The sequence below is a fragment of the uncultured Amnibacterium sp. genome, from assembly GCF_964245895.1.
Classification (GTDB): Bacteria; Actinomycetota; Actinomycetes; order Actinomycetales; family Microbacteriaceae; genus Amnibacterium.
Genome location: NZ_CAXTOQ010000003.1, coordinates 1 through 55,376, shown reverse-complemented (window position 1 = coordinate 55,376; position 55,376 = coordinate 1). Strand labels below are relative to the sequence as shown.

52 protein-coding genes, 1 tRNA gene and 1 other RNA gene are annotated in these 55,376 nt (G+C 73.2%); 36 read left to right on the top strand and 18 right to left on the bottom strand.

Annotated features, from left to right (window positions below; all coding sequences use genetic code 11):
* Positions 1 to 263: 263 nt before the first annotated feature.
* Positions 264 to 1,301, bottom strand: coding sequence for a LacI family DNA-binding transcriptional regulator (locus tag ACFE60_RS01205; protein ID WP_375387005.1), 1,038 nt, complete (start codon positions 1,299 to 1,301; stop codon positions 264 to 266).
* Between the two features lie 154 nt (positions 1,302 to 1,455).
* Between ACFE60_RS01205 and ACFE60_RS01200 the strand changes: the two genes are divergently transcribed.
* Positions 1,456 to 1,872 carry a hypothetical protein gene (locus ACFE60_RS01200; protein WP_375387004.1) on the top strand — a complete coding sequence of 139 codons (417 nt, stop codon included), beginning with the start codon at positions 1,456 to 1,458 and terminating at the stop codon, positions 1,870 to 1,872.
* Positions 1,873 to 1,900: 28 nt separating this feature from the next.
* Here ACFE60_RS01200 and ACFE60_RS01195 read toward each other — a convergent pair whose 3' ends face one another.
* Together ACFE60_RS01195 and ACFE60_RS01190 are read right to left on the bottom strand one after the other, a co-directional pair.
* A complete protein-coding gene (locus ACFE60_RS01195) occupies positions 1,901 to 2,299 on the bottom strand; it encodes a hypothetical protein (protein WP_375387003.1) in 399 nt (132 codons plus the stop codon).
* Positions 2,299 to 2,652, bottom strand: coding sequence for a PadR family transcriptional regulator (locus ACFE60_RS01190; RefSeq protein WP_375387002.1), 354 nt, complete (start codon positions 2,650 to 2,652; stop codon positions 2,299 to 2,301). Before ACFE60_RS01190 ends, ACFE60_RS01195 begins: the two co-directional genes overlap by 1 nt.
* A 130-nt stretch (positions 2,653 to 2,782) precedes the next feature.
* On the opposite strand from ACFE60_RS01190, the gene ACFE60_RS01185 reads away from it, so the two are divergent.
* The 6 genes from ACFE60_RS01185 (at position 2,783) to ACFE60_RS01160 (ending at position 9,709) form a co-directional block, all read left to right on the top strand.
* Complete coding sequence (locus tag ACFE60_RS01185; RefSeq protein WP_375387001.1) at positions 2,783 to 3,781, top strand: LacI family DNA-binding transcriptional regulator; 999 nt, start codon at positions 2,783 to 2,785, stop codon at positions 3,779 to 3,781.
* Positions 3,782 to 3,923: 142 nt separating this feature from the next.
* The gene (locus ACFE60_RS01180) at positions 3,924 to 5,261 is read left to right on the top strand and encodes an ABC transporter substrate-binding protein (RefSeq protein ID WP_375387000.1); all 1,338 of its coding nucleotides are present in this window, start codon (positions 3,924 to 3,926) and stop codon (positions 5,259 to 5,261) included.
* A 136-nt stretch (positions 5,262 to 5,397) separates the two neighbouring features.
* Positions 5,398 to 6,378, top strand: a complete 981-nt coding sequence (locus tag ACFE60_RS01175; RefSeq protein WP_375386999.1) for a carbohydrate ABC transporter permease — start codon at positions 5,398 to 5,400, stop codon at positions 6,376 to 6,378.
* Positions 6,375 to 7,310 (top strand): carbohydrate ABC transporter permease, encoded by a 936-nt coding sequence (locus tag ACFE60_RS01170; protein WP_375386998.1) that lies wholly within the window; start codon positions 6,375 to 6,377, stop codon positions 7,308 to 7,310. Before ACFE60_RS01175 ends, ACFE60_RS01170 begins: the two co-directional genes overlap by 4 nt.
* Positions 7,311 to 7,389: 79 nt before the next feature.
* On the top strand, positions 7,390 to 7,962 hold the full coding sequence (locus ACFE60_RS01165) for a hypothetical protein (protein ID WP_375386997.1): 573 nt from the start codon (positions 7,390 to 7,392) through the stop codon (positions 7,960 to 7,962).
* Between the two features lie 76 nt (positions 7,963 to 8,038).
* On the top strand, positions 8,039 to 9,709 hold the full coding sequence (locus ACFE60_RS01160) for a glycoside hydrolase family 13 protein (protein ID WP_375386996.1): 1,671 nt from the start codon (positions 8,039 to 8,041) through the stop codon (positions 9,707 to 9,709).
* Between the two features lie 62 nt (positions 9,710 to 9,771).
* Here ACFE60_RS01160 and ACFE60_RS01155 read toward each other — a convergent pair whose 3' ends face one another.
* Together ACFE60_RS01155 and ACFE60_RS01150 are read right to left on the bottom strand one after the other, a co-directional pair.
* Complete coding sequence (locus ACFE60_RS01155; RefSeq protein WP_375386995.1) at positions 9,772 to 10,710, bottom strand: glycosyl hydrolase family 32; 939 nt, start codon at positions 10,708 to 10,710, stop codon at positions 9,772 to 9,774.
* Positions 10,711 to 10,784: 74 nt separating this feature from the next.
* Positions 10,785 to 11,372 (bottom strand): hypothetical protein, encoded by a 588-nt coding sequence (locus tag ACFE60_RS01150; RefSeq protein ID WP_375386994.1) that lies wholly within the window; start codon positions 11,370 to 11,372, stop codon positions 10,785 to 10,787.
* A 121-nt stretch (positions 11,373 to 11,493) separates the two neighbouring features.
* Here ACFE60_RS01150 and ACFE60_RS01145 point away from each other — a divergent pair, with 121 nt between their 5' ends.
* From ACFE60_RS01145 to ACFE60_RS01130, 4 genes are all read left to right on the top strand, one after another.
* Positions 11,494 to 13,344 (top strand): ABC transporter ATP-binding protein, encoded by a 1,851-nt coding sequence (locus ACFE60_RS01145; RefSeq protein WP_375387028.1) that lies wholly within the window; start codon positions 11,494 to 11,496, stop codon positions 13,342 to 13,344.
* Positions 13,345 to 13,511: 167 nt separating this feature from the next.
* Positions 13,512 to 14,780: a glycosyltransferase gene (locus ACFE60_RS01140; RefSeq protein WP_375386993.1), complete on the top strand. Its 1,269-nt coding sequence runs from the start codon at positions 13,512 to 13,514 to the stop codon at positions 14,778 to 14,780.
* A complete protein-coding gene (locus ACFE60_RS01135) occupies positions 14,777 to 16,888 on the top strand; it encodes a glycosyltransferase family 39 protein (RefSeq protein WP_375386992.1) in 2,112 nt (703 codons plus the stop codon). Before ACFE60_RS01140 ends, ACFE60_RS01135 begins: the two co-directional genes overlap by 4 nt.
* Before the next feature lie 91 nt (positions 16,889 to 16,979).
* A complete protein-coding gene (locus tag ACFE60_RS01130; protein WP_375386991.1) occupies positions 16,980 to 18,248 on the top strand; it encodes a saccharopine dehydrogenase family protein in 1,269 nt (422 codons plus the stop codon).
* 12 nt (positions 18,249 to 18,260) lie between these two features.
* Here ACFE60_RS01130 and ACFE60_RS01125 read toward each other — a convergent pair whose 3' ends face one another.
* On the bottom strand, positions 18,261 to 18,875 hold the full coding sequence (locus ACFE60_RS01125) for a hypothetical protein (protein WP_375386990.1): 615 nt from the start codon (positions 18,873 to 18,875) through the stop codon (positions 18,261 to 18,263).
* Positions 18,876 to 18,963: 88 nt separating this feature from the next.
* An RNA gene (gene ffs, locus ACFE60_RS01120) (signal recognition particle sRNA small type) lies at positions 18,964 to 19,060 on the bottom strand.
* A gap of 76 nt (positions 19,061 to 19,136) precedes the next feature.
* Between ffs and ACFE60_RS01115 the strand changes: the two genes are divergently transcribed.
* A tRNA-Ser gene (locus ACFE60_RS01115) sits at positions 19,137 to 19,224 on the top strand.
* A 160-nt stretch (positions 19,225 to 19,384) separates the two neighbouring features.
* Here ACFE60_RS01115 and ACFE60_RS01110 read toward each other — a convergent pair.
* The gene (locus tag ACFE60_RS01110) at positions 19,385 to 19,798 is read right to left on the bottom strand and encodes a hypothetical protein (RefSeq protein ID WP_375386989.1); all 414 of its coding nucleotides are present in this window, start codon (positions 19,796 to 19,798) and stop codon (positions 19,385 to 19,387) included.
* A 10-nt stretch (positions 19,799 to 19,808) separates the two neighbouring features.
* Positions 19,809 to 20,879, bottom strand: a complete 1,071-nt coding sequence (locus ACFE60_RS01105; protein WP_375386988.1) for a DUF433 domain-containing protein — start codon at positions 20,877 to 20,879, stop codon at positions 19,809 to 19,811.
* A gap of 234 nt (positions 20,880 to 21,113) precedes the next feature.
* Here ACFE60_RS01105 and ACFE60_RS01100 point away from each other — a divergent pair, with 234 nt between their 5' ends.
* Complete coding sequence (locus ACFE60_RS01100; protein WP_375386987.1) at positions 21,114 to 23,780, top strand: AAA family ATPase; 2,667 nt, start codon at positions 21,114 to 21,116, stop codon at positions 23,778 to 23,780.
* An 88-nt stretch (positions 23,781 to 23,868) separates the two neighbouring features.
* On the opposite strand, the gene ACFE60_RS01095 is transcribed toward ACFE60_RS01100, so the two are convergent.
* A complete protein-coding gene (locus ACFE60_RS01095) occupies positions 23,869 to 24,798 on the bottom strand; it encodes a helix-turn-helix transcriptional regulator (RefSeq protein ID WP_375386986.1) in 930 nt (309 codons plus the stop codon).
* 131 nt (positions 24,799 to 24,929) lie between these two features.
* Between ACFE60_RS01095 and ACFE60_RS01090 the strand changes: the two genes are divergently transcribed.
* Positions 24,930 to 25,568 (top strand): DJ-1/PfpI family protein, encoded by a 639-nt coding sequence (locus tag ACFE60_RS01090; RefSeq protein WP_375386985.1) that lies wholly within the window; start codon positions 24,930 to 24,932, stop codon positions 25,566 to 25,568.
* A 36-nt stretch (positions 25,569 to 25,604) separates the two neighbouring features.
* On the opposite strand, the gene ACFE60_RS01085 is transcribed toward ACFE60_RS01090, so the two are convergent.
* The 3 genes from ACFE60_RS01085 to ACFE60_RS01075 form a co-directional block, all read right to left on the bottom strand.
* Positions 25,605 to 27,146 (bottom strand): glycerophosphodiester phosphodiesterase, encoded by a 1,542-nt coding sequence (locus ACFE60_RS01085; protein ID WP_375386984.1) that lies wholly within the window; start codon positions 27,144 to 27,146, stop codon positions 25,605 to 25,607.
* A 165-nt stretch (positions 27,147 to 27,311) separates the two neighbouring features.
* Complete coding sequence (locus ACFE60_RS01080; protein ID WP_375386983.1) at positions 27,312 to 27,626, bottom strand: PAAR domain-containing protein; 315 nt, start codon at positions 27,624 to 27,626, stop codon at positions 27,312 to 27,314.
* Between the two features lies 1 nt (position 27,627).
* Positions 27,628 to 28,884: a hypothetical protein gene (locus ACFE60_RS01075; RefSeq protein ID WP_375386982.1), complete on the bottom strand. Its 1,257-nt coding sequence runs from the start codon at positions 28,882 to 28,884 to the stop codon at positions 27,628 to 27,630.
* A 144-nt stretch (positions 28,885 to 29,028) separates the two neighbouring features.
* On the opposite strand from ACFE60_RS01075, the gene ACFE60_RS01070 reads away from it, so the two are divergent.
* The 6 genes from ACFE60_RS01070 (at position 29,029) to ACFE60_RS01045 (ending at position 35,346) form a co-directional block, all read left to right on the top strand.
* Positions 29,029 to 29,658 carry a response regulator transcription factor gene (locus ACFE60_RS01070; RefSeq protein WP_375386981.1) on the top strand — a complete coding sequence of 210 codons (630 nt, stop codon included), beginning with the start codon at positions 29,029 to 29,031 and terminating at the stop codon, positions 29,656 to 29,658.
* Between the two features lie 97 nt (positions 29,659 to 29,755).
* Complete coding sequence (locus ACFE60_RS01065) at positions 29,756 to 30,580, top strand: hypothetical protein (protein ID WP_375386980.1); 825 nt, start codon at positions 29,756 to 29,758, stop codon at positions 30,578 to 30,580.
* Positions 30,581 to 30,587: 7 nt separating this feature from the next.
* Positions 30,588 to 31,205 (top strand): DUF4255 domain-containing protein, encoded by a 618-nt coding sequence (locus ACFE60_RS01060; protein WP_375386979.1) that lies wholly within the window; start codon positions 30,588 to 30,590, stop codon positions 31,203 to 31,205.
* Positions 31,202 to 33,298 (top strand): ATP-binding protein, encoded by a 2,097-nt coding sequence (locus ACFE60_RS01055; protein ID WP_375386978.1) that lies wholly within the window; start codon positions 31,202 to 31,204, stop codon positions 33,296 to 33,298. The genes ACFE60_RS01060 and ACFE60_RS01055 overlap by 4 nt, the downstream gene beginning before the upstream one ends.
* A gap of 17 nt (positions 33,299 to 33,315) precedes the next feature.
* Positions 33,316 to 33,996: a DUF4157 domain-containing protein gene (locus ACFE60_RS01050; RefSeq protein WP_375386977.1), complete on the top strand. Its 681-nt coding sequence runs from the start codon at positions 33,316 to 33,318 to the stop codon at positions 33,994 to 33,996.
* A gap of 81 nt (positions 33,997 to 34,077) precedes the next feature.
* Positions 34,078 to 35,346 (top strand): hypothetical protein, encoded by a 1,269-nt coding sequence (locus tag ACFE60_RS01045; protein WP_375386976.1) that lies wholly within the window; start codon positions 34,078 to 34,080, stop codon positions 35,344 to 35,346.
* Positions 35,347 to 35,411: 65 nt separating this feature from the next.
* Here ACFE60_RS01045 and ACFE60_RS01040 read toward each other — a convergent pair whose 3' ends face one another.
* Complete coding sequence (locus ACFE60_RS01040) at positions 35,412 to 35,852, bottom strand: HNH endonuclease (RefSeq protein WP_375386975.1); 441 nt, start codon at positions 35,850 to 35,852, stop codon at positions 35,412 to 35,414.
* 50 nt (positions 35,853 to 35,902) lie between these two features.
* Positions 35,903 to 36,736: a DUF222 domain-containing protein gene (locus ACFE60_RS01035; RefSeq protein ID WP_375386974.1), complete on the bottom strand. Its 834-nt coding sequence runs from the start codon at positions 36,734 to 36,736 to the stop codon at positions 35,903 to 35,905.
* A 222-nt stretch (positions 36,737 to 36,958) separates the two neighbouring features.
* Here ACFE60_RS01035 and ACFE60_RS01030 point away from each other — a divergent pair, with 222 nt between their 5' ends.
* Genes ACFE60_RS01030 through ACFE60_RS00975 form a run of 12 tightly spaced genes read left to right on the top strand, consistent with a single transcriptional unit; the run spans position 36,959 to position 48,392 of the window.
* On the top strand, positions 36,959 to 38,500 hold the full coding sequence (locus ACFE60_RS01030; RefSeq protein ID WP_375386973.1) for a phage tail sheath family protein: 1,542 nt from the start codon (positions 36,959 to 36,961) through the stop codon (positions 38,498 to 38,500).
* 29 nt (positions 38,501 to 38,529) lie between these two features.
* Positions 38,530 to 38,973 carry a phage tail protein gene (locus ACFE60_RS01025; RefSeq protein WP_375386972.1) on the top strand — a complete coding sequence of 148 codons (444 nt, stop codon included), beginning with the start codon at positions 38,530 to 38,532 and terminating at the stop codon, positions 38,971 to 38,973.
* Entirely contained in the window at positions 38,973 to 39,386 is a 414-nt protein-coding gene (locus ACFE60_RS01020) for a hypothetical protein (RefSeq protein WP_375386971.1), read from the top strand. Before ACFE60_RS01025 ends, ACFE60_RS01020 begins: the two co-directional genes overlap by 1 nt.
* Positions 39,383 to 39,541 (top strand): DUF6760 family protein, encoded by a 159-nt coding sequence (locus ACFE60_RS01015; RefSeq protein ID WP_375386970.1) that lies wholly within the window; start codon positions 39,383 to 39,385, stop codon positions 39,539 to 39,541. The genes ACFE60_RS01020 and ACFE60_RS01015 overlap by 4 nt, the downstream gene beginning before the upstream one ends.
* A 48-nt stretch (positions 39,542 to 39,589) precedes the next feature.
* Positions 39,590 to 41,386: a hypothetical protein gene (locus ACFE60_RS01010; RefSeq protein WP_375386969.1), complete on the top strand. Its 1,797-nt coding sequence runs from the start codon at positions 39,590 to 39,592 to the stop codon at positions 41,384 to 41,386.
* Positions 41,387 to 41,396: 10 nt separating this feature from the next.
* Positions 41,397 to 41,831, top strand: coding sequence for a phage tail protein (locus ACFE60_RS01005; RefSeq protein ID WP_375386968.1), 435 nt, complete (start codon positions 41,397 to 41,399; stop codon positions 41,829 to 41,831).
* 4 nt (positions 41,832 to 41,835) lie between these two features.
* Complete coding sequence (locus tag ACFE60_RS01000; protein ID WP_375386967.1) at positions 41,836 to 42,579, top strand: peptidase M23; 744 nt, start codon at positions 41,836 to 41,838, stop codon at positions 42,577 to 42,579.
* A complete protein-coding gene (locus tag ACFE60_RS00995; protein WP_375386966.1) occupies positions 42,566 to 44,389 on the top strand; it encodes a VgrG-related protein in 1,824 nt (607 codons plus the stop codon). The genes ACFE60_RS01000 and ACFE60_RS00995 overlap by 14 nt, the downstream gene beginning before the upstream one ends.
* Positions 44,389 to 44,799 (top strand): GPW/gp25 family protein, encoded by a 411-nt coding sequence (locus tag ACFE60_RS00990; RefSeq protein WP_375386965.1) that lies wholly within the window; start codon positions 44,389 to 44,391, stop codon positions 44,797 to 44,799. Before ACFE60_RS00995 ends, ACFE60_RS00990 begins: the two co-directional genes overlap by 1 nt.
* Positions 44,796 to 46,733: a putative baseplate assembly protein gene (locus tag ACFE60_RS00985; RefSeq protein WP_375386964.1), complete on the top strand. Its 1,938-nt coding sequence runs from the start codon at positions 44,796 to 44,798 to the stop codon at positions 46,731 to 46,733. Before ACFE60_RS00990 ends, ACFE60_RS00985 begins: the two co-directional genes overlap by 4 nt.
* 1 nt (position 46,734) lies before the next feature.
* Positions 46,735 to 47,292: a phage tail protein gene (locus tag ACFE60_RS00980; protein ID WP_375386963.1), complete on the top strand. Its 558-nt coding sequence runs from the start codon at positions 46,735 to 46,737 to the stop codon at positions 47,290 to 47,292.
* A 20-nt stretch (positions 47,293 to 47,312) separates the two neighbouring features.
* Positions 47,313 to 48,392, top strand: a complete 1,080-nt coding sequence (locus ACFE60_RS00975) for a hypothetical protein (protein ID WP_375386962.1) — start codon at positions 47,313 to 47,315, stop codon at positions 48,390 to 48,392.
* Between the two features lie 3 nt (positions 48,393 to 48,395).
* Here the strand turns inward: ACFE60_RS00975 and ACFE60_RS00970 are convergent, their stop codons facing one another.
* Positions 48,396 to 50,867, bottom strand: a complete 2,472-nt coding sequence (locus ACFE60_RS00970) for a BTAD domain-containing putative transcriptional regulator (protein WP_375386961.1) — start codon at positions 50,865 to 50,867, stop codon at positions 48,396 to 48,398.
* A 298-nt stretch (positions 50,868 to 51,165) separates the two neighbouring features.
* On the opposite strand from ACFE60_RS00970, the gene ACFE60_RS00965 reads away from it, so the two are divergent.
* The 3 genes from ACFE60_RS00965 (at position 51,166) to ACFE60_RS00955 (ending at position 53,541) form a co-directional block, all read left to right on the top strand.
* Complete coding sequence (locus tag ACFE60_RS00965; RefSeq protein WP_375386960.1) at positions 51,166 to 51,960, top strand: AIM24 family protein; 795 nt, start codon at positions 51,166 to 51,168, stop codon at positions 51,958 to 51,960.
* A 6-nt stretch (positions 51,961 to 51,966) separates the two neighbouring features.
* The gene (locus tag ACFE60_RS00960; RefSeq protein ID WP_375386959.1) at positions 51,967 to 53,169 is read left to right on the top strand and encodes an AIM24 family protein; all 1,203 of its coding nucleotides are present in this window, start codon (positions 51,967 to 51,969) and stop codon (positions 53,167 to 53,169) included.
* A gap of 141 nt (positions 53,170 to 53,310) precedes the next feature.
* Positions 53,311 to 53,541, top strand: coding sequence for a hypothetical protein (locus ACFE60_RS00955; RefSeq protein WP_375386958.1), 231 nt, complete (start codon positions 53,311 to 53,313; stop codon positions 53,539 to 53,541).
* 72 nt (positions 53,542 to 53,613) lie between these two features.
* Here the strand turns inward: ACFE60_RS00955 and ACFE60_RS00950 are convergent, their stop codons facing one another.
* Complete coding sequence (locus ACFE60_RS00950; RefSeq protein WP_375386957.1) at positions 53,614 to 54,198, bottom strand: TetR/AcrR family transcriptional regulator; 585 nt, start codon at positions 54,196 to 54,198, stop codon at positions 53,614 to 53,616.
* Between the two features lie 40 nt (positions 54,199 to 54,238).
* Between ACFE60_RS00950 and ACFE60_RS00945 the strand changes: the two genes are divergently transcribed.
* Entirely contained in the window at positions 54,239 to 54,781 is a 543-nt protein-coding gene (locus tag ACFE60_RS00945) for a hypothetical protein (protein WP_375386956.1), read from the top strand.
* Between the two features lie 18 nt (positions 54,782 to 54,799).
* Here the strand turns inward: ACFE60_RS00945 and ACFE60_RS00940 are convergent.
* Positions 54,800 to 55,376, bottom strand: a 577-nt coding sequence (locus tag ACFE60_RS00940; RefSeq protein WP_375386955.1) for a DNA-3-methyladenine glycosylase family protein, incomplete at its 5' end; no start/stop codon positions are given.

Here is a 55,376-nt window from a genome sequence, read left to right as displayed (position 1 = left end):
CGGCTCCTCCGTCCTGATCCCGGAACGGGCGCCTGAACGAGCGACGCCGGAGGATGTCATGACCAGCCGGCGATGATCACGCCGACCGAGCGGGCGTGTTCGGCCCGATCGGGGCGTCCGCGGCCGCCCGTTCCGGGCCGCAAGCGCCCGGAGGGCGGATCGCGATCGGTCGGACTGAGCCGAAGTCGGCCGGCTCGGGCCGACCGTGCCGACGCCCACGCGGCGCTCCCCGGGCGGACCGGCCGAGACTCGCGCCCCGGCGCTCAGGCGTCCCGGTCCGCGGGGAGCCGGCGGCTCCGCGCCGCAGCCGCGGTGGTGCCGCGCACGATCAGCTCGTGCGGCGCCGCGATCGGCGCGATCGGCGGCGGTGTCCCCGCCAGCTGCGCCAGCACCATCGCCGCTGCGGCGGCGCCCTGCTCGTGGGGATCCTGGCGGACGGTCGTGAGATGGAACGCGGCGCTCCAGGAGTGGTCGTCGATGCCGACGACCGACAGGTCCTCCGGCACACGGATGCCCAGCTCGGCGGCGGCGAGCAGGACGCCGAAGGCCATCTCGTCCGACCCCGCGAACACGCCGGTCGGCCGGTCCGGCCGCTGCAGCATCGTCAGCGCGGCGGCCTTCGACTGCGGCAGCAGGAACCCGCCGGAGGCGAACCAGTGGTCGAGCAGCGGCAGGCCGCGGTCCCGCAGCTCGGCGCGCCAGGCGCGCTCGCGCAGGTCCGCCACCGAGCGGTCGAGCCCGAACCGGTCGTGCCCGCCGACGTGCGCGATGCGGTGGTGCCCGAGGTCGACGAGGTGCTGGATCGCGGACCGGCTGACGGCCGCGTCGTCGACGCCGATGCCGCGCAGTCCCGCCAGCGGAGCCCCGACGATCGCGACCGGAACCGGCAGGGACCGCAGCTCCGAGCGCTCCGCCCCGGTGAACCGGATGCCGAGCGCGATGACGGCGTCCGCGCGCTTGCGCAGCAGCGTGTGCGAGAACAGCCGCTCCCGCTCGCCCGGCCGCACCGCCAGGTCGACCAGGAACGTGTCGTACCCCTCGACGCGCAGCGCCGCGTCGACCCCCTCCACCACCTCCGTGAAGAACCAGCGGGTCAGGGAGGGGACGACCACCGCGACCGCGCCGGTCCGGCCGCTCGACAGGCCGGACGCGGAGGGGGAGGGGATGTAGCCGAGCGCGTCGGCGGCCTCCTGCACCCGCTGCCTGGTCACCGGCGACACGTTCGGCAGCCCGCGCAGCGCGCGCGACACGGTCGCGGTCGAGACACCGGACCGCTGCGCGACGTCATGGATGCTGGCCATCGATGCCTCGCTCGCGATCGTCGCGCACTGCTCGCCCGTCCGCGCCGACGGGCGGAGGTGCGCTACCGGAAGACTAGGCCGATCGCGCGGTCCGCGGCGTGGAACACCGCGATCGGGCCGCGCCCGCGCCGGGGCCCTGTGTAGGGTTCCGGCGATGGACGCCGCACCTGCCCCCGTGTCGATCCGGACGGACGGTCGACCCCGGCTCGTCGACGTGGCGACGCTGCTCGTGCTGGCCGCGGCCGCGGTCAACGTGTCCATCGGCGTGATGGTGGCGATCGCGGCTCCCGCGAGCGGCCTCCCGGTCGCGCCGGCCCTCGTCGCGGTGGTCGTCGCGCTGTCGGTGCTCTACGCCGCCGGCATCGCGGTCCTGGCGCTGCTCTTCCGCGCGGGGCGCCCCTGGGCGAGGGCCGCGTTCGTGGCGCTCGCCTCACTGAGCCTGCTCACCGTCCTCGCGCTGAACGTGTACAACGCGGTGGTGATCGTGCTGCTCATCGCGGCGTCCATCGTCCTGTACCGGCGGCCGGTGACCGCCTGGACCCGCACGCTGCAGGGCAAGCGCGCCGCTTGAGCCTCCGGCCGCGCCAACGGTGCGGCGGTCAGCTCATCCCGATCCAGCCGCGCTCAGCGATCCGCCGCTCACCATCGGCGGAGAACCGGCCGACGTTCGCGTGGAACTGCTCCGTCGCATCGACGAACCGCTCGGCGACCGCACCGTTCGCCTGGTCGAAGTGATCCATCGCGCTCAGCGGAACGGACCACCGGGTGGCCGGGAGGCGCGTGCGGGACGGCCGACGCAGCCGCATCGACAGCCCGTCGACGGCGAAGCGGAGCCGTTCGGCGAGGCTGGGCGCCGTGCGGCGCTGGGCGGCGTGCACCTCGAGCAGCGTGCTCAGCACCACCTCGCCGTCCTGCTCGCGGAAGCGGGGGGGATGGAGCAGCAGCAGCGAACGGTATGCGGCCGGGATCGTCGGTCGCCGCTCCTCGTCGGTATGCATCAGGCGCTCACCGAGGAGGAGGGCCGCTGTCCCCAGCCGTGGGACCGCAACCGCACCGTGGCCTCCCGCGCATCAGCGTCGAGCCGGGCCGCCTCCGCCGCGAGGGCAGCGGCTCCGGCATCGGTCAGCACGACGTGGCGACGGCGTCGCCCACCGACGGTCTCCTCGCCGTCGGCCGCGATGAGGCCCTCGCGCTCGAGCCTGGCGAGGGCCGCGTACAGGGTGGTGACCTTGAGCCGGACGCGCCCACCGGAGAGGGTGGCCGCCTCGGTGAGGATGGCGTAGCCGTGCAGGCGCCCACCCGTGAGCGCGGTGAGGATCCAGTAGGTGGGCTCCTGCAGACGGTGCGGCATGTCGAAGGTCTACTCCCGCGGATGGAGTATGTCCACCCCCGCGGATGGGTACCTGTGCCGAGGACGAGCCGGTCGGCCCTCGCCGGCGGCCGATTCCGCGTTACGGTGTCCGCGATCGAGGAGTCCGACGATGGGCCGGGTTGGCATCCGTGACGTGGCGCGTGCAGCGGGCGTGTCGGCGACGACCGTGTCCCACGCGTTGAGCGGCCAGGGCAAGGTCAGCGCGGAGACCCGCTCGCGGGTGGCGCGCGTCGCCCGCGATCTCGGGTACGCCCCGAACCGGGTCGCGACCGCGCTCCGCAGGCGACGGACGGACGTGCTCGGGTTCGTCTCGGACGAGATCGCCACGACCCCCTTCGCCGGCCGCATCGTGCTCGGCGCGCAGGACGCCGCGTCCGCGGCCGGCATGACGCTGATGGTCGTGAACTCGAACCGGGATCCGGGGGTCGAGGCGCAGCAGGTGGAGGTGCTGCGTGCGCAGCAGGTCGACGCGCTGCTCTACGCGACGATGTTCCACCGCAGGGTGACCGTGCCGGCCTTCAGTGGCCCCCTCGTGCTCGTGAACGCCGAGGCCGGCCCGGCGGTGAGCTCGATCGCGCCGGACGAGTACCGCCTCGGCGTCGACGCCACCCGGCTGCTGCTCGACGCGGGCCACCGGCGCGTGGTGCACCTCACCATCGACGAGCCGGGGCTGGGGGTGGAGGGCCGGGTCGCGGGCTACCGGGACACCATGCTCGGCGCAGGCCTCCCTCCGCACGTCGTCGCCGTGGGCGGTCCGGCGGACGCCCGCGCGGGGCGGGAGGCGCTCGAGCTCGCGGTCGCAGCGGACCCCGACGCGACCGCGGCGTTCGTCTTCAACGATCCGATGGCGATGGGCGCCTACCAGACCGCGGCACGACTGGGGCTGCGCATCCCGCAGGACCTGTCGGTCGTCGGCGTCGACGACCTCGAGCTGATCGCGGCGCAGCTGCTGCCCGCGCTGACGACCTTCCAGCTGCCCCACTACGAGATGGGCCGCTGGGCCGTGACGCGGGCCGTCCGTGCGCTCGACGGCCTGGACACGCAGCCCGAGGTCGTCTCGATCGTCTGCGCAGAGGTCGTGCGTGAGTCGGTCGACGTTCGGGTCTAGGCTCGCGGCGACGCCACTGCAATCGTTTGCAATCGTTACGGATTCGTGTCCTCGCCGTCGGGTTGCACACCCCCCGGACGGGGTTAGGGTCCTCGCGGTAAAACGTTTTGGCTTACCAGTTCAATGACGAAAGGTCGAAGTAATGAGGCTTCGGAAGCGTGCAGTCGTGCTGACGGCGATGGCCGTCGGTACCGCGCTCGCCCTCTCCGGCTGCTCGAGCAGCGGCGGCGGCGGCAACGGTGGCGGAGACGCCACAGGGACCGTGACCATCGCGGGCGCCTTCACGGGCGATCAGGGCACCGCGTTCCAGAACGACCTGACCGCCTGGGCGAAGAAGAACGCCAAGGGGCTCACTGTCAAGTACACCGGAAGCGACGCCTTCCAGACCTCGATCGTCGCGCAGGTCAAGGGCGGCACAGCCCCGGACATCGCGATCTTCCCGCAGCCCGGCGTGCTCAAGTCGCTGATCAGCGGCGGCATGGTCCCGCTCGACGACCTGACCGACGTCAAGGCGGCGACCGCGGACGAGGCCTCCGGCCTGCCGGACATCGCGAAGGTCAACGGGAAGACGTACGGCCTGCCCTACAACATCAACGTCAAGTCCCTCGTCTGGTACAACCCGGCGGCCTTCAAGAAGGCCGGCCTCACCGTGCCGACGACGGACGAGGAGATGCAGGCGCTCTCGAAGAAGATCATCGACGAGAACAAGGGCTACCCCTGGTGCGTCGGGATCGGCTCGCAGGGCTCGAACGGCTGGCCGATGACCGACTGGCTCGAGGAGTACGTGCTGCGGTACGGCGGCCTCGACCAGTACAACGACTGGATCACGCACAAGATCAAGTTCGACTCGCCGCTCGTGAAGAAGGCGGCGCAGAAGGTCGAGGACACGATCTTCCAGCCGGGCCAGGTCAACGGCGGCGGCAAGGCGATGGCGTCGACGGACTTCGGTGCGGCGGGCAACAACCTGTTCAAGACCACCGGCAAGTCCGGCGGCCAGTGCTTCATGATGCGGCAGGGCACGTTCATCACCGGGTTCTTCCCGAAGGACATCCAGGCCGAGATCGCGAAGAACGACACGACGAACATCAACGCGTTCGTGCTGCCGACCCCGTCCGACGCGGTCACCAGCGGCACCCTCGGCGGTGGTGACCTCGTCTCCGCGTTCAAGAACACAGCGGCGACCAAGAAGGTCATCAGCTACCTGGTCAGCAAGGACTTCGGCACGAACGGCTACGCGAAGGACTGGGGCTCGGCGCTGTCGGCCCACAACGACTTCGACGCGTCGCTGTACGCGACGCCGTTCCAGAAGGTCGCGCAGGACGCGGTGAAGTCGGCGAAGGTGTTCGGCTTCGACGCCTCCGACCAGATGCCGGGTGCGGTCGGCGCCGGCACGGAGTGGTCGAACCTCACCCAGTGGACCGCCGGACAGCAGTCCCTGGACGACGCCCTGAAGGCGATCGACGCCTCCTGGCCCCAGTGATCGAGTAGGAGTGGGCGGCCCGGCCGAGTCCGACCGGGCCGCCCACTCCTGCCACCAGCCGGCGTGAGCCGCCTTCCGCTACAGTCCAGTCAGCCCCCCTACAGCGTCGTCAGGTGGTGTTTCCTTGAATCAAATCGTGAGCGTGCTGGCCTCCGTCATCGGCGGACTGGTCATCTCGTACCTGATCTACCTCGGTCTCAACTTCGTCGTCGAGAAGACGAACACGAAGTGGAAGGCCCGGCTGCTGCCGTACGTCTTCCTCGGACCGGTCCTGCTGCTCCTCGCGGTCTTCATCCTGGCGCCGACGGCGCTGACCGTGTTCCAGAGCCTCATCCACTACGACTCGTTCGGACTGCAGACCTTCGGGGGCGTCACGAACTACGTGCAGCTGCTCTCGTCGGGGCCGTTCCTGCAGACGCTGCTGAACAACCTGCTGTGGATCATCTTCGTGCCGGCCCTCACGGTGATCGTCGGGCTCTTCGTCGCGACGCTCGCCGACCGGCTCGGGCCCAACCGCGAGAAGCTGTTCAAGACGCTGATCTTCATCCCGTTCGCGATCAGCGGCATCGCCGCCGGCACGATGTGGAGCTTCGTCTACTTCTACAACTCGCCCGGACAGCCGCAGATCGGTCTGCTCAACGCGATCTTCACCGGCATCTCCGGAGCGGACCCGGTGTCGTGGCTGGCGACGCCCGACTTCCGCCTGAACAGCTTCCTGATCATGGCGGTGATGATCTGGCTGAACGCGGGCTACGCCATGGTGCTGCTCTCGGCGGCGATCAAGGGCGTGCCGGAGGAGACCATCGAGGCCGCGCGCATCGACGGCGCGACCGAGCAGCAGGCGTTCTTCCGCGTGATCATGCCGCAGATCCGGGCGACGATCGTCGCGGTGTTCATCACGGTGCTGATCAGCGTGATGAAGGTCTTCGACATCGTGCTCGCCATGACGACGGGCCAGTACAACACCAACGTGCTCGGCCTCGAGTTCTACAACCAGCTGTTCAGCTTCCAGAACCAGGGCAAGGCGTCCGCGGTCGTCGTCATCCTGCTGGTCGCCGTGATCCCGGTGATCATCTATCAGATCCGCAGCTACCGTGAGCAGGAGGCGCTTCGATGACCAGCAGCACCCAGGTCACCCCGACCGTCGTGCAGACGCGGAACGCGTCCGCCGTCTCCGCGGCGACCAAGACCGCCAGGCCGAAGCGGCGCGTGCTGCTGACGGTCATCCTCGGCGTCTTCGCCGTGCTGTGGCTGCTGCCCGTGCTCGGGCTGCTGATCACGAGCCTGCGGACGACGACGGATGCCCTGTCCACCGGCTGGTGGACGGTGCTCGGCAAGTCGTTGACGTTCGAGAACTACGCGAACGCGCTGTCGGGCGCGACGAGCGGCACCGGGCAGAGCCTCGCGTCCGAGTTCTTCAACACGGTCGCGATCGTGCTGCCGGCGACGGTGCTGCCCCTGATGTTCGCGGCGTTCGCGGCATACGGGTTCACCTTCCTCGAGTTCAAGGGCAAGGAGTTCTTCTTCGCGGTCGTCGTCGGCCTGCTCGTGGTGCCGGTGCAGATCTCGCTGGTGCCGGTGCTGCAGACCTACAGCGCGATCACGAAGGCGACCGGCATCCAGATCGTGGGCACGTATCCCGCGGCCTGGATCGTCCACTCGTCCTTCGCGCTGCCGCTCTGCATCTTCATCCTGCGCAACTACATGTCGACGCTGCCGAACGCGCTGGTCGAGGCCGCCCGGGTGGACGGGGCGAGCCACTTCCAGATCTTCTGGCGGCTGATCATGCCGATGTCGATCCCGGCGCTGGCCTCGTTCGCCATCTTCCAGTTCATCTGGGTGTGGAACGACTACCTGGTGTCGTTCATCTTCGCCGGCACCACGAACCCGGTGCTCCAGGTCGGGCTGCTGGCGCTGAAGGGGCAGTACAACCAGGGCTGGAACCTCGTCGCGGCGGGTTCCTTCGTCGTGATGATCATCCCGCTCATCGTGTTCTTCTCGCTGCAGCGCTTCTTCGTCCGGGGCCTCACCGCCGGCTCGGTGAAGTAGTCCGACCATGACGGCAGAGGGGCCGGGTCCTGCGGGGCCCGGCCCTTCCGCGTCCGCCCTCGAGGCGGCCCGGCTTCGCGTGTACCGGCCGGACGCCTCCGCGGACGACCTGGCGGAGTACGAGCGGCTGGTCGGCGCCGGTCGCCTCGTCGCCCCGCCGCTCGCGGCCGAGGCGCCCGCCGCCCGGACGGCGGTGACCGACCCGGCGCCGACGAGTCGCTCGAGGCCGTCGCGAACCCAGCGCATCGCGCTCGTCCTCGGCGTCGCCGCGGTGATCGCCGGCCTGGTCGTGGCCGTGGTGCTCCAGCAGCGGGACCCGCCCTTCCCGCAGCAGCTCGACGCTCCGGCCGCGTCCGGCCGGACGCTGACGATCCTGTTCCGCGCCTCCGATCCGCGCATCGCGCCCGGGGTCGTCACGTACCAGCCGCAGGGGTACCAGGTGTTCCAGCCGACGGCGCGCACCCTGCACGTCGCGATCCGCTGCCAGGGGGCCGGTCGGGTCGTCATCGCCGTCGGCGCGGTCTTCACGTTCCGCTGCACCGAGCGGCGAGCGGTGCTGCGTCAGACCCTGGAGGCGAGCGGCCGGCCGTTCGTCGCGGTCGGGACGACGCGCGGCAACGTCGTCTGGAGCGCCCGCGTCACGACCGACTGAGCCGCGGTCGTCGCGATGCCCGCACGTCGGCAGCGGGGCCGCGGACCGGTCGACGGTCGCACCGTAGGGTTCTCGGATGCCGCCCCGGACCCGTGACCTGACCGATCCGGACTGGTGGCGCTCCGCCGTCGTGTACCAGGTGTACCCGCGCAGCTTCGCCGACGGGAACGGGGACGGCATCGGCGACCTCGCGGGGCTGATCGAGCGGGTGCCGTACCTGCGCCGGCTCGGCATCGACGCCGTCTGGCTCAGCCCGTTCTACCCCTCCGCGCTCGCGGACGGCGGCTACGACGTCGACGACCCCCGCGACGTCGATCCGCGGATCGGCACGCTCGCGCAGTTCGACGACCTGGTGGCTGCCCTGCACGCCGAGGGCATCCGCATCGTCGTCGACATCGTGCCGAACCACTCCGGCTCCGGACACGCCTGGTTCCGGGCCGCCCTGGCGGCCGCGCCCGGATCGCGCGAGCGGGCCAGGTACGTCTTCCGCGACGGCCTCGGCGCCGACGGCTCGCAGCCGCCGTCGGACTGGGTCAGCCACTTCGGCGGATCCGCGTGGACCCGGGTGCCCGACCCTTCGAGTGCCTCAGGACGGCGCGGCCAGTGGTACCTGCACCTCTTCGCGCCGGAGCAGCCGGACTTCGACTGGTCCAACCCGGAGGTACGCGAGGAGTTCCACGACATCCTCCGGTTCTGGGCGGACCGTGGGGTCGACGGCTTCCGGGTCGACGTCGCGCACGGGCTGGCCAAGGATCTCGACGAGCCGCTGCGCAGCTATCCGAGGATCAGCCGCGACGTCGTCCCGGATGACGGGTCGGATCCCCTGTTCGATCGGGACGAGGTGCACGAGATCTTCCGCGGCTGGCGTCGCGTGCTGAACGAGTACGACCCGCCGCGCGCGGCGGTGGCGGAGGCGTGGGCGCCGCCGTCCCGCCTGCCGCTGTACGCCAGGGCCGACGAGCTCGGTCAGGCGTTCGAGTTCGACCTGGTGCTCGAGCCGTGGGACGCCGAGCGGTTCCGGTCGACGATCGAGGGGGCGCTCGAGCGCGCTCGCGTCGTCGGTGCGTCGTCGACGTGGGTGCTGTCGAACCACGACCTCGTGCGGCACGCGAGCCGCTTCGGTCTGCCGCGGGGGACCGATCTGTCGGCGTGGCTGCTGCGCGACGGAGCGGAGCCGGTGGAGGACCGCGCGCTCGGGCTGGCACGCGCGACGGCGGGGACGCTGCTGCTGCTCGCCCTGCCGGGCTCCGCCTACCTGTACCAGGGGGAGGAGCTCGGGCTGCCCGAGGTCGCGGACCTGCCGATCGCCGCCCTCGCCGACCCGGTCTGGGAGCGGCACGGGCATACGGCCAAGGGCCGGGACGGGTGCCGGGTGCCGCTGCCGTGGACGACGGGCGGGCCGTCGTTCGGGTTCGGAGCCGGCGGCGCGCACCTGCCGCAGCCCTCGTGGTTCGCGGACTTCGCGGTCGAGGCGCAGGAGCGCGACCCCGGATCGACGCTCGCCTTCTACCGGGCGGCGCTCGCGACCCGGGCGGAGGTGACGATCGGCGAGGGCGTGACGTTCGGCGAGGCGACCGGGCACGTCATCGAGGTGATCCGGGAGGGCGGATGGCGGTCGATCACGACGTTCGGCTCGCCGGCGCCCCTGCCTCCCGGCGAGGTGCTGATCACCAGCGCACCGATCGCCGAGGGGATCCTCCCGGCCGACGCGACCGCCTGGATCCGCGACCCCGCTCTTGCTCGTTAAGGCCGGATTCGTCGACACGCCGCTCGCGGGCCTTCGCGCCCGGCGAGTCCGCGAATCCAGCCTTAACGAGCAAGCAGGTGGGGGCGGCCGTCCTGCAGCCCGATCGGCATCGGATCGGTGATCGTACCGACGAATCCGCCCTGCTCGTCGAAGTTGCGGAACGCGAGGAAGACGGTCGCGCCCTCCCGTGTCTCGACCACCCGCCCGACGTAGAGGTCGTGCCCGGCGAGCAGGGTCGCGTCCTTCGGGGCCCACGGACGGGGTCCGGGTCGCGTCGGGACGGTCCACACCCCTCCGGTCGTGCCGGTCGCCCGGTGCGTGTCCGACAGCTCGCCGGCGAGGCAGTTGAACACGAGGAAGGGTTCGCCGCCGATCCGGACGGTCTGGGTGACCTCCAGCTGGGTGAACCCGCTGCCCGGTTCCGTGAGCGGGGCTTCGAGGGTCCAGGACAGCAGGTCGTCGGACACGGCCGTCCCGATGATGCCGCGGTCGTCCAGCGGTCCGGTCCTTGCGCGTGCCGTGATCAGCATCCGCCAGCGCTCGCCGTCGCGGTACACCCAGGGGTCGCGGAACGCCTCGTCCGGCCACGGGCCGTCGTCGAGCGTCTCGTACCACCGCGGGTCGGCGGCCAGCACCTGCCCCCTCCGGTCCCAGCTGACCAGGTCGGCGCTCGTCGCGACGCCGATTGACTGCACGTTCCTGCCGTCGACGAGGTGCGCGCCGGTGTAGATCAGGAACCACGTGCCGTTCGGATGCCGGACCGTGCAGCCGGTCCAGATCGCGAGGTCGTCGAACGCGGGCGGGTCGCTACGGACGAGCGCGTCCTCCACCCGGTTCCAGGTCCGCAGATCCGTGGAGACGGCGTGCCCGACCGAAGCGCGATGGTGGCGCGCCTCCGGATCCCGCAGCGCCTTGGACGCGAAGAGGAAGAACAGGTGGTACCGGTCGCCGTCGTCCACGATCCAGAAGTCCCACACCCACGACTCCGGCAGCGCGAACACCCGCCAACCCTAGGCGAGGCCCCGCCGAGCACCCGCGGACGTCGGTACGCGGGCCGCGGCGGGGCGCTCGGGCGCTACGCCCCGGAGCCCCGCTCGCCCTCCCGGCCGTAGTGGTCCTCCTCGAAGGCGTCCTGCTGACCGATCGGGACGGCGCCCCTCGACCGGTCGCCCAGGCTCTCCTCGTCCCCGGACGCTTCGCCGTCGGACTCGCCCTCCAGGCCGTCGATGACGCCGTTCGTCTGGTCGAACACGTGCGCGATGGAACCGTCGTCGTCGAGCGCGGTGAGCCCGCCGCCTCCGTCGGTCGCCGCGTCGGTCGCCTCGACGGACGCGGACGTGTCGACGGTGTCGCGGCTGCCGACGGTGTCGCCGCTGCCGACGGTGTCGCGGCTGCCGACGGCGTCGCCGCTGCCGACGGTGTCGCGGCTGCCGACGGCGTCGCCGCTGCCGACCGCATGGGCTCCGCCGCCGTCGGTCGTGGGCATCGGCTCGGTGCTCGTGACGCGGGAGGCGTCGTCATCGCCGCCGAAGGCGGCGTCGTGCTGTCGTGCTCGCTCGCCGCCCACCAGGTCGGCCGCGTCCGTCGTGGAACCGGTGTCCTCGACGGTGAAGGGGGAGTCGTCGGCGTCGTCGCGCGGCGTTCCAGGATGGATGTCACTCATCCTCGGACCGTAGGAGCGTCGTCTGCGAGTGGGCCCACCTCCGGCTGACCGCTCCCCGAGAGATGCTCGCCCGGGCATGCGCAGCGCCGTCGGCGGCGGACCCTACCCTTCTGCAGTGAGCATGCGGGCGATCCGGGGGTCGCGTCAGGACGCCTCGCTCGCGCGCGCCGAGAACGCGGCTGCGCCGCGGATCCCGGACTTCGGCCGTCGGATCCGCGGGCTCTTCGAGCCCTACCGCGGTCGGCTCGCCCTGACGATCGGGCTCGTGCTGATCACCGCGGCGCTCACCGTCGTGCCGCCGCTGCTGACGCAGGAGGCGTTCGACCAGGGACTGTTCCCGGGCGGCGGCCCGAACCTGCCGCGGCTCGCGGAGATCGTCGGCGGCATGGTCGCGATCTGGGTGGTGTCGCAGCTGCTGGGCGTCTGGCAGACGTACCTGACGGCGACCATCGGCAACGGGGTGACCGCCTCCCTGCGCCAGCGGCTGTTCTCCCGGCTGCAGGAGATGGAGCTCGGCTTCTTCACCCGAACGCGGACGGGCGTCATCCAGTCCCGGCTCGCGAACGACGTGGGCGGCGTCGCGAACGTGCTGTCGAACACGGTGTCGTCCGTGGTGGGCAACACCGTCACCGTCATCGCCGCGTTCGTGGCGATGTTCCTGCTCAGCTGGCAGCTGGCGCTGATCGCGATCGTGCTGCTGCCGGTGCTGGCGGTGGTGCAGCGCAGCGTCGGCCAGCGGCGCGCCCGCATCGCGACGAAGACGCAGGAGTCCCTGTCCGAGCTGTCCGCGATCACGCAGGAGGCGCTCTCCGTCTCCGGGATCCTGCTCGCGAAGGCGTTCACGCGGCAGCGGCAGGAGACCGAGCGGTACACCGCCGAGAGCACCCGGCAGCTGCGGCTGCAGGTGCGGCAGGAGATGACCGGTCAGGGCTTCTTCGCGACGATCCAGATCTTCCTGCTCATCGTGCCGGCGCTCGTCTACCTGTGCGCCGGGCTGCTGCTGTCGAACGGCGCGGACATCACGGCCGGCACGATCGTCGCCTTCACCACCGTGCAGGCGCGCCTGACCTGGCCGCTGATGGGCCTGCTGCGCGTCGCGCTCGACCTGCAGACCTCCTCCGCGCTCTTCGCCCGGATCTTCGAGTACCTGGACCTGCGGCCGGCGATCGCGGACGCCCCCGACGCGGTGACCGCGCCGGTGAGCGGGCTCGGCAGGGTCGAGTTCGACCACGTCGGCTTCGCGTACCCGGGCGGGCCCGGCCAGGAGCCGGTCGAGATCCTCACCGACGTCAGCTTCACGGTCGAGCCCGGCGCCTCCGTCGCCCTGGTCGGCCCGTCCGGCGCCGGGAAGACGACGATCGGCTACCTCGTGCCGCGGCTGTACGACGCGACGAGCGGCGCGGTGCGCTTCGCCGGGGTCGACGTGAAGCGGCTGACCCAGGAGTCGCTGCTCGGCTCGATCGGCATCGTGAGCCAGGAGACGTACCTCTTCCACGCGACGATCCGCGACAACCTGCGCTACGCGAAGCCGGACGCGACGGAGGAGGAGGTCCGCGCGGCCGCGACCGCCGCGAACCTGCACGCGACGATCGAGCGGTTCCCCGAGGGGTACGACACGGTCGTCGGCGAGCGCGGCTACCGGCTCTCCGGCGGGGAGAAGCAGCGCATCGCGATCGCCCGGGTCCTGCTGAAGAACCCGCCGGTGGTGCTGCTCGACGAGGCGACCAGCGCGCTCGACTCGGTGTCGGAGCGCGTGGTGCAGGAGGCGCTCGACGCCGCCTCGGCCGGCCGGACGACGATCGCGATCGCCCACCGGCTGTCGACGGTCGTCGACGCGGACGAGATCCTCGTCGTGGACGCCGGACGGATCGTCGAGCGGGGCACCCACACCGAGCTGGTGCGGCTCGGCGGGCTGTACGCGCGGCTCGCGGCGGAGCAGTCCGCCGAGGCCGAGGAGGCCCTGCCCGCCTGACGCACCGGGTGCACCGCCTGCGGACGTATGCACCGGCTGCAGCGCGCGCACGTGGCCGTTGGCGGTGCACACGGGCGGGGCGTCCTCATCGGACCCTGCCAACAAGCGGTACCCGCCTCATCGCCGAGACATCGGAACGGCATAGGAACGGCATCCAGCCTCCTCCCATGCCACCTGAGCCGTCGCTCGATGTCGAGATCGTCGTCCCCGTCCATAACGAGGCGCACGTGCTGCAGGAGAGCATCTGGCGCCTGCACCGCTACCTGACCGAGCACCTGCCGGTCACCTGGCGCGTGATGATCGTCGACAACGCGAGCACCGACGGCACCGTCGACGTCGCGCGCGGCCTGGCGGAGACGCTCCCCGACGTCGCCGTGCTGCGGCTCGAGCGGAAGGGGCGGGGACTCGCGCTCCGCTCGGCGTGGAGCGCGTCCTCGGCCCGGGTGGTCGCGTACCTCGACGTGGACCTCTCCACGGACCTCGCGGGCCTGTCCCCGCTGATCGCCCCGCTGCTGTCCGGGCACTCGGACGTCGCGATCGGCACCCGGCTCAGCCGGACCAGCCGGGTCGTGCGCGGCACGAAGCGCGAGCTCATCTCCCGCTCCTACAACGGCATCGTCCGCACCGTCCTGGCCACGTCGTTCAGTGACGCGCAGTGCGGTTTCAAGGCGGTCACGAAGCAGGCGGCTGACCGGCTGCTGCCCCTGGTGCGGGACGACGCCTGGTTCTTCGACACGGAGCTGCTCGTGCTGGCGGAGCGCTCCGGGCTGCGCATCCACGAGGTGCCGGTCGACTGGCAGGACGACCCCGACAGCCGCGTCGACATCGTGCAGACCGCCAAGGACGACCTGCGCGGCATCTGGCGGCTGTTCACCGACCTCTCCCGTCACCGGCTGCCCGTCGAGGCGATCGCGGAGGAGCTCGGCCGGTCGCCGCTCGCTGCGGCGGAGCGACCGGGCTTCGGCAGCCAGGTGATCCGGTTCTGCGTCGTGGGCGGCGCCTCCACGCTCGCCTACGCGCTGCTCTACTTCGTGCTGCGGCTGCTGGTCGGCGGTCAGGCGGCGAACTTCCTCGCGCTGCTGCTGACCGCGATCGGCAACACCTGGGCCAACCGGTGGTTCACCTTCGGCGTCACCGGCCGGCTCGGCGCCGTGCGCCACCAGGCTCAGGGCCTCGTGGTGTTCGGCATCGCCTGGGCCATCACCGCGGGCTCGCTGCTCGCCCTGCACTCCGCGCGGCCCGACGCCTCCCCGCTCGCGGAGATCCTCGTGCTCACCGCCGCGAACCTGGTCGCGACCGTCGTCCGCTTCGTCCTGCTGCGCGGCTGGGTGTTCCGCACCCGCCGAATCGGCCCCGAGCGCCGGGTCGCCGGCGCGGCGCCCTCGTCCTCCTCCTCGTCCTCCGAGACCGAACCCCACCTGGAGCTCATCAAGTGACCTCGACCATCACCGACACCCCGACCCCCATCGCGGCGGGCAGCCGCCGCGGCGGTCTGGGCGCGCGCGCCCGGGCCCTGCCACGGGCGCTCTGGCGCGGTCGCGCCGCGGACGCCGCCTGGGTCCGGCCCGCCTTCCTCGGGCTGCTGCTGCTGGCGGCGGTCCTCTACATCTGGAACCTCTCCGCCAACGGCTGGGCGAACGCGTTCTACTCCGCGGCGGTGCAGGCCGGCGCGTCGAACTGGGAGGCGTTCCTCTACGGCTCGTCGGACGCGGGCAACTCGATCACGGTCGACAAGCCGCCCGCCTCCCTGTGGGTGATGGCCCTGTCGGTGCGCCTCCTCGGCCTCTCGTCGTTCAGCATCCTGCTGCCCGAGGCGATCATGGGCGTGGTCACCGTCGCGCTCGTGTACGCCCTCGTGCGGCGCCACTTCTCCCCGCAGGCGGCCCTGATCGCCGGCGCGGCCACGGCGCTCACCCCGGTCGCGGTGCTGATGTTCCGGTTCAACAACCCGGACGCGCTGCTCGTGCTGCTCGTGACCCTGGCGACGTACCTGACGCTGCGGTACGTCGAGGACGGGCGGGTGCGGTGGCTGCTCTGGGCGGGCGCGGCCGTCGGCCTCGGGTTCCTGACGAAGCAGCTGCAGGCGTTCCTGATCCTCCCGGTGCTGATCGGCGTCGTGCTGTACGCCTCCCCGCGCCGCATCGGCAGCCGCTTCCTGCACCTGCTCGCCGCGCTCGGCACCCTGATCGCGTCGGCCGGGTGGTGGGTCGCGATCGTCACGCTGGTGCCCGCGAGCATGCGGCCGTACATCGGCGGCTCGCAGAGCAACTCGTTCCTCGAGCTGACGTTCGGCTACAACGGCCTCGGCCGGTTGACCGGCGACGAGACCGGCTCCGTCACGGGCGGCGGAGGCGGCGGGAACGCCGGTGGCGGGATGTGGGGGCAGACGGGCATCACCCGACTGTTCTCCAGCGAGTTCGGCACGCAGGTCGCGTGGCTGCTGCCCGCGGCGCTGGCGCTGCTCGTCGTCGGTCTGGTGGTGCTGTGGCGGCGCCCGCGGGTCGACCCGGCCCGGGCGACGGTGGTGCTGCTCGGCGGCACGCTCGTCGTCACCGGGGTGGCCTTCAGCTTCGGCGCCGGGATCATCCACCCGTACTACGCGGTCGCGCTCGCGCCGGCGATCGGCGGTCTCGTCGGCGCCGGGGCGTGGCTGCTCTGGCAGCGGCGCGGCGCCTGGTGGGCGCGCGTGGTCGCGGCGGTCGTGCTGCTCGGTACCACGGCGTGGTCGGTGTCCCTGATGTCGCAGGCCACGGACTTCCTGCCCTGGCTGCGGGTCGTCGTGGTCATGGCCGGTGTGCTCGGCGCGGTCGCGCTGCTGCTCGCCCCGTTCGTGCGGCGGTTCGCCGTGATCGGTGCGGCCGCCGCGCTCGTCGCCGCGCTCGCCGCGCCGTTCGCGTGGTCCGTGAACACGACCGTCACCGCGCACACCGGGTCGCTGCCGACGGCGGGCCCCGCGGTCGCGGGAGCCGGCTTCGGCGGTCGCGGCGGCGGCTTCGGCGGCGCGCGGCAGGCCTTCGGCGGCCAGCAGGGCGGCGGCTTCGGCCAGCAGCAGGGCGGGTTCGGCGGCACGCAGGGCGGCTTCGGCGGCGGCCAGGGCACGACGCAGGGCGGGACCGCTGCGGGCGGCACGCGGGGCGGCTTCGGGGGCATGGGCGGCGGAGGCGGCCTGCTCGGCGGGAGCACCGCCGTGTCGTCGGCGCTCGTCACGGCGCTGCAGTCGAACGCCTCCGCCTACACCTGGGCCGCGGCCGCGGTGGGCTCGCAGAACGCGGCGTCGTACCAGCTCGCCTCGGGCGAGGCCGTGATGCCGATCGGCGGCTTCAACGGCAGCGACCCGTCCCCGACGCTCGCCGAGTTCCAGCAGTACGTCTCGAGCGGCGAGATCCACTGGTTCATCTCGAGCGGCGGGGTGGGGCGGTCGAACGGCGGCTCGGATGCGTCCTCCTCCATCGCGGCGTGGGTGGAGGCGAACTTCTCCTCGAGCACCGTCGGCGGCGTGACGGTCTACGACCTGTCGTCCGGCTCGGCGACCGCCGGCGCCTGACGACGAGTCGCGTTCTGAAGGCGATCTGGCGCGGCGCAGCCGCCCAGATCGCCTTCGAAACGCAGAGGGGAAGACCCGATACGTTCGGCGCGTGCGCATCCTCATCGTCGGAGCCGGGGGAGTCGGGGACGCGATCGCGAAGATCGCGGCCACCCGGTCGTTCTACGAGGCCGTGGTCGTCAGCGACTACGACGTCTCGAAGGCCGAGCGGACGGTGGCCTGGATCGCGGAGCGGCACGGCGCGGAGGTCGCGGCGAGGTTCGGTACGAGCCGCGTCGACGCCTCGGACCCCGACGCGGTCGCGGCGGTCGCCCGCACGAACCGTGTCACGCACGTGATGAACGCGGTCGAGCCGAAGTTCGTGCCGTCGATCTTCGCCGGAGCGCTCGCCGCCGGCGCCGACTACCTCGACATGGCGATGAGCCTGTCCGAGCCGCATCCGACGGATCCGTACACGACGGTCGGGGTGAAGCTGGGCGACGACCAGTTCGCGCAGGCGGGGGACTGGGAGGCGGCCGGCCGGCTCGCGCTCGTGGGCATGGGGGTCGAGCCGGGGCTCAGCGACGTGTTCGCCCGCTACGCCGTCGACCACCTGTTCGACACCGTCGACGAGCTGGACGTGCGCGACGGCGCGAACCTCGTCGTCCGCGACGACGACGGCAACGAGATCTTCGCGCCGTCGTTCAGCATCTGGACGACGCTCGAGGAGTGCCTGAACCCGCCGGTGATCTTCGAGCGGGAGACCGGCTGGACGACGACCGCGCCGTTCAGCGAGCCGGAGGTGTTCGAGTTCCCGGACGGGATCGGCCCGGTCGAGTGCGTCAACGTCGAGCACGAGGAGGTGCTCCTCATGCCGAAGTGGCTCGACGCGAAGCGGGTGACGTTCAAGTACGGCCTCGGCGCCGAGTTCATCGGGATCCTGCGGACGATCCGCGACCTCGGGCTCGCGTCCACCACGCCGATCCGCGTCCGCAGCGCGAGCGGCCCGGTCGAGGTCGCGCCGCGCGACGTGGTCGCCGCGGCGCTGCCGGACCCGGCCACGCTCGGTCCGCGCATGACGGGGAAGACCTGCGCGGGCACCTACGTCACCGGCACGGGCAAGGACGGGAAGCCGCGGGCCGTGTACCTGTACCACGTGTCCGACAACGAGGACACGATGCGGGACTTCGAGAGCCAGTGCGTGGTCTGGCAGACCGCGCTCAACCCGGTGATCGCGCTGGAGCTGCTCGCCGAGGGCGTCTGGGCCGGTGCCGGGGTGCTCGGGCCGGAGGCGTTCGACGCGCGGCCGTACCTCGAGCTGATGGCCAAGCCGGTCGCCGAGGGCGGCTACGGGCAGCCCTGGGGGCTGTCGGAGCGCTGACCGCGGTCCGCGTCAGATCGCGGCGGTGACGAGCCAGGCGAACGCCAGGCAGATCAGGAAGCCTCCGGCGATCGTCCCGCCGACCGCGAGCACGCGGTGCCGCTCGCTCCACCGCAGCTGGTCGGGAGCGGTGCGGCGCACCTCGGCCAGGTGGACGGGGTGCGGCTGGGAGTCCAGCGGCACCGAGAAGTGGTGCGCGACCGTCAGCAGCTGCTCGTCGGTCCACCAGCGGCTCGACATGCGGAAGATCGCGCGGTCCTCGTCGTCCAGCAGGAACAGGTGCCGGTTCGTGCTGATCCCGTCGCCGTTGTAGATCGTGCGGACGACGGCGCGGCTCACCTGGTCGCGGTCGACGTGGAGGAATCGGCGGCGCGTCCAGAACGTGGTGATGCCGTCGGCGTCGAGCCGGGTGCGGATCCGCAGCGCGGGGATCACGATGAAGGCGGTCGCCGCCAGCACCACGGCGGCGACGGCGGCGGCGGCCATCGGCCGGCCGTCGATGATCGAGAGCCCGATCGCGATCGCGCCGCCGGGCGCGAAGAGCGCGATGTTGCCGGCCGCGGTGCTGCGCCAGGGGAGGTGGCGGAGGGGGCGGAGCGTGCGCCCCGTGGCGATGGCCGTGCTCATGCCGTGGACGTTATGCGTCGACCCGAGGCCGGCGCATCCCCCAGACGGCGGGCTCCACGTGCGAGGGGCACGCGAACAGGGCGAGGAGATGAAGGACCCCCCGCGCACCCGCCAGAGCCCGGTTGCCCTTGCTGCGTCTCCGCCCTGGGGGAGTTGGCCTGGATGGCGCCACGCGGGGAGCCGAAGACGAGCGTACCGGACGGCGCACGGAGGCGTCGCGGCCGGTAGGCTGCTCCCCGGCCTCGCGGTCCGCCGCGACCAGGAGGATTCGCCTAGTGGCCTATGGCGCACGCTTGGAAAGCGTGTTGGTGTAACAGCCTCGGGGGTTCGAATCCCCCATCCTCCGCCACCCTCATACCCCCCGATCCGCGGAAGCACGCGGCCCCTCCGTCTTGCGGGACCCCGCCCCGTCTGAAGCCCTACTTCTGAGGAAGCGCCTGCTGACGCGATGGGTCCGGACCTCGTCGAGGCGGTCTCAGGAGGACCGATGACGCCGGGGCTTCGGCACGTCAGGGCGTGCGCAGGTCCAGTCGCCGCAGCCCGCTCTCGTAGATCCCAGCGACGAATGGGCCTGGCGTCTTCCTGGCCCAGCGGATGATCGTGAGCTGATGGGCTCCGACTCGCTGGATCATCTGTTCGCCCGTGATCCGTGCTGACGCGATCGCGAATACCTTCGCGCTGCTGAACCAGACGGCTTCGGCCTCGAGAGGGTTCTTCGCAATCGCCTTGTCCTTGCAGAGGATCGCTTCGCCGCGCTCGGCAGCGTCTCGTATCCAGTCCGCGTCGGCCAGCCGCTGACCTGTTGCGCTGCCGTAGCGCTCGTTCATCGTCGTCAGGCGCCAGCCGAGACCGCGCAGGAAGGCCGGCAGCTGCTGTGAACCAACACCTCGGTCGAGGAAGAAGCGCGGCTGCTCCTCCGTCACGCGGGAAGCCTCAGGCCGCTTGGAAGAGCAGCGAGCGCACCTGTTCCTCGGCCATGCCGTAGTCGTCCGCGACGCTTGCTGCCGGCTCGCCCGCGCGCATACGGCTGATGACGTCGGCGAGGGCCACCCCGTGGTCACGCACCGTAGGCCTTCCGCCGTTGACGTGCGGATCCACGCTCACCGCGGTGCGCTCGAAGCGCGGCAGATCGAGAGACGCCGCATATCCGTCATCGAACTTGATCTGGCGCAGGTACTGATCGACGACCGGGTTGAAGACGGCCTGACCGCTCCTCGCGACGATCAACCGGTCGTCCTCCGCGCCCGGCTCTGCCCGCAGCAGGACCTCGGCTCCGTCCGTGACGAGCCGGTTGCTGGCGAGCACGTACTCAAGACCGAGCTCGCGCTCGAGCGCCTCCACCGCGGGACGGATCCGTTGCATGGGGACGCCGGCTCGGCGGAACGACCACAGCACGAACGCTTGGGTCAGCCCGACGAACGGCACGGTCAGTCCCTGGCCCGGACGGGCCGTCGTGATCAGGGGCGTCGCGGCCGCTCCGCCGGTCTCGGTCCAACGGTTGATCGTCGACTGGGGTGCGCCGACGATCCGGGCGATGTCCTGCTGCGAGTAGATCGGTGACAGGTACTCGCGCGACAGCGTCGGCGCCTCATCCACCACCGCCGACGACATGTCGGGAGCGTAGCAACGGGGTCCGGCATCACCCGGCCGCCCATCCGGAGACGTCCCGAAGCGGGCTGAAGGGGAGGGCGCGCCCGAGAGTCGATCGTGGTCGAGGTCTCGACCGCGATCGGTCAGCGCGCTGTCGCCCTCGTGTGCGTGGATCGCGCCGGGTCGGCGGTCCCAGGCGCGCGCCGGCCGCAGGCTGCGCTGTGCCGTGATCGCACGCGGGCGAGCACTCGCCTGCTGTGCAGGCCGAGGCCATGCAAGAGGGGTGACCGCGGAGGTGCGCCGGTCCGGGCGCTCCTGCGCGACCGGCGAGATCGTCGGTAGGAGTACGCAAGGGTTCGCACCCGCGTCTGCGTGAAGTGCGCCCATCGGATAGCCGATGCGTTCGGCGCTCATGCGCGACCCCGAATGCTTTCGCTCCGCTGGGCGCGAGGCTAGCCTCCGTGCACACGCTGCCGTGTGCACCCTTCACCAGAAGGTCCGAGACCGCACACGGGCGCGGGAGGTGCTCATGCAGCTCGACGCGACGCGCTCGCCGCGCGGACGACGATGATCGAACCCCGCCCCGTTCGCAGGGACTTCGTTCCCGCGCAGGCATGGGCCGATGGCAGCGAGTCCGGCCGGACGTCCATGCGCGAGGCCGAATCGAACGGGCTGGTCGGGCGCGGCCTCGAGCTCGCCTCCTTGCAGCGGTTCGTCGACGGCCAGACGGAGCCCGCGCTCCTGCTCGCCGGTGCGCGGGGAAGCGGTCGCACCCGACTCCTGCAGCAGCTCCACCGCGTCCGGGCGGAGCGGACGGTCCTCGTGCGGGGCCGAGCCGCGGCTTCGAACGCGCCGTGGGCCGGCACGACCGCGGTGCTGGAGGCGGTCGGAGGCGCGGCATCCGAGGCCCTTCCGGAGGAGCACCCGGATGCCGAGGTCGGCTCGGTCGAGCGCCTTCGCCGCATCCTCACGCTCCTGGGCTCCGTGAGCCGTGCCTCCATCGAGCCGATCGTGGTGCTGGTCGATGATGCCGACCTGCAGGACGAGCAGAGCCAGGACGCCCTCGTCGTGCTCGCGAGCCGGATGAGGGGCGTGCCGGTGCGGTTCCTCGCCGGTATCGCGTGGCCACCGGTCGACGACCGCTTCGCGCGACTGCCGATGATGCGGCTCGATCCGCTCACCGACGAGGAGCTGCGGCGAATCGCCGTCGACCGGCCCGACCCTCGCTTCGATCCGACCACGGCCGATCTCGTCGCGCGGCTCTGCGGCGGCGTGCCCGGCGTGCTGGTCTCTCAGCTCGAGCGCCTCACCCCTGCGCAGCGCGCCGGTCGGGCGCCGCTGACCGTCCCGCTGCCGGCCGCGTTCCCCAGCGAGACCATGAACGCGCAGCGCCGCTTCGGGCTCGATCCGGAGGAGTGGCAGCTGCTGCAGCGCGTGGCGACCGCACCGGCCGTCTCGATGAACGCGCTGCCCGCGTTCGGCGGGGTCGCCGCCGAACGGCTCGAGTCGCTGATCGCGCGAGGGCTCCTGTCCCGTGAGAGCGGTTTCGTCTCCGTACCGCTGCCGGAGCTGCGGTCGCAGCTGTACTGGCAGACGGCTGCCTCGGTCCGGGCCTCCGCGCACGTGGAGGGAGCCGCTGCGGAGGAGGCCGGCGACCCCGATCTGCGCGACTGGCACCGCAGTCATGTCGAGCTCGACCACACCACGTCGTCCACGCTGTACGCGGCCGCCGCGTCCATGCTGCGCAAGGGGCTGACGGCCGGCGCGCTCGAGGTCGCTGAACGCGCGCTCGGGTTCGCGAGCTTCAGCACCCCGGTGCAGCAGCAGCTGGAGTTCGCGCGCGAGCTGCTGCTGCACGGCTGCGCGGATCTGACTGCCAGGCACCTCCCACCGGATCGCGCGTCGATGACACGACGCCAGCTGTTCCAGCGGACGCGTCTCGAGCTGGAGGTCCGGGCGTTCGTCGACGACGACCTCGCCATGGAACCGGTCGACGCCCTCGTCGGTCGGTTCCGGGTGGAGCTGCCCGAGGAATGCGCCGACCTGCTCTCGCTCGCCGGCCTCCTGCTGATCATGGACGGAGCCCTGCTGGAAGGCGCATGGCGGATCCACGCGGCCGGGCTGCTGTCGCCGCCGGAGCGCACCGGGCGCACCCTGCACCACTGGGCCGACCGGCTCCGCAACGCCCTCCTCGACGGCAGCAGGCAGGGGGCCGACCTGCACGACCGGGTGCCGGCCGATGCGGACGTCGAGACGCGGGTCGCCGCCGCGCTGGCCCTGATGTGGGAGGAGCGGTATCCCGCCGCACGCGAGCACCTCGCCATCGTGGCGAGCGGGTGGCGGGGTGCGCGGTCGCCCTGGGCCTCCCGGGCGGTCGTGCTCGCGGTCGAGAACGACCTGCGCGCCGGGGAGTTCGGCCATGCCGTGGAGCTGGCGCGGCAGGTCGGGCGGATGAGCGGTCCTCGAAGCTTCGGCGAGCGGGTGATGCTCGCGGGCATCGAGATGCATCAGCGACGGTTCGGCAGCGCGGAAGCCCTGATCCGCTCGTGCGAGGGCGACCTCGATCGGCAGCGCCGCCGCGGGTCCGGTCAAGGGCTGGCGCGACTGCGCGGCACCCTCGCGCTGCTGCAGGGCGACGCCTCCGCCGCAGCCGAGCGCTTCCGTGAGGCGCTCGAGTCGACCGCTGACGTCAACCCCGCGGTCCTCTGGTGCCACCCCGATCTCGCGGAGGCGCTGTGGCGCAGCGGCGATCTCGCCGCCGCCGCCGCGGTGACGAACCGGATGGCCGACGGCGTGGCGCGGTCGCCCTCCCGATGGGGTGAGCTGACGCTGCGGCGATGCCGCGCGATGCTCGCCGCCGATGTCGAGGCGGCCTTCACCGCGGCCTTCCTCGTGTTCGACGGAGCCGAGCTGCCGTTCGAGCGCGCCCGGACGCACACCGTCGCGGCGCTCGCGGCCGCGCGTGCCGGCCTGCCCGAGATGGCCCGCGAGGAGCAGCGGGCCTCGATGGAGGCCTTCCGGCGTCTCGGTGCGACCGCCTGGGTCGATCTCGTGCACCGGTCCGCCGGCGCGAGCACCGCTGAACGGTCCGTGCTGCCGATGCTGACCGACACCGAGAGCGCGGTGCTGCGGCTGGCTCGACGTGGCGCGCAGAACCGCGAGATCGCGGCCGCGCTGTTCATGTCGCTTCGGTCAGTGGAGCTGCGGCTCACGCAGATCTATCGGAAGTTCGACGCCCGCTCGAGGACGCACCTCTTCTCCCTGCTTCCCGAGGACTGGCCCGACGACCCCGACGACCGCGCGGCCGACCGCTGACCGCGGCGGGGCGGGCCGTTCGGCGGCAGGTGCCGGCGCCCGGTCCTGGCTCGGCGGGAGCGGCCGTCGACCGCTCGCTCCGTTGCTGCTACTCGCGAAGCGTGCTGCTGGGCGGCTCGCCGAACGCGATGGCGTACTCCCGCGCGAAGCGCCCGGCGTGGAGGAAGCCCCATCGTGCTGCGATCGCCGCGACGGAGGTGCGGCCCGCGTCGACGGCCATGAGGTCCCGACGCGCCTCGTCGAGTCGCGCTCGTCGCAGGTGCTGCATCGGGGTGTGTCCGAGCTCTCGCTGGAATGCGGCCTGCAGCCCGCGAGCGGACATACCGGCTGCGGATGCGAGGTCGGCCAGGGTGAGTGCGCGGCCGAGGTTGTCGTCCATGTACGCGATCGCCCGACGGATCGACGCGGGGATCCGCGTTCGATCCTCGATCACCTCGTCGAGCCCGACCGCGGCGAGGACGACCGCGACGGTGTGGTCGGTCGCTGCGCGGGCGACCAGCGGGTTGTCGACCACGGTGTCGCTCAGCAGGCCGTGGCGGAGTGCGGCGAGATGCCTCCGCAGCAGCGCCACGTGCTGCGATGACGGTACCGACGCGAACCGGGGCAGTCGGAACTCGGGTCGGCCGAGGAGGAGGCGCGCGCGTGCCTCGAACTCGGCGCGGTCGAACAGGATCGTGCCGATCTGCGCCTGCTGGACCGACGCTTCCACCGGTCCTTCGCCCGACCAGAGCAGACCACGGTCCGCCGACAGGTCTCGGTGGCCGACCCGGTAGGACGCGCTGCCCTGCTCCGACCAGCCGATCCACAGATCGTCGCCCTCGTCGGCCCGTGATTCGAGCCTGCCGGGGAGGGTCTGCCGGACCGCTCCGATGACCGAGGTGCCCATGAAGTCCTGCTGGTAGCGGAACCGGTCGTCGGTGTCGGAGAGGCGGAGGCCGCCTCCGCTGAACGCGGCGCTGAACACCTCGACCGCCTCGTCGAGGTCCGACGTGTCGATCGTCCGGTGCAGCACAGGCATCGCCGTTCCTCCTCGACTCGCGACAATAGGTGTGGAACGTCGGAATCGGCTCGGTCCGACGGTGACGGATCGACGATGGCGGCGAGCCGACGAGGGGCCCGATGCGGCTCCGCGCGGGAAAGGACCTGGGGATGACGGATCGACGAAGCGTCGCCGTGGTGCTGTTCGACGGGTTCGAGCTGCTCGACGTGTTCGGGCCGGTCGAGCTGCTCGCCGCCGCGCCCGAGCTGTTCGAGCTGCGGTTCCTCGGCCCGACGCGGGACCTGGTGCGCAGCTCGCAGGGGATCGCCGTCACCGTGACCGACGCCTACTCCGACGCGGCGCCGGCCGACATCGTGCTCGTGCCGGGCGGGATCGGCACGCGGCGACTCGCGGAGGACCCCGGCTTCCTCGACTGGCTCCGCACCTTCGGGCTGTCCGCCTCCCTGGTGACCTCGGTCTGCACCGGGTCCGGTCTGCTCGCCGCCGCCGGTCTGCTCGACGGCCGCCGGGCCACCTCCAACAAGCTGGCCTTCGACTGGTCCGCCTCGCGCAGCGACCGGGTCGACTGGCAGCGGCAGGCGCGCTGGGTCGAGGACGGCGACCGGTGGACGTCGTCCGGCGTCGCGGCGGGGATGGACATGACCGCCGCGCTCATCCGGCACCTGCACGGCGACGAGGTCGCCGACCGCATCACCACCCACGTCGAGCTCGAGGTGCAGCGCGATCCGGCGCGGGACCCGTTCGCCCTGGTCCACCGGTCGGCGACCGCGGCGCCGACCGCCGACTGAGCGCGAGACGACCGGCCTGCAGGGGTCGCGAGGGCGTCAGCCCTCGGCCGGGCTCGGGGTGGGAGTCGGAACCGGCGTGAGCACCGCGGACGGCGACGGCGATGCCGACGGCGACGCCACGGCCGGCCTGCTCGTGACCGGTCGGGGGACCACGGCGCGCGGCTTGGCGACCGCGGGAGCCGACTTGCGATCCGAGGCCTCCCAGGTCAGCCAGGCGGTGGGCTTGTCGGTGATCACCAGATCGGCGCCCGCGGTCTCGGCGCGCTGCCACTCGGCCGGGGTGTTCGGCGTCCACACGACCGCCTTCACGCCCTCACCGTGCAGCGCCGAGACGTAGTCCTTGGTGACCGCGGGGCTCTGCACGCCGACCGCCCACAACCCGTCGTTCGCCGCCTTCTGCCCGCTCATCGCCGTGTTCTGCACGAACTGCATCAGCCGGATGTCGTGCCCGCGACGCGTCGACTCGGCCCTCGCCTTCGCGATCTCGGGCGCGAAGAAGGAGGTGAGCACGGTGCGGTCGACCATCTTGTACTTCGCGAGGATGTCGAAGAGACGGGTCTCCTGCGTCGGGGTCAGGGTCGTCTTGATCTCGAGGAGCCACTGCGCGCCGGCGATGGCGGAGAGCTGGCGCGCCACGTCCTCGACCCTCGGAATCGTGTACTGCCCACCTGACGGCGATGCCGATGCGAGCGTGCGGCAGTTGGCGCTCAGCCACGTGTAGGTCTTGGTCGCGATCACCGGCCGGGAGACCCCTCCGGTGCAGGGCATGTACGCGGGGGTGGTCTGGTCGTGGACGAGCACCGGGACGCCGTCGGAGGTGAACCGCATGTCGGTCTCGACGGCGACACCGGGCCGTCTCGCCGCGTCGAGCATCGCCTCCGCGGTCTCGAGCGGGTAGAGCTCGCCGCCCCCTCGGTGGGCGGCGACGACGATCGCCGGCAGGGGAGTCGGGGTCGGGGTCGGCGTGGCCGAGCCGCCGGCCGACGGCCTGACCGGCTTCGCGACCGAGGCCGGCGCGACGGTCGGCCGCAGCACCAGCAGCCCGCCTCCCACGACGATCACGGCCAGGACGACGCCGCCCGCGATGATCAGCGGCACGAAGGAGCGCCTGCGCCGGCGTCCCGGAGGCACGGCGCCCCGGTCGTCGCGCGGCGGCGGCACCGGCGCGGTCGGCGGCGAGGGATCGCGCCGGACGGGCGCGGCCGCCTGCACCGCCGTCGTGGCCGTGGCGGTGCGAGGCGCGGCCGTCGCGAGCCCGAGCGCGACCGCCCAGACCGCGACCGCCCATCTGGCCCGTTCGGGAGCGAGCGACTCGCGCGTGGTGAGCGAGTCGGCGAGCCGCGCCAGCACGGGGTCGGCGGGCTGACCGGGCAGGTCCTCGGCCAACCGGTCCGGCACGCCGTCGCGGACCGCGGCGACGAGCACGGACACCGCGGCGAGGTCCTGCGGCAGCTGCTCCTCCAGCACGCGGCGAGCGAGCGCCGGGTCCCGGCCGATCGCGTCCCCGGCGCTCGACCTGCCCCGCTCGAGCGCGCGCAGGGCCGTGTCGGCGCGGTCCCCCGTCTCAGCGGCGGCCATCGGCCGGCCCTTCCGTACGATCGCTCACGCCGAGGAGCGGGGCGGCACCCCCGGGCGCGGATCGCGCAGCGGACACGGTCGGAACATAGCCTCCGCATCGGGGGCGCGCGACCCCGCCTGCCCCTTCGGGCAGGCGCGCCGAGCGGCGGCCCGAGCGGCCGGCGCTCATCCTCCGATGATCACGGTCGGGCACCCGGGCCCGGGCGTGATCGGGACGCCGTGCATCGACAGGTCGCCGACGCGCGCCGCGGGCATGCCGCCGATCAGCACGGTCACGCTGCCCATCGCGATCCCGTTCGGCGCGGGGGAGGCGCACACGATCCCCGCCGGGATGCCCGACACGGCGGCGGGGGTCCCGCCGATCAGGACCGTCGGCACGGTCGTCGCCGGCGTCACCGCGCCGCCGACGTGCGGTGTGACCCCGTCGACCATCGGGCACATCGCCATGTCGCCGGCGCGCAGCGCGGGGCCCGCCGGCATCTCAGCCCTGCACCGGCGCGACCGTCGTGCCGGAGAACAGCGCGCTCACGTCGCAGGAGTCGGGAGGGGGATCGAGCGCCGGCGGCTGCCCGGGTGCGCGGCAGGTCTGGTCGATCGTGAGCTTCTCGCCCGAGGCGACCTGGATCGGGGTCGAGAAGTGCAGGTCGAGATCGCGGTAGTTCTCCGTCCCGAACGTGAGCACGATCTGCTCGTTCACGCGGATGTCAAGCACGCCCGCGTCCCCCTGGCGGTTCTGCAGGATCACGTCCGTGATCGACAGCGTCGCGTCGGGTGCGACCGTGTAGGGATCGCTCGTCCTGGTCTGACCGGTCGGCACGTCGATCTGCAGGCGAAGCGAGGTCGGGGTGCTCACGGTCGGCTTGCCGGCGAGCTGGCCGGGGAGGGGGGAGGGAGTCTGCCCGACGGCCTGCAGCGCCTGGTTCGAGTTCTGCTGCGCCTGCTGCGCGGCGGTGTTGGCGGAGGCGAGCGGCTGGTCGACCGCCGCGACGGCCGCGGACTCGACCTGCGGTTTGAGCAGCGCGAACCAGAGCGCGACGAGCGCGCCGATCGCGACGATCGTCGCGACGACCGCCTTCCCGAACCACGACGGGAGCACCGGGTTCTGCCGGAAGGTCCCATCCACCGCGGCGATCTGGCCGCCGTCCGGCTCGACCGTCACCGAGAACGGGTGGATCATCGGCGCGCCGCGCCACACCCGCTTGACCGCGCGGATGTCGAGGTCGACGAACGTCATACCGCCAGGTGCCAGCTGGACCTCGGGCTGCAAGGGCGCCGCGGTGATGCCGTCCGTCTGCGGCTTTCCCGTGATCACGACCCGCTGCACAGCGTTGCCGCGGTTCTCGATGCCGAGCCGCACGTCCGGCCGCATCGTGCCGGTGGACATCCGCGGCAGGAGCTCCAGGATCGTCTCGGCGACCGGCGCGACGACCACCGCGGCCTCGGGGACGGTCGCCGACTCGGGGTGCTCGGCCGGCAGCACCCGCACGGCGAAGGGGATCCTGCCTGCCTGCGGCGCGGGCTTGCGGGGCGGCGTGATGGTGACCGTCACCGAGCCGGTCTCGCCCGGGTAGACCGAGACCGTCTGCGGCGCGAGGGTCGTCCAGGCCGCGCACTGGCCGAGCACCGTCAGCGTGTAGGCCTCGACGACGGAGCCGTCGTTCACGATCGCGATGGTCGCGACGGCGACGAGCCCGGGCGTGACGTCGATCGACGCGGGCGTGATCGTCGCGGCTGTCACGGGCCGACCGTACGGCGGGCCCCGCCTCCGGGGTCGCCTGCCCGGTCTCCCCGCGGGGCAGCCGGGTTGCCCGTTGAGCGGATGTTGATTGCACGAAGAGCACCGTGCTCCAGCCTGGGGCGACCCGCCCCGAGAGGACCGCCGATGCTGACCACCGCGTACCGCCCGAGCGTCGCCGTGCAGGCGACCGACCCGATCTCCGAAGCGGGGGTCCGATCCCAGCTGCGGCACCGCTCCGAGATCCGGCTGGACCAGGCCGACGACGCCGCGGTCGTCGTGCTGGTCGTGACCGACACCCTGGACGAGGCGACGGTGACCCGCCTCCGCTCCCTGCAGCGGACCGCGGAGAGCCGGGTCGTGCTCGTCTGCACCACCCTCCACGACGAGGACCTGATCATCGCGATCGAGTGCGGCGTCGTGGGGGTGCTGCGCCGCAGCGAGGCGAGCTCGGATCGCCTCGTCGCCTGCATCCGGGCGGCGGCCGCCGGGGAGGGGAGCCTGCCGCCCGACCTGCTGGGGCGGCTGCTCGGGCAGGTCGGTCGGCTGCAGCGCACCCTGCTCGACCCGACCGGGCTCGGCATGCGGAAGCTCGCGCCGCGCGAGATCGACGTCCTGCGCCTGGTGGCCGACGGCTACGACACGGGCGAGATCGCGGCGAAGCTCGCGTACTCCGAACGGACCGTGAAGAACGTGCTGCACGACGTGACGACGAGGCTGCAGCTGCGCAACCGGTCGCACGCCGTCGCGTTCGCGCTGCGCGAGGGCCTGATCTGACGCCATCGGGCACGGCCGCTGCCCTTCGGTCTGCCTCCGTCGGTCGTGACCGGCGGACCGGCGGCGGCCACGGTCGATCGCAGGAGGGTGGTGGCGTGTGCACATCCGGGCGGTCGCCGCGGCTGCGCTGCTGCTGGTCCCGGTGATCGCAGCCGCCCCGGCCCCACGCGCCCCCGCGGTCCCGGCTGCGGTCGGCGGGGGCACCCCCTACCGGCTCACCCTGTCGCGCGACGCGCCGACCCCGGCCGCGGGCGGCACGGTGACGGTCACCCTCACCGTCGACCGGCCGCAGGCGGACGGGACCGCGGCGGTGCCGGTCGATCCGGCCCTGCCCCTCTCGGTCGCGGAGGAGGGGGTGGGCGTCGACCTCACCGGCACCGGTGGCGCGACCGTCGTCCCGGGGGCGCTCACGGGGTGCACCGACGTGGCGGAGGGGGTGTGCCTGCTGCGCGGCGAGCCGGGCCTGGTCTCGACCGTCACCTTCTCCGTCGACGTCGCGGCCGGCTCCGCGGACGCCGAGGTCCAGGCCGCGATCACCGAGCACCGGGACGCGGACGAGGCCGAGTTCTCGCCCGCGGTCGACGTCGGGCCCACCGAGACCGCGGTGCTGTCGGTCGGCCCCGGGTTCGCCGTGACCTACTCGCCCGAGGTGGTGGCACCGGGCGGGGTCGTCCGCGTCGTGGTGAGCGGCCTGCCGACGGACGGCGACTACCGGCTGTCGTGGAGTCAGGGCGTCGCGCCCGTCGGCCCGTTCCGCGCGGTCGGCGGGGTGATCGACGCCTCCTTCCCGATCCTGCAGTTCGACCCCCTCGGGCCGAGGACGCTGCTCGTCGCGGGCGGGACCGACGGCGCGGCCGCACCGACGCCGACGACGGCGCGGGCCCCCCTGCTCGTCGTGCCGGGCTCGTCCGGGGGAGGGTGAGGCCGCGGTGATCACGGAGGTCGACGAGTCCATCAAGCAGGTGCTGGGGGCCGTCCTCGGTCACGGCGAGGTCGAGCTGGCCTTCGATGCGCCGACGACGGACTGGGCGGCGCGACGGAGCGGCCCGACCATCGACGCGTTCCTCTACGACATCCGCGAGGACGTCCGCCGGCGGGAGAACGGCGTCGTCGAGCGGCGCAGCGACGACGGCACGGTCCGCACGAGGAGCCGACCGGCCCGCTACTTCAAGCTGTCCTACCTGCTCACCGCGTGGGTGCAGCGGCCGGAGGACGAGCACCGCCTGCTCGACCGGATGCTGACCTCGTTCGACCGGCTGGACGCGCTGCCGCCCGAGACCCTGACCGGGTCGCTCGCGGACATCGCCAGCCCGGTGCCGGTGAGCATCGCGCTGCCGCCTCCCGAGGACCGCGCCTTCGCCGACGTCTGGTCGTCGCTCGGCGGCGAGCTGAAGCCGTCGCTGGACCTCGTCGTCATCGCGCCGGCGCTCGCCGACGTCGCCCTCGCGCTCGGACCGCCGGTCCTGAGCCGGCCCGTTCCCGAGATCCGGACCTTCGACGGGTCCGTCGTCGAACGACTCGAACGACCCGTACGGCGGGCGAGATGAGCGACGCGAGCACCACGCACCTCCTCGCCCGGGTCGGCGTCGTGGAGGACCGGGTGCGGCGGCTGATCGCGTCGCGTCGGGCGTCGGATCCTCAGCCGGACGACCCGTTCCGGGGCCTGTACATCACGGACGCGATGGCCGACCGGCTGCTGGCGGGCGAGCGCGGCACGAGTCCGGCCTCCGCGGTGCAGCCGATGCTGCAGGACTGCGAGCGGCGCGCGGACGAGGCGGAGGCGGCGGGGGAGCGCCTGCGGCTGCGCGATCTGACCCGGCGGTTCCACCTCGGCGCGCTGGACGTCGAGCTGCTGCTCATCGCGCTCGCGGCCGACCTCGATCCGCGCTTCGAGCCCCTGTTCGGCTACCTGAACGACGACGTCACCCGCCGGCGGCCCTCGATCGGGCTGGCGCTCGAGCTCGCCGGCGCGTCGCTCGCCTCCGCCTCCGCGCGCGGGCGCCTGCTCCACGGGCCGCTCGTGACAGGCCTGCTGCTGACCGTGGACGACGCGGATCGGCCGCTGCCGAGCCGGGCGCTGACCGTGCCGGATCGGGTGGTCGCGCACCTCCTGGGCGACAACGCCCCGGACCCGGCGGCGACGCCGGCGCTGACCGAGGAGCCGGCGATCGCCTGGGGCAGCACGACGGCGGTGGTGCGGGCGGTGCGGGCGGGCGCGCGGCTGCTCTACCTGCGCGAGTCGTCGCTCTCCTCCTCCGTCGGGCTCGCGGCCACCGCGCTGGGGCAGGCGGGCTTCGGCGCGCTCACGGTCGACCTGGCGGCGATGTCGACGGGCACCCGGGAGGAGGCCAGGCGGACCGCGCGGATCGTCGCCCGCGAGGCCCTGCTCTCCGGTCGCGGGCTCGTCGCGCATCCCGTGCCCGCTCCCGACCCGGCCGTGTTGCAGGAGCTCTGCCTGCAGGCGCTCTGCGCCGGCGACCTGCCGACCGTCTTCGTCGGGCACGGCCCGTGGGACCCGGACTGGGTCCGTGATCCGGTGCTGGTCGTCGACGGCGTCGACGCCGGCGCGGCGGACCGGACGACGCTGTGGCAGCAGGAGCTCGGCGGATCCGCCGGGGACCTGCCGGTGGGCGCCGCGACCGCCCAGTTCCGGCTCGATCCGGGCCAGATCCGGATGGCGGCGCGGTCCGCGGTGCGGCAGGCGGCCGCGTCCGAGCAGGGGGTCGTGACGGAGGCGCACCTCGCCGCCGGCGCGCGGGCGCAGAACGGCGCGGCGATGGACCGGCTCGCCCGGCGGGTCCAGCCCGCGGTCGGCTGGGACGACCTGGTGCTGCCGGCGACGGCGCTGTCCGCGCTGCACGAGCTCGAGATCCGGGCCCGGTACCGGGAACGGGTGCTCGGCGACTGGCGGATGCGGCCGGGCGGTGGGCGCGGGCACGGGGTCGTCGCCCTGTTCGCCGGCGACTCGGGCACCGGCAAGACGATGGCGGCGGAGGTGGTCGCGCGGCAGCTCGAGCTGGACCTGTACGTCATCGATCTGGCGTCGGTCGTCGACAAGTACATCGGCGAGACGGAGAAGAACCTCGACCGAATCTTCACCGCGGCGGATCGGACGAACGCGGTGCTGCTGTTCGACGAGGCGGACTCGGTGTTCGGCAAGCGCAGCGACGTGAAGGACGCCCACGACCGGTACGCGAACATCGAGAGCGCCTACCTGCTGCAGCGGATCGAGTCGTTCGACGGACTCGCGATCCTGGCGACGAACCTGCGGGCGAACATCGACGACGCGTTCCTCCGCAGACTGGACGTGCTCATCGACTTCCCGATGCCCGACGCGGCGCACCGCTCGCGCCTGTGGGACATCTCGCTCGCCCGCGGCGTGCCCCGCGGCGACGACTTGGATCTGACGTTCCTCGGCGCGTCCTTCGAGCTGTCGGGAGGGGCCATCCGCTCCGCCGCGGTCACGAGCGCGTACCTCGCAGCGGCCGGCGACGAGCCCGTCGCGATGCGGCACCTGATCGGCGGGGTGCAGCGCGAGTACCGCAAGCTCGGCCGCCTGACGCTGGAGGGCGAGTTCGGTCGATACTGGGATCTGATCGCGCCGGAGCGGCCCTCGAGCGGACTCGCGGCGCAGGGCTGAGGAGGTGGACCGGGGACATGGCGATGGAGCGGCAGCACCGCGACGAGCGGGAGTCGGCGGAGGAGCTCGGCCGGCCCTCCAGGACCGGCGCGTCCACCGCCCAGGCGGCGGAGGCGCTGCAGCTCGCGGCCGCCGGACATGTGAGCCCGCACGGTGTGCTCGCCCTGCAGCGCGCCGTCGGCAACGCGGCGACCGCCGAGGTCGTGCAGCGGGAGGAGCAGCCGGAAGAGGAGGAGGAGCTGCAGATGAGCCGCCTCCGGAGCGACAGCGGCTCGCCCGAGGCGGTGCAGCGGGAGGAGGAGTCGCCCGTCCTCAGCCTGCTGCGGAGCGGCAGCGGATCGCCGCTGCCTTCGCCGGTGCGTGGCGACATGGAGCGGCGGCTCGGTTCCGACTTCGGGGACGTGCGCGTGCACACGGGCGCGGACGCTCACGAGTCGGCGACGTCCGTCGGGGCGAGCGCCTACACGGTCGGATCCGACGTCGTCTTCCAGAACGGCCGGTACGACCCCTCCTCCGATCAGGGCCGCCACACGCTCGCGCACGAGCTGACCCACGTGGTCCAGCAGCGCTCCGGTCCCGTCGACGGGACCCCGACGGGCGACGGCGTCAGCGTCAGCGATCCGGGCGACCGGTTCGAGCGCGCCGCGGTGGCGTCGGCCGACCGCGCGATGCAGGAGGACCCGGGGGCGAAGGGGTGAGCCGCTCTGCGTTGAGGCGTGGATCGGCGGAGCGCTCTCGCATCTGTAAGCCGCTGGCGTCGAGCGGAGGGGATCACTGCCATGGCTGAACGCCTGGGTCGCGAGGAGCCGAACCACGAGCGGCAGCGGACTGCCCGGGCCGCGGCCGTCGAGTCCAGATCGTCGACGAGCGCGCCGCCGGCCTCGGAGATGCTGCGCCTGCAGAAGCAGGCCGGGAACCAGGCGACGATCGCGATGCTCGCTCGCAGCACGACAACGGCTCGCGGACCGGTCTCCGCGATCCAACGCGAGCCCCCGAAGCCGTCGCTCGACTCCAGGGTCGCTGATCTCGAGAAGGCGCGAGCCGCCGATCGGGCGAGGTCGAACGCCCTGGCCATCGACGTGAAGTGGCGAGCGAAGTTCGGGGAGCGCCGCGCGAGCTATCAGCAGGCGATCTATCGCATCACGAACGGCATCGATCAGGCGACGGCCGGATTCCAGACTGCGCAGTCCGCGCAAGCGCAGACCGACGCGATGAAGGCTCAGGTGATCGGTCTGGTGATCGCGGTCGGCACCGCCGGTGCCTTCGAGCCGCTCGCGATGGCCGGATTGGGCGCGCTCGGTAAGAAGTTCACCACGCTCGGGCTGCGGGCTCGACGGATCAAGAAGATCGTCGAGACGGCGGAGAATCCGGCTGTTGCGGCCGTTGGCGGCTACGTCACGAACATCCGGGGGAACCAGGTCGCGAACGCGAGTTCGAAGGCCGGCCAGGTGCCCGAGGCTCCCTCGAACAACGATCTCGGGGTGAAGACTCCCGGCGCCGCCGTCGATCAGACCGCGGTCGGCTTCCTCACCTCCAATCTGGAGTCGCTCGCCGGATACGAGCGGGAGGTCGAGGCGAGCTTCAGTGACCGGGCAACGAGTCTGGCGGCCATGTCGGATGACGATGTTGCGAAGTTCGACGCTGCGGGGACCGAGGCGGAGTATCAGCAGCTGTTCACGGAGATCTCCTCGATCTGCTCGGGGGCGGAGGAGCTGCTGTCCGCGGGGGAGATCGCGAAGATCTACGAGCGGTACATGTGGGCAGCGTGGATCCTGAGGGAGTCGGCGGCCGCCGCCGGAATCGCCAAGATGAGGCGCGATGTCGGCGCCGCCCAGGGTGGTAAGTCGCCGACCGCGCCCCAGGCAGCCGATGACTACAAGTACGACGTCGGCACGGACATCGAAGATCGACTGAATGCGATCGGTATCTCCGGGTTAGCCAAAGTCACCTTGACCGGGCATTGGTACTCGCCGAACTCGTCGGGCTGGCAGCAGGCCCTGCTCGGTTGGGCCAGGGGCTACCGGGAGAGCATCGCCCTCTCGAAGTAGCGACGCGGTCATCGTCTCAACGCAAGGCCCGTGCGCGCCAAGGGAGCCGATTCCCGCACCGGTCGTCAGAAGGGCGGATCGTCGGGGAGCTCGATCCCTGGTGCGCGGGGTCTCGCCGTGAAGGCGACCCTGGCGCGCCGCGTGGCGCCCCACTTCGTTCGCAGGACCGGGATGCCGTCCGAGCCCATCACGACGTCGATGAAGCCCTCGTCCTTCATCTGATGGGCCTTGCGGCACAGCGGTTGCAGGTTGTCGTGGCGGGTGCGGCCGTCGTGCTCATGGCGGACGAGGTGGTCGAGGTCGGTGCGGTGGGATGGCAGCCCGCAGTCGTCACCCACGCAGGTCGGCATCCGCAGGTGGATCAGCTTCCGCAACCCGGCCGGGATGTAGCGCTCGTGGGTGTCGATTCCGAGGACGGATTCGTCGACGGGGTCGATCAGAGCCCGGGTCCAGGTCAGCGTGTGGGCGAGGAGGTGCCGGGCGGTGTCGGCGTCGATCGCGCCCATCCCAGCGACCGTGGCCGGCTCGTCCGATGCGCCCGTGGCGGTCTGCGCCGTCATCGTGACCAGGATCGTCGCCTGGATCGTCTTCCGCTCGGATGCTCGCTCGAACCGAGTCGCTCGAGCGGGTAGGAGGGACTCTGCGCCTCGCTCGCGTCGATCGTCGGGGCGCCGAGGACGGCGTCGGCGATGCGGTCGACCTCCAACTGGCTGAGGGTGCGGCATTCGCCCTGCCGCCCGTGGGCGACGACGGCGTCGCGGCGGACCTTGTCGACCATCGCGGCGATGTCCGTCGCGGTCGACCGGATCGTCAACGTCGCCTGCCCGTCCCGATCCGCGCGGACGCGCAGATGCCGCCGTTCGGTCTCCCGACGGTGGCGCGCCGTCGCCCCGTCCGGATCGAGCCGGTCACGGATCGCGCCGAGCTCCCGCTCCAGCACGCTCGGCCGCTCCGTCTGCACGAGCTCGGCCGCCCTGGTGTCGTAGGCCGGCCGAAGCTGCGCGTCGAGGCCCTCGGCCTGCTCGGCCGCCACCGTCACCCCGCGCTCCGTCGCCCGGCCGCTCAGGAACACCGCCCAGGTGGCCGGCAGCGTCGCCTGCAGCACCCGGGCCGTCGCGATCCGCGCCTCCACGGCCTGCCGCGTGGTGCGCAGCCGGATCGACTGGTCGAGGAAGAAGGCCCGCACCGCCGGATCATCCGGCGCAGGCATGATCCCGGTCTGCTCCTCCTCGTCCAGCAGCATCGCCTCGAACCCGGCCGCCATCACCTGCAACCGCATCGCGTCCGCCGTGTTCGCGAGCCGGTCGGTGTGCTCCAGCGTGTGCAGGAAGCACGTATCACGCTCGGCCGTCGACGACGGGGCCGGCTCGGCGGCTCGCTCCTCTTCCATACGGCCATCACACCACCACCCACCGACAGACCTTCGAACGTGTGTTCTCCCCGCGCCGCGGAATGCGGACCCGAACGACCGGTTTCGTGACCGGCTGCCCCCGCGCACCGCCCGAATGGGCGATCGGCGTGCCCGCGCACGGGACCAGCGGGCACGGGTGCGGCGATCCTGCGCCGGGGAGGCTGGCCCCACCGACTCGGTGAGAACGCCCGGAGGAGCCTGATGCCCACCTATCTGTCGCCCGGCGTGTACGTGCAGGAGGTCGAGGCCGGCACGCGCCCGATCGAGGGCGTCGGCACCGCCGTCGCCGCGTTCGTCGGCGTCGCGCCGATCGGGCCCGAGAACACGCCGACGCTCGTGTCGAACTGGACGCAGTTCGTCGACACCTTCGGCGGGCTCGCCGCCGGCTCCTACCTCGGGTACGCCGTCTACGGGTACTTCAACAACGGCGGCGGCAACTGCTACATCGTCCGCATCACCGCGGCGAAGAGCCGACCGGCACGCGGAGCCAAGCCGACCGCGGCGCTCGCCGCCGCGTCGACCGGCGGCTACCTGCTGACCGCGAAGGCCGCGTCGACGAAGGGCGTGAAGGTCGCGTTCGAGCCGGCGACCGGCGACGACCCGGGCGGCGACCTCGTGAACGTCACCGTGTCGGCGGAGGGGAAGAGCAGCGAGAGCTGGGAGCGGCTGTCCGTCACGCCGACCAGCCCCGACTTCGTGGCGACCAGGGTCACGGCCGAGTCGAAGCTCGTCGCCATCGAGGTCGCGTCGCAGCCGGTGCCGGCCGCAGGCCCCCTCCAGGGCACCTACGAGCTGACCACGGCGGCCACGACCGACCTCTCCGTCCCCGGTGCCGTGGACGCGGCCAGCTACATCGGCGACGCCGCCGAGCGGACCGGGTTCGGCGGCCTCGAGGCCATCGAGGAGGTCACGATGGTGACGGTCCCGGACCTGATGGCCGCCTACGAGCAGGGCGCGATCGACCTCGAGACCGTGAAGGCCGTGCAGCTGGGGGTCATCAGCCACTGCGAGCTGATGGGCGACCGGCTGGCGATCCTGGATTCCCCGCCCGGCATGAACGCGCAGCAGGTGCGCGAGTGGCGGGTGAGCACCGCCGGCTACGACTCGAAGTTCGCCGCCCTGTACTACCCGTGGGTGAAGGTGCAGGACCCGGTGACCAGCACGATCCGGTTCGTGCCCCCCTCCGGGCACGTGGCCGGGATCTGGGCCAGGAACGACGCCGAGCGCGGCGTGCACAAGGCGCCGGCGAACGAGATCGTCCGCGGCGCCGTCGACCTGCACACCAGGATCACGCGCACGGAGCAGGAGCTGCTGAACCCGATCGGGGTCAACGTCATCCGCAGCTTCCCCGGCGGCGGCATCCGCGTCTGGGGCGCCCGCACCCTCTCGAGCGATCCCGCCTGGCGCTACGTCAACCTCCGGCGGCTGTTCAACTACCTCGAGAAGTCGATCCTCACCCAGACCCAGTTCGCGGTGTTCGAGCCGAACGACCAGGCGCTGTGGGGCCGGCTGACCCGCACGATCCGCGCCTTCCTGCTGAACGAGTGGCGCGCGGGCTCGCTGTTCGGCTCGCTCGAGCAGGAGGCGTTCTTCGTGAAGTGCGACGCGGAGACCAACCCGCCCGAGGTCATCGACGCGGGCCAGGTGATCTGCCAGATCGGCGTCGCCCCGGTGAAGCCGGCGGAGTTCGTGGTGTTCCAGCTGGCGCAGTTCTCGAGCGGCACCGGCCTGGTCGGCGAGTGACCGACCCTGATCGAGAGGAGTGACCCGACATGGCGCTGGACAAGTTCGACTCGTCGCCGGCCAACGGCTTCATCGTCAAGATCGACGGCATCGAGGTGCCGAAGGTCACCGAGGTCAGCGGGCTGAAGAGCGAGGTCGACAAGATCGAGCTGAAGCAGCAGACCTCGGACGGCAAGTACATCGTGCGGCAGCTGATCGGCCGGGTGAAGGCGGGCGAGTTCACCGTGACCCGCGGGCTCACCGAGAGCAAGACGGTCACGGACTGGCTGAAGGTCGTCATGGACGGCGACGTCGCCGGGGCGAGGAAGACCGCGTCGGTGGCGCTGCTCGACTACAAGGGCGACACCATCAAGACGTACAGCTTCACCAACTGCTGGGTGCGCAGCGTCGAGCTGAACTCGCTGAAGGCGGGTGCGGCCGAGCAGGCGACCGAGAAGTTCACGGTCTGCTACGACGAGTCGAGCGTGGGCTGATGCAGCGCACGGTGTCCGTCGCCGCGGAGGAGGAGCAGGCCGCGCTGCGGACCGAGTTCGACTTCGAGCTGCCGCGCGGCTACCTGGGCGACGACGGCGCGGTGCACCGGTCCGGCACGATGCGGCTCGCCACGGCCAGGGACGAGCTGCTGCCGCTGTTCGACGCCAAGGTCCAGGAGCACGCGGCCTGGACGACGGTGGTGCTGCTCGGCCGGGTGATCACCCGGCTCGGCTCCCTGCCGAAGGTCGACGCCGGCGTCGTCGAGCGCATGTACGCGTCCGACGTCGCTTTCCTGCAGGACTTCTACCGGCGGATCAACGCCGAGGGCCACACGCGGATCGCGATCACCTGCCCGGCGTGCGAGCACCGGTTCACGGCCGACCTGGCAGGTGGTCGCCTGGGGGAATCGTGACGTACGCGACCGACCGCATCCGCGAGGAGGTCGCGTACATCGCCTACCACTTCCACTGGCCGCTCGACGACATCCTGGACCTGGAGCACCGCGAGCGGCTGCGCTACGTCGAGGCGATCTCGGAGCTGAACCGTCGCTCCGCGGAAGGCGGCTGACGCATGCGCTGGCCGTGGCAGCGCCGGGACGCAGAGCCCCCGGCACCCGTGACCCGGCCTCCGGCGCCGGCCGGCTGGCGCTTCCTGCCGCCCCTGCAGCGGACGGTGGGCTCGATCGAGCTGGTGTCAGCACCCGCCTCCTTCCCCGGTCGCCTCGCGGCCTGGTCGGATCCGAGCCTCGTCGCGCCGTCGATCGGCTCCGGCCGGAGGCTCGACGGACCGAGCGGGGTCATCGAGCTCGACGCCCCCGAGCGGCGGGGGCCGACGGTCTCGCGAGCGCTCGCCCCGTCGACCGCGCCGATGGTCCGCGCCGCGCCTGCCCCGACCGGCGCCGCCGCGCGCGACCTCGCCGCCGAGGGCGATGAGGAGCCGGTCGTCGAGCCCCGGACGGAGCTGGACGCGGAAACGGCGGAGGCGGCCGCGCCGCCGATCGCGACCGCGATCCCGACCCGGGAGCCGGAGGGCGAGCACGTCGCCGGGCCCCCGGCGATCCCGGTCGCGTCCGCGCGCCCGGCGGCCGCATCCATGCCCGCCGCGGCATGGACGTCGGGACCGTCCGCCGGGCCCGGGCCGATCGCCGCCAAACCTGGGCGGCCGATCGCGCAACGGATCCAGCAGGCGGTGCAGCGGAGCGCGCGCGGCCGGGTTGCCGAGTCGGCTGCGGCTTCCGCGCCGACCCCGGTGCAGCGGGAGGCGGGTGCCCGGGCGGTCCGGCCGATCGACGCGCGACCTGCGAGGCAGGAGCCGTCACTCCAGCCCGCCATGTCGACGCCGGAGGCCGCACCCCCGACCCCGCCGTCCGACCCGTTCCTCGAGCCGCACCTCGAGCTGCCGTCGTCGTCACCGGAGGCGACCATCGACCGGCTGGACCCGTCCGGGCCGATGATCCAGCGGACGCGGCTCGATCCGGTCGCGCCGGTCCGGGGAGGCGGAGCGAGCCCGTCGGACGTCGTCGAGGCGACCGAGGTGGCCGCCCGGCAGTCCGCTCCTCCGACACCTGGAGGTGTCGCGCCCGGCGTGCTGCAGGGTGCGCCGGACGCGCCGCAGCCCGTCGGGCTCGGTCGGCCGGGGCCGTCCCGCGCGCACTCCGACCTCCCGGAAGCGCCGATCCGGGCCGCCCGCGTCGCGCTGCCCGAACGCGTCGAGCCGTTCGCGCCCGTCCAGCCGCTCACCTTCGAAGCGCCGGGCGTCGCCGGGAGCCCGGCGCCTGCAGCGGCGGACGAGCCAGAGACTCCGGCGTGGTCGACCCTGCCGACGTCGGCGCCCCGGGCGTCGGCCGCCGTCGTCGACCTCCAGCGACGGACGTGGGAGGTGGACGACGCGCCTCCCCTCCCGGCGCGGTGGGTCGACCGGACGCCCGTCCCGGTCGGCGCGCCCGACGCGGGGGAGCCGGGATCGGGTCGACGGCCGGCTCCGACGCTGCGGTTCGGTGAGCCGTCACGGCAGGCCGAGCCCGTCGGCGCGCTGCCGCTGCAGCGCCTCCCCGTCGCGCGCTCGTGGCCGGAGCCGGCCGGCGGTTCCGCGCCCGCGCGTCCGCTGCCGCGACCGGCCGTACGCGTCGGTTCGCCCGCGACGGCCGAGGATCCCGTCGTGCAGCGGGAGGGGCCGGACGGGGCCGGTCCGCCTCCGGTGCCGCCCGAGCCCGTGGCGATGGAGGCCCCTCCCGCCGGCGGGGCGCCCGCTGCGGGCACCGCCGGGGGACCGGCCGCCCCGCCGCAGGTGCCGACGTCCCGCGAGGACCTCGACCGCCTCGCCGCCGGCCTGATGCCGGCGCTGCTCTGGCGGATCAAGGCCGAGCTGGTCACCGAACGCGAGCGCCGCGGCGTGCGCTCCAACCGATTCTGAGGAGCGCAGCATGCTCGAGGACACCGATACCGCCGTCAGCGTGCGGTACCTCGTCAAGCTCGACGAGGCGGACCTGGGCACCTTCTCCTCCTGCGAGGGGCTGGGGATCGAGGTCGTGCTCGAGACGCGGGAGGAGGGCGGGAACAACGGCTTCGTCTGGCAGCTGCCGACCCGGCTGAAGTTCCCGAACGTCAAGCTCACGCGGCCGCTGGGTGCGGAGAGCGCCGCGGTGGTCACCTGGATGTCGAAGCTGATGTCCGGCTACCGCCGCGGCACGGGCACGATCTCCGCCATGACCGCGGCGGGCAGGACCGTCGTGGTGTGGTCGCTGGACGGGGTGGTCCCGGTCCGCTGGACCGGGCCGTCGTTGACGAACGACTCCCCGAAGGTCGTGACCGAGACCCTCGAGATCGCGCACCACGGCGTGACCGCGAGCAGGGGCTGAGCCGGTGGCCGTCGAGGGGCTCGAGAAGGCCTACCTGCGGGTCTTCGAGCCGGGGAAGGACTCGCTGGACGCGCCGGGTCCCGAGCGCAAGCAGATCACCTTCCAGTTCAACCCGAAGGAGATCACGTTCACGAAGTCCGCCCACTGGGAGCACCACAAGACGAAGCGGGCGAAGTCGAGCGGACCGCCGCAGTACACCGGACCGGAGCCCGGGAAGCTCACGCTGGAGATGTTCTTCGACACCAGCGACAAGCCGGGCTCGGCGGTGAAGGACAGCGTCGACGCGCTGTTCGAGTGCTGCGTCCCGACCAGCGACACCCGGGGGAAGGCGGCGAGCTCGGCGCCCTGGGTGATGTTCCGGTGGGGGGAGCTGACGGGCTTCCACGCGTTCGTCCGGTCCGTCTCGGCGAAGTACACCCTCTTCTCCCCGAGCGGGATGCCGCTGCGCGCGGTCTGCACGGTGAACCTCGAGGAGATCGCGGGGGAGACGGCGAAGCAGAACCCGACGTCCGGCGGGCTGCTGCCGAAGCGGGTCCACGTGTTCGACGCGGGCGACGGCCTCGCCGCGCTGGCCTGGTCGGAGTACGGCGACCCCGCGCTGTGGCGGCGGCTCGCCGAGGTGAACGGCATCGACGACCCGCAGCGCATCCCGAGCGGCACGCCGATCTTCCTCCCTGCGGCGGTCGAGCTGATCGACGGCGCCCGCCGCGCCGCGGTCGAGCGGGAGGTGCGCCGTGCCGCTCGGTGACGACACCGCGAGCGAGCTGGTGATCGAGGTCGACGGCACCCCGCTGTCCGACCGCGACGCCGCGACGGTGCTCGGCGGCGCCGTCACCTCGGGGCTCGGGCTGCCGGACGGCTTCTTCCTGCGGTTCAGCGACGCGACCGGCACGCTGCTCGCGCGGGCCGGGTTCCGGCTGGGCGCGAAGGTGCGCCTCTCGGTCACCTCGAACCGGACGCCGGCGCCGAAGCCGCTGCTCGAGGCCGAGGTGACCGCGCTCGAGCGGGAGGTCGAGGTGGGCGCGCTCTGCACGGTCGTGCGGGGACTGCACCGCGGTCACCGGCTGCAGCGCGGCGCGCGCTTCGAGGCCTACCTGGACTGCACCGTCGGCGACATCGTGCGCCGCGTCGCCGGCCGAGCGGGGGTGGACGTGGTCGTCTCGGTGGAGGGGCCGGTCGTCGAGCACCTGTCGCAGGCGGGCGTCGCGGACTGGCGGTTCCTCACCGATCTCGCCGCGATGACGGGGGCGGCGCTGTTCTGGCGCGACGGCACCCTCCACTTCGCCCGGCCCGATGCGGCGTCCTCCGCTCCGGCGGCGGGGGCGACCGCGTCGAGCGACCCGCTGGTGCTCGAGCAGGGGGTGAACGTGCTGCGGTTCCAGGCGACGGTCACCGATGCGCACCAGGTGCCCGACGTGGAGGTGCGGGGCTGGGACCCGCAGGAGGCGAGGGTCGTTGTCGGCCGGGCCTCCGCGGGCAGCGCCGCCGTCCTCGTCGACGGGATGGACCCGGCCCGCGCCGCCTCCGCGGCCGGGGCGCCGCGGCTCGTCATCGCGGCACCGGTGCGGGACCAGCCCTCCGCGGTGGACGCCGCGGCCCGCGCGTACGCCGAGCGGGTCGGCGCGGCGATCGCGGAGGTGCGGGCCGAGGTGCGGGGCAACGCCTCCCTGCGAGCGGGCTGCGCGGTCGCCGTGTCCGGGTTCGGTGCCCCCTTCGACGGCAGGCACACCGTCAGCGAGGTGGTCCACCGCTTCCTGCCCGGTCACGCGTACACGACCGAGGTGGTGGTGAGCGGGGAGGACGACCGGTCCCTGTTCGGCCTCGCCGCGCGGACCTCCGGCGGGGCGGTGCCGGGGACCCTGCGGTCCCCGGGCGAGGGCTGGGCGCCGGTCGTCGGGATCGTGAGCGACATCGACGACCCCGGGAACGCCGGACGGGTGCGGGTCGCCCTGCCCGAGTCGTCGGACGACTACGTCAGCCGGTGGTGCCCGGTCGTGCAGGCCGGTGCGGCGAGCGCTCGCGGCGCGATGGCGCTGCCCGAGGTCGGGGACCTGGTCCTCGTCGTCTTCGAGCACGGGGACATCGACCGCCCGGTGGTGCTGGGCGGCATCGTGCCGAGCGGCGATCCGCGTCCCGGGCAGCACGTCCGCGGCGGGGAGGTCGTACGGCGGTCGTTCACGTCCCGCACGGGGATGACGGTCGAGTTCGACGAGGACCAGGGCGCGGAGTGCGTCAAGGTCACGACCTCGGACGGCCAGGAGCTGCGGATCACCCAGAAGGGCGACCAGAGCATCCAGGTCACCGCCGGGGGACCGGTCCAGGTGACCGCGGGAGGCGACGCGTCGGTGACCGCGCGCGGCGCGGTCGCCCTCAAGGGGACGTCGGTGTCGATCGAGGCGACAACCGACCTCTCGGTGAAGGCCGCGTCGGTGAAGATCACGGCGACGTCGCAGCTGGAGGCGTCGGCGGCGTCGGTCAAGGTCGCGGGCACCGCCTCCGCCGAGCTCTCCGCGTCGGGGGTCACGACCGTGCGCGGCGCCACGGTGAGGATCAACTGATGGCCGCGGACTTCGTCGGCGCGGGGTGGTCGTTCCCGGTCCGGATGTCGCCGACCGGCGGGGTGCAGCTGTCGACCGGCGACCGGGAGATCATGGAGAGCATCCGCCTGATCCTCTCGACGGCGCCGGGGGAGCGGCCGATGCGGCCCGAGTTCGGCTGCGCGATCCACCGGTACGTGTTCGCCCCCGCGAACCAGGCGACGGCCGGGGACATGGCGCACGCGGTGCGGCTCGCGCTGGAGCGCTGGGAGGTGCGGATCGAGCTCGAGGACGTGCGGGTCCTCTTCGACCGCGCGGACGAGGGCGTGCTGCAGATCGAGATCGGGTACCGCCTTCGCGGCACGAACGACCCGCGCAACCTCGTGTTCCCGTTCTACGTCATCCCGCAGCACGAAGGAGGCGCCGCATGAAGGCCCCCGACCTCGACGACCGGCGGTTCCAGGACCTGGTGGACGACGCGAAGCGGCTGGTCCAGGAGCGGTCGCCCGACTGGACCGACCACAACGTGTCGGACCCGGGCGTCACCCTGATCGAGACGGTCGCGTTCATGGTGGACGAGCTGTTCTACCGGCTCAACCGTGTGCCCGACCGGCTGTACGTGACCTTCCTCGACCTGATCGGCGTGCAGCTGCATCCGCCGGCGGCCGCGGTCGCGGACCTCGTGTTCCGGCTCGCCGCGCCGCAGCAGGTGGTCGTCACGATCCCGGAGGGGACGGAGGTCGGCACGCGGCGCGTGCCGGAGGCGCCGCCGATCGTCTTCGCGACCACCGCGGACCTGGCGATGCCGCCGCGGGAGCTGGTCGCCACGGGCACCGCTCCGCCCGGGGCCGGTGCACCGGTCGTCGGCGCGGCCGGCGGTCGCTTCTCCGCGTTCTCCGAGACGCCGAAGGTCGGCGACGCGATGCTGCTCGGCCTCGACGGCGCCGCGCCGGACTGCGCCGTCCGGTTCCGGTTCGGCTGCGAGGTCCGCGGCGTCGGGGTCGACCCGCGGCAGCCGCCGATCCGGTGGGAGGGATGGACCGGTGCGACCTGGGAGGCGTGCGAGGTGGTGGAGGACGGGACCGGCGGTCTCAACCGGAACGGTGACGTCGTCCTGCTGCTGCCCGCCTCCCACGCCGTCTCGCTGGTCGCCGGCGTCCGCGCCGGATGGGTCCGCTGCCGGACCGTCGCGCCGCCCGCCGGGTACCCGTTCTACAGCGAGTCGCCGGTCATCACCGCCGTGACGGCGGCGACGGTCGGCGGCCGGGTGGCGGCGCTGCACGCGGAGCGCATCGCGGGGGAGGTCGTCGGGCTGTCGGAGGGGGTGCCGGGGCAGCGGTTCGCGCTGCAGCGCAGTCCCGTGGTCGCCGACCGGGACCCGGTCGTGGTCGAGGTCGCGGACGGCGCCGGGTGGACCGAGTGGATGGAGGTCCCCGACTTCGCGGGCGCCGGCCCGGACGACCGCGTCGTGACGCTCGACCGCGCCGAGGGCGTGGTCGTCTTCGGCCCGGCCCTCCGTCAGCAGGACGGATCGCTGCGCCGCTACGGGGCGGTGCCGCCGAAGGGGGCGCCGCTGCGCGTGCGCTCCTACCGGACCGGCGGTGGCGCGGAGGGGAACGTCGCGGCCGGCACGCTGACGGTCCTGCGCCGGACCATCCCGTTCGTCTCGGGGGCGGGGAACCGGCTCGCGGCCCACGGCGGCACCGCCGGGGAGACGGTCGACGAGGCGAAGCGGCGTGCCCCGGTCGCGCTGCGGACGCGGGATCGCGCCGTCACCGTCGAGGACTTCGAGTCGATCGCCCGCGACGCGGCCTCCGGCATCGCGCGGGTGCGCTGCGCCCCCGCCGCGAGCCCGGCCGACGCCGGCCTCGTGCGCCTGCTGGTGGTCCCCGCACCGGGCAGGGACGAGCACGGCAGGATCCCGTTCGAGTCGCTGGATCCTCCGATCGAGCTGCTGAACGCGATCGCGGAACGACTCGACCGGCGCAGGCTGGTCGGCACGCGGGTGCTGGTCGAGCCGCCGCGGTTCCAGGGCGTGACGGTCATCACGAGGATCGCGGCCCGCGGCGGCGTGGACGCGGACGACCTCGCGAACCGGGCGACCGACGCGCTGTACCGCTACCTCGACCCGGTCGACGGCGGCCCGGAGGGGCGGGGCTGGCCGTTCGGGCGGCCGCTCGTCGCCGGGGAGCTGTTCGGGGTGCTGCAGAACCTGCCGGGCGTCGAGCTGGTCGAGGAGGTCCTGCTCTTCCCGGCCGATCCCGTGACGGGCAAGCGGGGGGAGCAGACCGGCCGGATCGAGCTCGCCGCCAACGCGCTGGTGTACCCGTTCGAGCACCGGGTGCGCGTGGTGGCGGCGGTCTGACATGCGCGGGACGGTCGACGGGCTCGGGGTCGCGACACCGCTCAGCACGCGGCTGCCCGGCGTGCTGCAGGACGACGCCTTCATCGAGCTGCTGTGCGGTGCCGTCGACGAGCTGCTCGCCCCGGTGCTGCTGACGCTCGACTCGCTCGAGGCCTACGTCGACCCGGCGCTCACGCCGCAGGACTTCCTCCCCTGGCTGGGCACCTGGGTGGGGTTCGACTCCGGCGCGGGCTGGGGCGCCGATCGGACCCGTGCCCTCATCGCCCGCGCTACTGCGATGCACGCCGGACGTGGCACGATCGAGGGCGTGCGGTTCGCTGTGAGCGTCGCCGCCGGTGCCGACGCGGTCGTCGTGGTCGAGGACACCGGCGGGGTCGCCGTGTCGGCCGTGCCCGACGGCCGCCCGCCCGCCGGCGGTCCCGCTCGCGTGACGGTCACGGTCACGGGGCCGGAGACCGCGGCGCCGGAGTACCAGCAGCGGCTCCGATCCGTCGTGGCGGCGGCCGTGCCGGCGTCGGTGCCGTTCACCGTCCGCTTCCCGTCGGACGGTGCAGCGTGACCTGCCCGGAGTGCGGTGCGATGGTCACCGCGGACGTCGACTTCTGCCCGCAGTGCGACGCCTACCTCGCGTGGGACCAGCCGGGCGGCGCACGGCCGGCCGGTGCGGTGCCGCAGCGGTCGGCCCCGTCCAAGGCGGCGCCGCGGGCCGAGGATCCCCGTCCTGCTGCGGGCGCGACGAAGACGGACGCCGGACCCGAAGTGGCCCAGCAGCCCGATGCGCCGCAGCCCGCCGCCTCGCTGCCCGTCATCACGATCCCGCCGTGGCCGTTCGACGACGAGCCGGCGACCGCCTCGGCCGTGGACGGGGACCCGGTCGCGATGCTGCCGGGGAGGGCGGCACCGAAGGCGCCTCCCTCCGGCGTCTCGCCGTCGGCAGCGCGGTCGAGCGGCGGCGGCACGGGTGTCCGGTGCGCCTCCTGCGGTGCGTGGAACACGGCGGGGCGGCACTTCTGCACCTCCTGCGGTGCCGAGATCGTCGCTGCAGCGCCCCAGCCGTCGGCCGCAGCGCCCCGGCCCGCCGCCGCCACGTTCCGCCGGCGGTCCGGCGGCGGCCGCATCGTCGCGGTGGTGGTCGTCGTCGCGATCGTGCTCGCGCTGCTGGTCGGCGGCTACCTCCTGCGCGATCCGCTGGCGTCCTTCGCCGCATCGGCGGTCGATCGCGTCTTCGGGGTCGGAGCCGTCAACCCGAGCAAGGTCACCGCGTCCGGGTCGGCGAGCGGGCACCCCGCGACGGCCGCCCACGACGGGGCGTCGAACATCGCGTGGGAGGCCGCCCAGCCGGGGCCTGCGACGGGGGAGAGCCTCACCTTCTCGTTCCGCAAGCCGTTCCGGCTCGTCGTCCTCCAGGTGCTGCCGGGCGCGGCGACCGACCAGCAGACGTTCCTGAAGAACGGGCGGCCGACGGAGCTGCGGGTCACGATCGAGCGGTCGGGCGCGCCGTCGGTCGTGCGGACGATGCACCTCGACGACCAGCCCGGGCCGCAGCGGCTCGACCTCGGCGTCGACCAGGTGCAGACCGTCCGCGTGACGGTGCTGCAGTCCATGGTCCCGCCGAACGCCCGGGTCGCGATCGCCGAGGTCGAGTTCAGCGGCCGCTGAGCCTCAGACGCCGAGCGAGTGCAGGACGTCCCGGTACTCGCTGCGCGCGCGCCGGGCGGAGGACGCGTCACCCCGCCGATGGTGCGCGTCGATGAGGAGCCGCCACGACGAGTCGCGCCACGGCGCGATGTCGCAGCTGCGCGTCGCGGCGGTGACGGCCGCGTCGAGGTCTCCGGTCGCGAGCTCCAGCTCGGCGAGCGTGGACGCCGCCTCCGCAGCCCTGAGCACGTACCGGTCCCGCAGGGCGAGCACCCACTCCGCGCCGCCGTCCTCGGGGAGCAGGTCGCCCTGGTACGCGTCGAGCGCGGTGCGGAGGTGCCACTTCGCCAGCGGATGGTCCGTCGCGACGATCGCCGGTCGGGCACGGGCGACGGACGCGTCGAACTCCGCCACGTCGGACGTCGAGCGCTCGGCCGTCGCGAGCGAGTACGCGGTGCCGTGCCGGGCCAGGATCTGCGGCGTCGCGTCGCGGAACACGCTGCGGATGCTCGACAGGTGCACGTGCAGCGCGTGCAGCGACGCGGGCTCGCGGTCCTCCGCCGACAGCAGGTCGAGGAGCAGATCGCGATGGACCGGGCGCTCGGAGGAGGCCGCGAGGACCCGCAGGACGAGACGGGCCTGAGGACGCATCCTGCGCAGGTCGAGCTCGACCTCGTCGAGGGACACGGCGAAGCGGCCGAAGCAGCGGATCCGGATGCTCGGCCCCTGGCCCATACCCACCAGGGGCTGCAGAGGGGGGCGCGCCGGCCGCCACCGGTCGGGGAACGGGAGCCGCAGCATCCCCGCCTCCAGCGCGCGCTGACGTGCCCGTGCCCGGAGCCGCGGCTGATCCCCGTCGAAGACGATCGCGCGGGCCCCGAGCGCCAGCGCCAGCGGTCCCGGCGCCCTCGCGACCGCGGCGGAGCGCTCGGCCCGCTCGAGGAGGACCGGGGCATCCGCGTCGCCGATCGCGGCGAGCGCGAGCAGCGCGGCGATCCACGCCGTGGCCGTCGGGGACCCGTACGGCTCGATCCGGCCGAGCAGCGCGGTCGCCTCCCGGCGGGCCGGCGTGCCCGCGAACGACCGTCGGACGAGGTCGAAGGCCTCCAGAAGCGCGACCGCGGCGTCGTCGCCGCATCGCTCGCAGTCGTCGACGATCTCGCGGAGGAGCCGACGCTCGTGCGGTCCGGGGCCCGTCGCGGCGGCGGCACCCAGCGCGATCCGGGCGATCCGATCGAGACCACCGGCCTCCGCTCGTGCCGCCACGGCCTCGAGCCGGCGCCGATCGCCGTCCGACCCGCTCGCCGACCCGAGCGCGGCGACGAGCAGCTCGGCGACGGTCGCCGTCCGCTGGTCGGCGGCCGGTGCCCCGAGCAGTCGCAGCGCCCTGCGGACGTCACCGGACAGCAGGACCCCGATCGCGCGGAGGAGGTGGGGGGCGAGCTCGAAGCCCGCTGCCAGCGAGGCGGGAGCGGCGGGCGGCGGACCCTCCACGGCCCCGTCGTCGGCGGGCATCGACGCCGTGCGCCCCGCATCGGCGACCGCCGCTGCACGTGCGCGCCGGAACGCGCCGCTCTGCCCCGGCAGCGACAGCGCCCAGTCCCGCGGCCCCTCGAGCGCGGCGCGGAGGTCGCGCCCCAGCGCGTGCGCGACGCCGGTCCAGTCGCCGGCGAGCGCCCGCAGCGCGGCGAGCTCCGGCTCCGCAGGACCGACCCGCTGCAGCACCACGTCGAGCTCGGCCGACGACCCGGCTCCGGCGGCGTGGAGCGCGTCCCTGATCGGGCGCAGCACCGCGACCCGACGCGGCGGCCCGTGCACCACCAGCAGCCCGGCCTGCTCGAGGCGGGCGACGGCGGACGCGGAGCGGGCTCCGAGGACGGCCCGCACGCCGCCGGCCGACCACCCGGGGAGCACGGCGAGCATCCGCAGGTCCACCTCGTCCTGCTCGTCGAGCACCTCGAGCGCGGCCCGGACGAGCCGGTCGCGGGTCGGACCGAGCGCCAGCGCATCGGGGTCGGAGTCGTCGAGCGGCATCCGGCCGTCGAGCGCATCGATCGCGGCGACGACGAGGGCCGGCCAGCCCCAGGTCTCCGCACGGATCCGGGCGGCGAGGCGGTACCGGTCGTCGCGACCCGCCGAACGGAGCAGTTCGGCGATCTCGGCCGTCGTGAACGCCAGGTCCGCCGTGCCGATCACCCGGTCCGCCCGGAGTCGCGTGGAGGGGCTCGCGGGTGTCGCGAGCACCAGGCCGCCCGGGTGGCCCTCGCCCACCTGCCACGCCACCGACGCCTCGCCGGGGTCGTCGACCAGGAGCAGCCCGGCGTCGAGGTCGGGCTCCGTCGGGCGAGGGGGCTCCTGGAGTCGACCGCCCGTCCGCGCCGCGGTCTGCCGCAGCAGCGTCGTCTTGCCCCAGCCGGGCGGCGCCGTGATCACCGTGACGCCGCCGCCCACGATCAGATCGACGAGGCGCGCGCGGTCGACGTGCGGGGCGGACACGGCCGACTGCTCCCGTCTCGGGGCGTGGGACGCCCGCGTCGTCAGGTGCTGGTGCAGGTGCTGATGGTGGGCGAAGAGTACTGCGTCGGCACCGCTCGAGCATTCGAACGTGTCTGCGAACGCGCGAGCGGCTCAGAAGTCGAGCGAGTCCGCCTCCCGGGCCACCTGCACGCAACCTGACCGGATCGCAGCAGCCCTGCCCGGACCGGGACGGATCACTACCGTCGTCGATGTCGGGTCCGATGACGGCCCCGATCCCCGCAGCGATGGAGAGGTCGGTCGTGGCCGAGGAGGTTCGATGGAACTGATCGTCTGCAGCTGGTGCCGGCTCAACAACGCGCCCGACGCGCTGCAGTGCGCCACCTGCGGCGCCCCGCTCGACGCCGACGACAAGGTGTCGGACTCGGGGTGGCGCGAGGCCCCGCGGCTGCGGGACATGGAGAAGTTCAGCTTCTCCGGATCCACCCTGCAGGTGGAGGGGAAGTACGTCCCGGTCGCCGAGATCGACCTGCACCAGGACGATCACGTGTACTTCGAGCAGCACACGATGCTCTGGAAGGACCCGCATGTCCCGCTGTCGCAGTTCGACCTGCCGGCCAGGCGTCGGGCGCACGGCATGCCGTACTCCGTGCTGAGCGCGGGGGGTGCCGGACGCATCGCCTTCTCCCGCGACGCCCCGGGCGAGCTGGTGGTGATGCCGATCCACGCGGACACCGAGCTGGACGTGCGGGAGCACGCGTTCCTGCTCGCCTCCCACGCGGTCGACTACACGTTCCAGCGCATCAAGGGGCTGGCGAACCTGCTGCATGGCGGCAGCGGCATGTATCTCGACCGCTTCTTCGCGAAGGGGCAGCCGGGGATGCTGATGCTGCACGGCAACGGGGACGTGCTGCAGCGCACGCTCGGGTCCGGCGAGCGGATCCTGGTGGAGCCGGGCCGCTTCCTCTACAAGGACTCGTCGGTGGCGATGAACACCTTCGCGGTGCCCGGCATCAAGGTCGGGCTGCTCGGCAAGATGTGGGTCGCGGAGATGGTCGGCCCCGGCCGGGTCGGGATCCAGTCGATGTACCACCACAGCAGCTCGGAGGACTGAGCGGCCATGAGCGGCGAGCAGCAGGCGCCCGCCGGCTGGTACGACGACGGCCGGGGCGCGAAGCGGTACTGGGACGGGCAGCGCTGGACCGAGTGGATCCACGACCCCGCGGCCGGCGGCGACGGGGTGCGGTCGCAGCCCCTCCAGCCGGCGCCGACGACCGCGAGCGCTTCGGAGGCGGAGGGCGCGTCGGAGGCGGCAGGCGCGACGGCGTCGACGACGGCAGTCGGCACGGCAGGCGCGACGGCGTCGGCGGAGGCGGGCGGGACCGCGGGCGGGACCGAGGCCGCGGCGACCCCCTCCGGCACCTACCGCTGCCCGTACTGCCGGCGGACCGGTGCCCTCGGGCCGCGCGGCGAGTGCCGCTCCTGCGGCGCCCACGCGCGGCTGCAGGAGATCGTGTCCGACTCGGGCTGGGAGGAGCTGCCCGGTGCGGAGGACCTGGCGCACATCCAGATCGGGCGATCCTCGGTGCAGGTCGCCGGCGACTCCGTGCCGATCGCCGAGTTCACGCTGGTCGACGGCGACGCGATCTGGTTCCCCCACCACAAGCTGACCTACGCCGAGGAGCAGGTGCAGCTCGCCAAGCACGCCGACGGCAACGGCTTCCTGAACCGCGTCCGCGCGGGAACCGTGACGACGACGCTGCTGAGCGCCCGGGGTCCCGGCCGGATCGCGCTGTCCGACGACCACATGGGCGAGATCGTGGCGCTGCCCGTCGACGACGGGCACGGCTACTGGGTGCGCGACCACGTCTTCCTCGCGGCGACGCCGACGATCGCCTACCGGCCGCACGAGAACGGCCTGTGGCTCAAGTTCCGGAAGGACAGCGGCAGGGACACCGAGTACGAGGTCGAGTACCCGCTCGGCCGGTACGACGAGCTGTTCCAGGCGCAGGGCGGACCGGGGCTGCTGCTGCTCCACTCGCCGGGCAACACGATGTTCCGCGATCTCGGGGCCGGCGAGACGATCAGGATCCCCCCGCAGGCGCTGCTGTACCGGGACCTGTCGGTGACGCCCTACCTCGTCGCGGAGTACCCCTCGACGACCGGCTGGCGCGCGTGGTTCGGCACGCAGAACTACGAGAACCGGCACCTCTGGCTCTCCCTGGCGGGACCGGGGCGGGTCGCGATCTCGTCGAAGTACGAGAAGGAGCACGCCCACCCGTACCCCATCGTCGACGGCACGGTGCAGTTCCACCGCTGGTAGCCGTCGGCGTCAACCCCGTGCGCTCGAGCGCGCGAACCCCTAGGTTCCGCGAATGCGCGCGAATCCGAGGGCGAGCCGGCGAGCTCAGGACCGGTCGACGCCCGGGCGTCCCCCGGGGCGGCGGGGCGACTCCTCGCGGTGATGGACGCCGACCGGCTCTACCAGGCGCTCGTGCTGCGCGCGCGACCGCACACCGAGGACCCCTACCGGCTCGTCGATGCGATGATGCCCACCCTGCTGGCGGCGCTCGAGCAGGTCTGGAACGACGGACGCGACACCGGCCTGCTCACCGGCTGGGGGCCGCAGCTCGCCGGCAACCCCTACGGCGCCGACCTCTACCCGGACTGGCCGCGCCGGCGGATCACGGACTGACGCCGCCCGACGGGACGTCGCCGCTCCGGCGGCCCTGCGCGACAGAAGGGGGTGGGCGGATCGCCCCCCGAGTCACCGACGGCCCCCGGAGCGCCCGTACGCCGTCCGCTCGCGCAGGATCCGCAGCGCCGCCTCCGGTGCCAGCCCGCCGGTGAGGCAGCGGATCGTGAGCCCGTCGACGACCGCGATGAACGCGATCGCCGCCTCAGGAGGCAGCGAGCGGGCATGCATCGCTGCCTCGGCGATCCCCTGGAAGGCATCGACGGCGCGGCGGTGGGTGCGCGCGACGTCGGGATCGGTGATCGCGGCGACGCTGAAGGCCAGCCACACGCTGCACTCCTTCCGGCGCTCCTCGTCGAGCGGCAGCAGCTGCTCGCCGAGCACGGCCAGGAACGCCTGCGGGTCGTCGATCCCCGGCGCGTCGCCCACCCTCGCCGCGATGCGCTGAGCCGTCCGCACGAACGCCGCGTGCAGCAGGGCGGCTCGGGTCGGGAAGTGGTGCTGCACGGCGCCGCCGGTCAGCCCGGCCGTCGCCGCGACCGCGCGCACCGAGAGCTCCTCGTACCCGCGGGAGGCGATCAGGTCGATCGCCGCGTCGGCGATCCGCCGCGCACCGGGGGTCAGGTCCTGGCTCAGCTCGTCCGGCAGCGCGATCACGATACGAGTGTATGGTATCGAAGCAATACATTCGTAAGGGATGGACATGCTGATCGCGGTGATCGTCGCGTGCGAGGTCGGGTTCTGGGTGCTGCTGGCGGCCGGGCTGCTGCTGCGGTACGCGCTCCGCGTCCCCAGGGCCGGCGCGATCGTGCTCGCCGCCGTCCCCGCGGTCGACGTCGTGCTGCTGGTCGCGACGGTCCTCGACCTGCGCGGCGGCGGCACCGCGTCCGCCGCGCACGGGCTCGCCGCCGGCTACATCGCGTTCTCCGTCGTGTTCGGGCACCGGACGATCCGCGCGATCGATCAGCGGGTCGCGCACCGGTGGGCGGGAGGACCCGTCCCGGTCCGCGCTCCTCGGAGCGGCGCCGGCGCGGTGCGCGAGGCGTGGCGGTCGTGGCGGCGCGCCGTCACGGCGTGGGTCGTCGCCGTCGGGCTGCTGGCTCTCGCGATCGCGGCCATCGCCGCGCCCGAGCGGACCGGGGCGCTGCAGGAGTGGATCGTCTGGCTCACGATCGAACTCGGCGCGTGGCTGGTCGCCGGACCCGTCAGCGCTGCGCTGGTCGGGCGCCGCTTCGCCTGACCGGACCCCCGCCTCGCATCACGGACCGGGGACCGCTCGCGTCCACGGGTCGTCCGTGCGCTGCTCCGCGCCTCGTCTGCGCGGCGCACGAGGCGCGCGGCGGGGGAGGCGCTCGACCCCGGTGGCGTAGATCAGGCGTGCGACGCGGTACCGGTGGGGTCGCCACGGCGCGAGGAACGGCAGCAGCTCCTGATCGGTGAAGGGGCGGCCGGCGAGCGTCTGGCCGACGATCGCGGCGAGATGGAAGTCGCCGACCGACACCGCGTCGGCGTCGCCGAAGGCGCGCTGCCGCACCTCCGCGGAGGTCCAGGCGCCGACGCCGCGGATGCTGCGCAGCGCCCGGTCGACGTCGGCGAGCGGTCGGCCGACGAGCCGGCCGAGGCTCGCATCGACGGCGGCCGCGGCCCGAACGGTCTCGGCCCGCTTCGCGTCGACCCCCACCTGCCGCCACGTCCAGCTGGGGACCGCGAGCCAGGCCCGGCCGTCCGGGAAGGTGCGCATGCCGGCCGGCGCGGGACCCGGCGCGGGTGCCCCGAGCCCGCTGACGAGACGGGTCCAGGCCGCGATCGCGGCCACGCCCTCCACGCGCTGCTCG

What these genes read in the sequence shown, in the direction of transcription:
- ACFE60_RS00965 (WP_375386960.1), top strand. Translation starts at nt 51,166, where the DNA reads ATGGAACTGATCGTCTGCAGCTGGTGCCGGCTCAACAACGCGCCCGAC.
- ACFE60_RS01180 (WP_375387000.1), top strand. Translation starts at nt 3,924, where the DNA reads ATGAGGCTTCGGAAGCGTGCAGTCGTGCTGACGGCGATGGCCGTCGGT.
- ACFE60_RS01200 (WP_375387004.1), top strand. Translation starts at nt 1,456, where the DNA reads ATGGACGCCGCACCTGCCCCCGTGTCGATCCGGACGGACGGTCGACCC.
- ACFE60_RS00975 (WP_375386962.1), top strand. Translation starts at nt 47,313, where the DNA reads ATGGTCACCGCGGACGTCGACTTCTGCCCGCAGTGCGACGCCTACCTC.
- ACFE60_RS01100 (WP_375386987.1), top strand. Translation starts at nt 21,114, where the DNA reads ATGCGCGAGGCCGAATCGAACGGGCTGGTCGGGCGCGGCCTCGAGCTC.
- ACFE60_RS01040 (WP_375386975.1), bottom strand. Translation starts at nt 35,852, where the DNA reads ATGGGCGCGATCGACGCCGACACCGCCCGGCACCTCCTCGCCCACACG.
- ACFE60_RS01025 (WP_375386972.1), top strand. Translation starts at nt 38,530, where the DNA reads ATGGCGCTGGACAAGTTCGACTCGTCGCCGGCCAACGGCTTCATCGTC.
- ACFE60_RS01085 (WP_375386984.1), bottom strand. Translation starts at nt 27,146, where the DNA reads ATGGCCGCCGCTGAGACGGGGGACCGCGCCGACACGGCCCTGCGCGCG.
- ACFE60_RS01020 (WP_375386971.1), top strand. Translation starts at nt 38,973, where the DNA reads ATGCAGCGCACGGTGTCCGTCGCCGCGGAGGAGGAGCAGGCCGCGCTG.
- ACFE60_RS01140 (WP_375386993.1), top strand. Translation starts at nt 13,512, where the DNA reads ATGCCACCTGAGCCGTCGCTCGATGTCGAGATCGTCGTCCCCGTCCAT.
- ACFE60_RS01080 (WP_375386983.1), bottom strand. Translation starts at nt 27,626, where the DNA reads ATGCCGGCGGGCCCCGCGCTGCGCGCCGGCGACATGGCGATGTGCCCG.
- ACFE60_RS00960 (WP_375386959.1), top strand. Translation starts at nt 51,967, where the DNA reads ATGAGCGGCGAGCAGCAGGCGCCCGCCGGCTGGTACGACGACGGCCGG.
- ACFE60_RS01030 (WP_375386973.1), top strand. Translation starts at nt 36,959, where the DNA reads ATGCCCACCTATCTGTCGCCCGGCGTGTACGTGCAGGAGGTCGAGGCC.
- ACFE60_RS01195 (WP_375387003.1), bottom strand. Translation starts at nt 2,299, where the DNA reads ATGCATACCGACGAGGAGCGGCGACCGACGATCCCGGCCGCATACCGT.
- ACFE60_RS01070 (WP_375386981.1), top strand. Translation starts at nt 29,029, where the DNA reads ATGCTGACCACCGCGTACCGCCCGAGCGTCGCCGTGCAGGCGACCGAC.
- ACFE60_RS01050 (WP_375386977.1), top strand. Translation starts at nt 33,316, where the DNA reads ATGGCGATGGAGCGGCAGCACCGCGACGAGCGGGAGTCGGCGGAGGAG.
- ACFE60_RS01160 (WP_375386996.1), top strand. Translation starts at nt 8,039, where the DNA reads ATGCCGCCCCGGACCCGTGACCTGACCGATCCGGACTGGTGGCGCTCC.
- ACFE60_RS01045 (WP_375386976.1), top strand. Translation starts at nt 34,078, where the DNA reads ATGGCTGAACGCCTGGGTCGCGAGGAGCCGAACCACGAGCGGCAGCGG.
- ACFE60_RS01055 (WP_375386978.1), top strand. Translation starts at nt 31,202, where the DNA reads ATGAGCGACGCGAGCACCACGCACCTCCTCGCCCGGGTCGGCGTCGTG.
- ACFE60_RS01205 (WP_375387005.1), bottom strand. Translation starts at nt 1,301, where the DNA reads ATGGCCAGCATCCATGACGTCGCGCAGCGGTCCGGTGTCTCGACCGCG.
- ACFE60_RS01035 (WP_375386974.1), bottom strand. Translation starts at nt 36,736, where the DNA reads ATGGAAGAGGAGCGAGCCGCCGAGCCGGCCCCGTCGTCGACGGCCGAG.
- ACFE60_RS00985 (WP_375386964.1), top strand. Translation starts at nt 44,796, where the DNA reads ATGAAGGCCCCCGACCTCGACGACCGGCGGTTCCAGGACCTGGTGGAC.
- ACFE60_RS01190 (WP_375387002.1), bottom strand. Translation starts at nt 2,652, where the DNA reads ATGCCGCACCGTCTGCAGGAGCCCACCTACTGGATCCTCACCGCGCTC.
- ACFE60_RS01170 (WP_375386998.1), top strand. Translation starts at nt 6,375, where the DNA reads ATGACCAGCAGCACCCAGGTCACCCCGACCGTCGTGCAGACGCGGAAC.
- ACFE60_RS00990 (WP_375386965.1), top strand. Translation starts at nt 44,389, where the DNA reads ATGGCCGCGGACTTCGTCGGCGCGGGGTGGTCGTTCCCGGTCCGGATG.
- ACFE60_RS01145 (WP_375387028.1), top strand. Translation starts at nt 11,494, where the DNA reads ATGCGGGCGATCCGGGGGTCGCGTCAGGACGCCTCGCTCGCGCGCGCC.
- ACFE60_RS01005 (WP_375386968.1), top strand. Translation starts at nt 41,397, where the DNA reads ATGCTCGAGGACACCGATACCGCCGTCAGCGTGCGGTACCTCGTCAAG.
- ACFE60_RS01150 (WP_375386994.1), bottom strand. Translation starts at nt 11,372, where the DNA reads ATGAGTGACATCCATCCTGGAACGCCGCGCGACGACGCCGACGACTCC.
- ACFE60_RS01095 (WP_375386986.1), bottom strand. Translation starts at nt 24,798, where the DNA reads ATGCCTGTGCTGCACCGGACGATCGACACGTCGGACCTCGACGAGGCG.
- ACFE60_RS00980 (WP_375386963.1), top strand. Translation starts at nt 46,735, where the DNA reads ATGCGCGGGACGGTCGACGGGCTCGGGGTCGCGACACCGCTCAGCACG.
- ACFE60_RS01185 (WP_375387001.1), top strand. Translation starts at nt 2,783, where the DNA reads ATGGGCCGGGTTGGCATCCGTGACGTGGCGCGTGCAGCGGGCGTGTCG.
- ACFE60_RS01125 (WP_375386990.1), bottom strand. Translation starts at nt 18,875, where the DNA reads ATGAGCACGGCCATCGCCACGGGGCGCACGCTCCGCCCCCTCCGCCAC.
- ACFE60_RS01090 (WP_375386985.1), top strand. Translation starts at nt 24,930, where the DNA reads ATGACGGATCGACGAAGCGTCGCCGTGGTGCTGTTCGACGGGTTCGAG.
- ACFE60_RS00945 (WP_375386956.1), top strand. Translation starts at nt 54,239, where the DNA reads ATGGACATGCTGATCGCGGTGATCGTCGCGTGCGAGGTCGGGTTCTGG.
- ACFE60_RS00955 (WP_375386958.1), top strand. Translation starts at nt 53,311, where the DNA reads ATGGACGCCGACCGGCTCTACCAGGCGCTCGTGCTGCGCGCGCGACCG.
- ACFE60_RS01105 (WP_375386988.1), bottom strand. Translation starts at nt 20,879, where the DNA reads ATGAGCGCCGAACGCATCGGCTATCCGATGGGCGCACTTCACGCAGAC.